The following is a 56,822-nucleotide window of genomic DNA, read 5'->3' on the forward strand; positions in this document are numbered from 1 at the left end:
CGGTGCGCGTCCCGCGCCTCCTCAACCCGCCCGGTCCGCAGGTACGGCAGGAGCAGCGCGGTGAGGATCGACTGCGGCTGCTCGTTGCAGTTGAGCCGGCCGGCGAGCACCGGCTCGGCCAGCTCCACCGCCTCCACGTCCCGCCCGGTGTCGGCGAGGTGTCCCACCTGGCTCGTGGGGTCACAACCGGCGCAGTCGGACAGGGCGTCGCGCGGGGTGGTCTGCCAGAGCCGGTACCAGTGCGCTGCGGCCTCGGCGTCGCCCACGTGGTCGGCGACCCGGAACCGGTGCTTGTGCACGGCCTGCAGGCTGTGCCCGCCAGCCCGGTAGCGGCGTTCCATGTCGTCCAGCACGGCGTACGTGCGGTCGAGCGGCACCTCCGGGAAGTTCAGCAGGCCGTTGATCATGTACTTGAAGTGCCAGAGCAGGTTGTGCAGGTGACGCTGGTGGTACGGCTGCGGGTCACTGTCGAACTCGGACAGACACCAGGAGAAGGTCACGAAGGACTTCGCCGGCTCACCGCCGTAGATGTAGCCGGTGGTGGCCTGCATCCGGGTGACGAACGCGAGGTGCCTGTCGTCGGCGGCGTCCACCCGGCGCAGCAGCTGCTCCAGCGCGGCGATCTGCCCCGCCCCGTACGGCATGTCGGAGATGCCGCGCAGCACCCGCCACAGATCCTCTTCGCTCATGCTCACTCCCGTCCCGGAACAGCCCGGCCGAGCAGGCCGAGGAAGGAATCGTTCAGCAGCGCCGCGTCGGCAGCGCGGATCGGATGGTGGCCGAGCAGCAGCGCCTGCCCGTACAGCGCCTCGACGGCGAGCCCCACCAACTCCGGGTCGCCCAGCATGGTTACCCGGCGGACCAGCGGGTTGCGGTGGTTGAGCACCAGCTGCGGGCGGTCCGGCGGGGCGGTGGCGGCGAGCGCGTCGAGCACACCGCCCCACAGCTCGTCAGCCCGGTCCCGGCTGGCCGCGAGCTGGTCGTTGAACGCCGCCGAGCGGCTGACCAGGTAGAGCGCGGGCAGCGAGACAGGGTCGTACGCCCGGATGACCACCTCGCAGCCGGACCGCTCGACCGCCCGCTGTGCGGCCGCGAGGAACTGTCGCAGCGCCAACTCCACCTGCGGGTCGAGCGCGTCGAAGCGGGTGGTGAGGTCGCTAGGCTCCAGCCGCTCGATCAGCACCGAGCGGTCCACCACCGGCAGCCGCTCGATCAACTCGGTGTCGTACGTGTATCCGGCGTTGACCACCGCCAGGTCCTGCGCGGCGGCCACCGCGGCGAGCTGACGGAACTCGTCGAGGCTCGCCGCGTAGCGGACCACGCCGTAGCGCTCCCGGAACTCGGCGAGGGTGAGCGTGCCGACGTTGGTGTCCATCGGCCACCACCTGTCGACCAGCCGGAGCATCTCGTCGTCGTGCAACGCCAGGGCCTTCACGCCGAGGTGGTGCACCTGGAGGAACTCGGCCAGCCGGTGCGGGTCGTGCCGGGCCAGCCGGACCAGCCAGCCGCGCACCTGGTCGCCGAGCGCCTCCCGGGTCGCCGTCAGCAGGGTGTCCTCGTAGAGGGCCTCCCGGCTGGCGGTCGGGCGCAGCTCGGTCGCGTCCACCACGCAGTGCGCGAAGAACGCCCACTCCGGCAGCAGCCCGTCGGCGTTCTCGGTGAGCAGCATCCGCTTGAGGTAGACGCGGTGCCCCGCCCGGGCCGCCGGGTTCACCGGGGTCGGCAGGATGACGGCGACACCGGTCAGCCCGGCCTCCGGCACGGCCAGCGGCAGGACGTCGAACGGGTCCACGCCGAGCGTCTCCCGGGCGTACCGGATCAACGCCGCGCGGTCCACCGGCGCACCCGGCGTGGTCGGCCAGGGCGGCTCCCCGGTGGTGGTGACGACGTCGCCGACGCGGACGGTGACCGGCAGCAGCGCGCCGAAGAGGCGGGCCAGGTCGGTGACGGTCGGGGTGGTGAACCACTGGTCCGCGTCACGGCGCGGCACCAGGGTGACAGTGGTGCCCGGTTCGGCGCGGGCCTCCTCCGGCGGGGCCACAGTCACGGCGTAACGGCCGTCGGCGTACCCGGTCCAGCGAACCGTGGGGTCGTCGCCGTGCCGGGTGAGCACCTGGATCTCGTCGGCCACCAGGAAGCAGGAGAGCAGGCCGATGCCGAACTGGCCGAGGAACTCGTGCCGGGAGAAGCCCAGCTCGTCGCGCTTCGAGCTGCGGCCGATGGTGGCCAACAGCTCGTGCACCTGCGCCTCGGTCAGGCCGATGCCGGTGTCGTGCACCCGTAGCGTGCCGTCGCCGGTGCTGTCCGGGGGTTCGATGCGTACCAGCGCCGGCGCGTCCGGCTCGACCCGGCGTCGGGCGGTGATCGCGTCCACCGCGTTCTGGAGCAGTTCGCGGACGTAGACCCGCGGGCTGCCGTAGAGGTGATGACTGAGCAGGTCGACCACGCCACGTAGGTCGACCTGGAAAGTGTGGTCCACGCCTGATGTCTCCCCGGTCCCGATGCCGGCGCTCACCGTACCCATGATCACCGACAGGCGCGGTCCCCTTTTCGCCCGGCGGCTTGACCCTCGACCGGGTCGAACCGGCACGGTCGCCGGCATGACTTCCTCCGCTCTGGGCCGGGACTTCCGGCTCCTGTGGTCCGCGGCCGTCTCGTCCCGGTTCGGGGACGCGCTGCGTACCCCGGCACTGGCCCTGTTGGCCGCGGCCGTGACCCGCGACCCGCGGATCATCGCGGCGGTCACGGTGGCCGGGCAGGTGCCGCCGCTGCTGTTCGGCCTGCTCGGCGGCGTGTACGCGGACCGGTGGGACCGCCGTCGGACGATGGCGGTGGTCGACGGGGTACGCGCGGCAGTGGTGGCGGCGCTGGCCGTTGTGGTCGCGCTCGACCGGGTCAATGTCCTGGTGTTGCTGGCGGCGGCGTTCCTGCTCGCCACCCTTGGCACTCTCTTCGACTCCGCCTCGTTCGCGCTGCTCCCCGCGCTGGTGCCGCCGGACGCGTTGCCCCGGGCGAACGGTCGGCTCCAGGCGGGGTCGGCGGTGGCGGGTGGCTTCCTCGGAGCGCCCGCCGCAGGTGTCCTGTTCGCCGTCGCCCCGGCCCTCCCGTTCGCCCTCGACGCCCTCACCTTCGCGGCAGCCGCCCTGCTGGTGCTGGCCCTCGGTCCGCCTCCCGCCATCACCACAGGGATGGAACGGCGGCGCGGCTCGGTGTGGAGCGAGATCGTCGAGGGGCTGCGCTGGCTGCGGGCGCACCGGACCCTGTGGCGGGTCACAGTGCTCACCGCCGCGAGCAACCTGGCGATCAGCGGAATCATGGCGGTGCTGGTGCTCTACGCGCTGGACGTGCTGCGGGTGCCGCCGGCCGGGTACGGGCTGTTCGCCGCCGCGGCCATCGTCGGGGGCGTGGTGGGGGCGCTCGGGGCGGGTCGGCTCGCCGCCTGGCTCGGTACGGTGCCGGCGCTGCGTGCGGTGCTGGCCGTGGAGACCGTGGCGCTGACCGGCTTCGCGCTGGCTCGGCATCCGGTGTCGGGCGGGATCGCGCTGGCCGTCTTCGCCGCCGGCACCGTGGTGTGGAACAGCCTGTGGGCGTCGTACGGGCAGCGGCAGGTGCCGGGCGAACTGCTGGGTCGGGTCGGTGCGGCCCAGCGGATGGTCGGTCTGCTCACCGCACCGCTCGGGGCGGCGCTCGCCGGGTTGGCCGCCGCGGCGTACGGCACGGTGCCGGTGACGGGCGCGGCGGCGGGGACGTTCGCGCTGGTCACCTTCGCCGCGTGGCGGACACTGCGGCCGGTCGCCCCCGCCGTGTTGAGCGGCGTGGCCTAACCCGGCGTCGGCTCCCGGTGCGACAGCCCGGACAGGCGCAGCGCGATGCGTCGACGGGCCGGTGGGACGGCGCCGAGCAGCCGGAGCAGCACGTCCCGGGCGGGCCGGCGGGCCGGGGCGACGCTGGCCAACCTGGTCAGCCCGGCGGCGAAGCTCAGCACGTCCTCGGCCATCGGCCGCTGCCGGGCGGTGTAGTCGTCGAGCAGCGTCTCCGGGCCACCGTCGAGCACGTCCGCCACTGCGGTGCCGAGCGCGACGGCGTCGCAGATGCCAAGGTTCATGCCCTGCCCGCCGGCGGGGCTGTGCACGTGCCCGGCGTCGCCGGCCAGCAGCACCGGCCCGGCTCGGAAGGTGTCGGCGATCCGGTGGTGCACCCGGAACCGGGAGCCCCAGAGCACCTCGGTCACCCGGTCGGGTCGTCGCGCCGGGCCGCGTTCGTCGAGCAGCGCTTGGAGGTAGGCGGCGTCCGGTTCGGCGGGGGCGGTCGCCACGGCGGCGACCAACCGGACCACCCCGCCGGGGAGGGGCGCCCAGACCAGCGGCCCGGAGCGGGCGAGGAAGAGCGCCGCCTCGTCGCGGGGCAGCACGCTGCGCACCCGCACGTCGGCGAGCACGAAGGACTCCTCGTCGCTGCTGCCGGTGAAGCCGATGCCGGCCAGCTGCCGGACAGTGCTGTGCAGACCGTCGGCACCGACCACGAATCGGGCGCGCAGCGCCTCGTCGTCCACCTGCGCGAGCATGCCGTCACCGGCGCGGCTCAGCCCGGTGAGCTGGCGTGACCGTCGTATCTGGACACCGAGTTCGGCCAACTTCTCGGTGAGCACGGCCTCGGTGACCGCCTGGGAGACCAGCAGCGCGTAGGGGAAGCGGGACGGCAGCTCGTGGAACGGCACCGACAGCAGCACCCTGTCCCGGTCGCGCACTGTGAAGCGCGGCGTCCGCACCGCCTGGGCGATCAGCGGCGCCGCGGCGCCGATCCGGTCCAGCACCTCCAGTGTGTACGCGTGCACGACGGCGGCGCGGGAGGTCGTCGGCGGCGCGGCCAACCGGTCCAGCACTGTCACCTCGACTCCGCGCCGGGCCAGTGTCAACGCGGTGGCGAGACCGGTGGGGCCGGCGCCCACCACCAGGACGTCGGTGTTCGTGGGCAGCATGGCCACCTCCAACAGACCGTTGCCAACACCTGTTGGCAAACACTTGTTGGCAACGCTAAGGCCCTGTTGATTGCGTGTCAACGGGTGTTGGCATACGGTCGTTGGCATGACCCCGTCCGACCAGTCGACCCAGCCCCGCCGCTCCGACGCCACCCGGGCGGCGATCCTGCGAGCGGCCCGGGAACGGTTCGCGGCGGACGGCTACGAGCGCGCCACGATCCGGGCCATCGCCGCCGACGCCCAGATCGACCCGTCGATGGTCATGCGCTACTACGGCAGCAAGGAGGGGCTCTTCGCGGCGGCGGCAGAGTTCGACCTACGCCTGCCCGACCTGACCTCGGTGCCGCCCGCCCACCTCGGTGAGGCGCTGGTCCGGCACTTCCTCGCCCGTTGGGAGGGCGACGAGACGCTGGTGGCGCTGCTGCGCGCCGCCAGCACCAACCCCGGCGCGGCCGAACGCATGCGAGGCATCTTCGCCGACCAGCTCACCGCCGCCGTGGCCACGTTCAACGGCGACCCGGCGCTGACCGCTCAACGAGCCGGCCTGGTGGCCAGTCAGATCCTCGGCCTCGCCTTCACCCGGTACATCGTCCGCCTGCCGCCCATGGTGGACACCACCCCGGACGAGCTGGTCTCCTGGATCGCGCCGACCCTTCAGCGCTATCTGACCGGAACGCCACCGAGCTGACCCAACCTTTTCCCCCCTCCCGTGCGTCTGCCAGATGACGCGTACACCGCGACGGCCGGGAGGGGGACGGATGGCGCCGACGAGAGACGACGGACGCGACGGCTACCTCGCCTTCGTGGAGAACCACCAGCACCGGCTGCTCCGCGCGGCCTACCTGATCTGCGGCAACCGGCACCAGGCCGAGGACCTCCTGCAGGACGCGCTGCTGAAGCTGGCGCTGCGCTGGTCCTCGGTCCGCGACGGCGACCCCTCCGCGTACGTGCGGGCCATCCTCTACCGGGACTCGGTGTCGTGGTGGCGTCGTCGACGGCGGGAATGGCTCAGCGCCGCTCCGCCGGACCAGGTGGCCCACGACCGGGACGGCGCGCTACGACTGACGATGCATGACGCGCTGGGCCTCCTGCCACCACGGCAGCGGGCCGTGCTGGTGTTGCGCTACTACGAGGACCTGACCGAGGTCGCCACCGCCGAGGCGCTCGGGGTGACCGTCGGCACCGTGAAGAGCCAGTGCCACGCGGCGCTGCGCCGACTCCGCGAGGTCGCTCCGGACCTCGCCCGCGATGCCCGACCGAGCCAGGGCTCGGCCGATCTGGCCAGCGGTCTGGAGGTGAACCCGTGAACGAGCAGGATCTGCGTCGACTGCTGACCATCAGCGCCGAGGACGTGCTGCCCAGCCAGCCCGCCACCGCCGGATGGGAGCGGGCTCGACGTACCCGGCGAACCCGGCGGTCCGTCGGATGGGTCGCCCTGGCGGTGGTGCTGGTCGGTGGTGGCACGGTGGCGGCACTGCGACCTCCCGCCGATCCAGCGCCGGTCCCTCCGGTCGGCCCCACGGTGACCCCGACCGTCGACCCCACCCACGCGGGTCCGGTGCAGAAACCGCCCGCCGAGCTGACCTTCCCGCCCGATCCGTTGGCCAAGCTCGGCGATCCGGCGACAGTGCCGCTCTCCGAGCGACCCGTCCAGCGGGCGCTGGCGCTGTTCCAGCCCTTGGACGAGGAGTATCACGCGAACGGCCCGGTCCGGGTGCTCGGCAACGACGGAGTGGTACGCAGCCTCGACGTGGTGACGCTGGCACCGACCCGGGACGCGAGCGGCAACGAGGCGCCCGCCGTGAAGCCGGGAGTGCTGTCGCCGGACGGCCGGTCGGCGGCGTTCGCGCAGACCAAAGAGCTGATCATGGTCGACCTCACCACGGCGGCCGTCCGCCGGATACCGCTCGACGGCTACCTGGAGCTGGTGGTGTGGGCGCACGACCGGGTGCTGGTCGGGGGCGACGACCGGACGTACGCGGTGGACCGGGTCACCGGGGCGGCCAGCACGATCGACGTGTCGACCTGGGAGCTGATCGCACCCGACCCGGCCGCCGGCCGCGAGGCCCCGTTGATCGACGTGTACGGCGAACGGACCAGCCTGAAGTTGCGCAGCCGGACCGCCCGGGAGGGCGAACTCCGCTCCGAACAGCCAATAAACGCCTCGGGGATGCCCTCGCCCTACCAGGTCAACGAGTTCTACGGCCGAGGCTGGCTGCACGGCGAACGGCTGGCCCGGGCGGCCTGGATCACCAACAGCGAGATCGACGGGGCCGAGGGGGCGGCAGTGCTGGACGCGCGGACCGGCGCCGTGCTCCACCTGCTCGACCTGGGCCGGGACCGCAGCAAGGGCTGCTGCGAGGTGCTGGGCTGGGACAACAAGGGCGCGGTGCTGCTCCGACTGGAACCGGCTGCCCTGGCCCGCTGGCACCCGGAGACCGGCGAGATCACCGGCATCGTCCGCGAGCTGCGCGGCGTGTTCTCGCTCGCTAGCTGACGAGGATCGGGTCGACTCGGGTTCCTTGATATCGCGGTGTCCCAGCTAGAGGGACGGCCCGACATCAGGGAACCCGAGTCGATCACACGAGGATCTGGTCAGGCGGCCAGGCCGCCGGGTTGGTCACCCTTGACGACTGGTGCCCGGACCAGGTTGCCCCATTCGGTCCACGAGCCGTCGTAGTTGCGCACCTGCGGGTAGCCCAGCAGGTGCCGCAGCACGAACCAGGTGTGGCTGGACCGCTCCCCGATCCGGCAGTACGCGATCACGTCGTCGTCGGGGCTCAGCCCGAGCTGGTCGGCGTAGATCGCCTTCAGCTCGTCGGCGGACTTGAACGTGCCGTCCTCGTTGGCGGCGGACTTCCACGGCTTGCTGACCGCGCCCGGGATGTGCCCACCTCGCAGCGCACCCTCCTGCGGGTAGTCCGGCATGTGCAGCGTCTCGCCGGTGTACTCGCTCGGCGACCGGACGTCGACAAGTGGCCGGCCGGAGGCGACGTGCGCCATGACCTGCTCACGGAAGGCCCGCAGCGGCGCGTCGTCACGGAGCGGCACCGGATAGTCGGCGCGCGGACGAGCCGGCTTGTCGCGGGTCACCTCGCGCCCCTCGGCGATCCACTTCTGCCGGCCACCGTCGAGCAGTCGCACGTCGGCGTGGCCGAACAGCGAAAAGACCCAGAGGGCGTACGCGGCCCACCAGTTGAAGTTGTCGCCGTAGAAGACGACAGTGTCACCCCGGCCGATGCCCTTCGCGGCACACAGCTCGGCGAAGCTCGTGGCGTCCAGGTAGTCCCGGGTGACCTGATCGTTCAGCTCCAGGTGCCAGTCGACCTTGACGGCACCGGGAATGTGACCGGATTCGTAGAGCAGCACGTCCTCGTCGGACTCGACGACGACGAGACCCTCGTCGCCCAGATGCTCGGCCAGCCACTCGGTGGTGACCAGCCGCTGCGGGTCCGCGTACGACTGGAGGCGGGGATCGGGATCGTTCGGCACAGACATGATCCCCAAGGTACGCCGGATCGCCCCCCACGACCGCTGTAACGGGGCCGGCCCACCACCCGCACGGGATGGTGGGCCGGCCGGCCGGTCGGCGGTCTACTGGTCGCCGGCCTGCGCCGGGTTGCTCGGCGGCAGGTTGCCGACGAAGAAGATGAAGGACGTCGAAGTCGACTGGGTGCCGTTCCGGTCGATGCTTGAGACGGTGAGCATGGTCAGCCCGGCCTTCGTCGGCGTCCAGGTCACCGACGCGGTGCCGTCGGCCGCCGCGGTCACGGTGCTGGTCACCGTGTTGAAGCGATAGCTGTAACTGACCACGTCAGGCAGGCGTGGGGTGAAGGTGAAGACTCCGGGAACGCCCGGCCCCCCACTGGTGGCGCCCTGCCGATAGACAGTCGCGGTTATCTTCGGGGCGGTCGACAGCGCGAAGGTGCTCGTCGTGGTGGCGGTCACGCCGTCGGCGGTCACGCTGGTCACGGAGAGCGTCCGGTTGCCACCCCGGGTGGCGGTGACGGTCAGCGTGGCGGTGCCGTCGGCTGCGGCCTCCACCGTCTGCTCGGGGTCGCCGTCCAGCTGGAACCGGTAGCGGACCACCCCTGGCATCTGCGGCTGCACAGTGAACGTGGTCGGCACGCCGATCTCGGTGAGTCTGCCGGTGACGATCGGTGCGACGTCGCTGGCCCGGAATTCGTACCGCGCCTCGGGCGACCTGTTTCCGGCCGCGTCAAGGCTCTGCACCACGACGGTGCCGGGTCCCGCATCCGGGTGGAGCGTGACAGTGGCCGAGCCACCGGGCCGGTCGGCCGACACCGTGTGGACGCCGTCGCTGCCGAGCAGCTCGTACCGGAAGCCGACCGCGTCCGGGGTCGCCGCAGCGTCGAAGGTGAACTGACCGGGCAGCGCCGGGTGCCAGCCCTCGACGGGGAAGTCTGTGGAGGTGACGACCGGGGCGACCTCCGGGCCCTGGAAGTCGGTCCGGAGATGGCAGAGGCCACTCCACTCGCCGGTCGCCTGGCTGTCCGTCGCCCGGACCTGCCACGCGTACACCCGGTCGTGGGTGAGCGTTTCCCGTTCGAAGAGGGCGCTCTCCCGATCGCCCTCACGGCCGTTGAACCCGAACCGCTCGATCCGGGCCGTCGGCTCGTCGACCGGCCAGAGCGCGAAGGTCGCGGTCAACAGGTCGGTGCCACCAGTCTCGTCGACGTCCGGGTCGTGCAGGACGGCGGAGAGCGCGAGGTCGTCGTTCTGCCACAACTGGTACGGCTCGGCCGTCGTGCACGGCTCGCCGGAGGTTTGCAACTCGGTCGGCACACCCGGCGGCTGGTTGTCGCCGACGGAGAGCGCGTCGTCAGCTGCGGCCGGCGCGGCAGTGAGCGTGAGCGCCCCGGCGGCGACCGCGACGGAAAGCCCCACGGCCAGCAGTGCCCGGACCGGTCCTGCGGATGTCGTCGTGCCAGGTATGAGGGTCATCCCTCATCCACCTTTCCCCGATGTCCCCGCGTTCCGATCAGCGGGGGCAGGGGATGCTATCGAGGGCGGCGGACATCGGGCGACCCCGATTCGACAGACAAGCTCCACAGTGGAGACGATTGGGCCTGTTCAGGCGCGGCGGTGGACGATCCGACCGACGACCACTGTCACCAGGCAGGTGCCGTCGACGCCGTGCACCGCGAGGTCGGCCCGCCCGTCCGGACGTAGCGTCGGCACCACGGCGGTGGGCAGCACCAGTAGGTCGCTGCGCTCGGCGGCGGCCCGCAGCGCCGGGTCGGCCAGGTGCTCCGCCAACACGGCGGTCACCCCGGTGCGCAGCAGCGCGTGCACCCGTTCGCGCGGGGTGGGCGCGGGCGGCAGCGGACCGTCGTGCAGCAGGCCCGGCCCCAGCGTGCCGGGCCAGCGACGAACCCGGACACCGGCGTACCCCGAAGTCAGCTCGGTCAGCGGGCCGACGGCTTCGATCCGGTCGCCACTGACCAGCACGGACTGTTCCGGCGCCGGCTCGCCGTCCCGCTCGCGGCGCAGCAGGGGCGCGGTGTGCAGGGTGAGCACGCTCAGTCGACGAGCGGGCCGAGTTGCGGACGCTTCGCCGTCACCGTGTCGCCGGACGACCGACCGGTCAACCGCCGCTTCACCCAGGGAGCGAGGTACTGACCGGCCCACCGCAGGTCGGCGGCGCGGGCGGCCAGCCACGGCGACGGTGCCGGGTGCGGCGGGACCAACAGCCACTCCTCGTCGCAACCAACCCCGAGGGCGTTCAACACCTGCCCGGCGACCCGCCGGTGACCGGCCGGGGAGAGGTGCAGCCGGTCGGTGCTCCAGAGCATGGGGTTGAGGAACGTGTCGTCGGCGTACAGGTCGACCATGATGGCGCCGTGCCGCTCGGCGGTCTCGCCGACCGCCTGGTTGAGCAACTGCACCCGGGGGGCGACGAGGCGTTGGCCGGGCAGTCGGGCCATCACGTCCGCGAACCGGAAGAGGAGCACGTCCGCGCCGCCGGAGCGCAGTTGCCGGACCACCTCGTCGAAGCGGGCGACCAGCGTGTCCGGGTCGAAGGTGCGCCGCAGCACGTCGTTGCCACCGGCCGCGAAGCTGATCAGATCCGGCTTCATCGCCACCGCGGAGGGCACCTGCTCGGCGACCACGCTGGGGAAGAGCCGGCCGCGGATGGCCAGGTTGGCGTAGCGGAAGTCGGGCCCCGCGTCGGCGGCGAGCCGGGTCGCCACCAGGTCCGCCCAACCCCGGAAGGTGCCGTCCGGGTACGCGTCGTCCATACCCTCGGTGAAGCTGTCCCCGACCGCGACAAAACTGCGCCAGCGCACCCGCGCCTCCCTCACGCCACTCGTTGCCTGCGGCGACCAGTCTGTCACCGCAGGCGCTGCGGACGGTGCCCCGATCCGGCGACGTGGCGGAGGTCATTGGCGGGCCGGATCGTCCGGTGCAATCGCGGGGTTGGGCCCCCGCCCGGTCGACCCTGCAACGGCGCCGATGGTTGCCGGCGTCGGGTCCGGTTCGGATCGAAATGAATCGCTCATCCTGCCGGACCGGCCGTAGGCTGCGCGGATGCTGCTACGCATGTCGACCCTGTTGCTGCGGACCCTGCGCGAGGATCCGGCGGACGCGGAGGTGCCGAGCCATCGGCTGCTGCTGCGGGCCGGCTACATCCGTCGTGCCGCACCGGGCGGCTACACCTGGCTGCCGCTGGGCAAGCTGGTGCTGGATCGGATCACCGAGGTGGTGCGGGGCGAGCTGATCGCGATCGGCGACCAGGAGGTGCACTTCCCGGCGCTGCTGCCCGCCGAGCCGTACCGGACCAGCGGCCGGTGGACGGAGTACGGCGACGACATCTTCACCCTCGCCGACCGGCGCGGCGCCGAGCACCTGTTGGCGCCCACCCACGAGGAGATGGCGGCGCTGCTGGTCAAGGATCTGTTCACCTCGTACCGGGACTTCCCGGTGACCCTTTTCCAGGTGCAGACGAAGTTCCGCGACGAGGCGCGTCCGCGTGCCGGGCTGCTGCGCGGCCGGGAGTTCCTGATGAAGGACGCGTACTCCTTCGACCTGGACGAGGCGGGGCTGCGGGACGCGTACGCGCGGCATCGCGCCGCGTACCAGCGGATCTTCGACCGGTTGGGTTTGGACTACTCGGTGGTGAGGGCGATGTCCGGCGCGATGGGCGGTTCCGCGTCGGAGGAGTTCCTGGCGGCGACGCCGGTCGGCGAGGACACCTTCGTCGGCTGCACCTCCTGCGCCTACGCGGCAAACACCGAGGCGGTGGCCACCCGGGTGCCGAGCGCCGGTGACCCGAGCAGGCAGCCCGCCGCCGAGGTGCACGACACTCCGGAGACCCCGACGATCGCGAGCCTGGTGGAGTTGGCCAACGCGCGCCGGTTGGGCGGTCGGGACGGCTGGACCGCCGCCGACACCCTGAAGAACGTCGTGCTGTCCGTCCGCCAGCCGGGCGCCGAGCGGGCCGAGCCCCTGGTGATCGGGCTGCCCGGTGACCGGGAGGTCGACCTGAAGCGGGTCGGTGCCGCGCTGCACCCCGCGCAGGTGACCGTCTTCGAGGAGTGGGCAGACCATCCGGAGTTGGTTCGCGGCTACATCGGGCCGCAACTGCTCGACAAGCTCGGCATCCGTTATCTGGTCGATCCTCGGGTGGTGACCGGGTCGGCCTGGCTGACCGGGGCGAACGAGCCGGGCCGACACGCGACCGACGTGGTGTGCGGACGGGACTTCACCCCCGACGGCACCATCGAGGCTGCCGACGTGCGTGTCGGTGACCCCTGCCCGGAGTGCGAGGCGGGCGAGCTGACCATCCGGCGGGGCATCGAGATCGGGCACATCTTCCAGCTCGGTCGCCGCTTCACCGACGCCTTCGCTGTCGACGTGCTCGGGCCGGCCGGCAAGCCGGTCCGGCCGACAATGGGCTGCTACGGCATCGGAGTCTCCCGGGCGGTGGCGGCCGTCGCCGAGCAGCACCACGACGACCGGGGCCTGGTCTGGCCGGCGGCGATCGCGCCGTGTGACGTACACCTGGTGGTTGCGGGCAAGGGTCCGCAGCTCGACGCGGCGCTGGAGCTCGGCGGGCGTCTCGCCGCCGCCGGCCTGCGGGTGCTTGTCGACGACCGCACGCACGTCTCGGCCGGGGTCAAGTTCACCGACGCCGAGCTGATCGGCATCCCCCGGGCCGTCGTGGTCGGCCGCCGGCTCGCCGAGGGGTACGTCGAGCTGCGCGAGCGGGCCGGCGACGGGCGCACCGAGCTGCGGGTGAACGGTCTGGTGGAGCGACTCGTCCACGAGGTACGCCAGGAACGTGCGAGCCTGGTGTAGCGGCGGCGTCACGGGGTAGTGCAGTTGGATCGGGTGGAAACGTCTTCGGAGGCTCTCATGACCGGTTACCGGGTCAGTGACGTGATGACCAAGCAGGTCGTGTACCTGCCGGCCGAGACCACCCTGGACGAGGCGGCCAGGGTGATGAAGGAGGCCGACATCGGTGACGTGGTGGTCACCGACGGCGCCAGCCTCGCCGGCATGCTCACCGACCGGGACATCGTGGTGCGGGCCGTGGCGGAGAACAGCTCCCCGGCGGCGACCACCATCGGCTCGATCGTCACCCGCGAGGTCGTCATGATCGAACAGCACTGCACGGCGAGTGAGGCGGCGGCGCTCATGCGGGACCGGGGCATCCGACGGGTGCTGGTCTGTGACAGTGACCGCAAGCTGGTGGGGATCGTCTCCCTCGGCGACCTGGCCATGCAGCTCGACCCCACCAGCGCGCTCAGCGAGATCAGCGAGCAGTCGCCCACCGTCTGACCGGGGTCCCCGGGCGGCGGCGGTAGCCTCGACGCATGGCTGACATGCCGGCCCGACTGGCCGAGATCGTCGACGAGTTCGCCGCCGCGCCGCGCGACCTGGTGCTGGAGCTGCTCCTGGAGTACTCGGACGTGCTCCCGGCGCTGCCGGCGGGCACCGCGGAGCGCGAGGGCATGGAGCAGGTGCCCGAGTGTCAGACAGCGTTCTTCCTACGCGCCCGGGTGACCCCGGAAGGCACAGTGGAGACGCTCTTCGACTGCCCGCCGGAGGCGCCCACCACCCGGGCGTTCGCCGGGATCCTCGCCGAAGGGCTGGCGGGCGCGAGCGCCGAGCAGGTGCTGGCCGTGCCGGACGACCTCTACCAGCGCATGGGGCTGGCGCAGGCGATCAGCCCCCTGCGGATCCGCGGCGGCACGGCGATCCTGGGCCGTCTCAAGCGGCAGATCCGGGAACAACTCGGCTGAGCACGAGGTTGCCACCGATCATGGAGATCGAGATCTACGCGGACGTCATCTGCCCGTGGTGCTACATCGGCAAGCGCCGCCTGGATGAGGCCCTCGCCAGCTACGAGGGCGAGGTGACGGTCCGCTACCGACCGTTCCAGCTCGACCCGTCGCCGGTGCCGCAGCCGCTTCCGCTGGTGCAGGCGCTGGCCGGCAAGTTCGGCGGCCCGGAGCGCGCCCGGCAGATGGTCGACCACGTGATCCAGGTCGCAGCGGCGGACGGCCTGCGGCTCGACTACGACCGCGCGGTGATCGCCAACACCTTCGAGGCGCACCGGCTGGTCGCCTGGGCGACCGAGCAGGGCAGGGCGGCCGACATGGTGGAGGCGCTCTACCAGGCGCACTTCAACCACGGGGTCGACGTCGGGTCGCGGGAGGCGCTGGCCACCCTGGCCGGTGAGATCGGCCTGGACGCGGCCGACGCGCGCCGGTTCCTCGACTCCGACGAGCGCGTAGCCGACGTCGCCGCCGACCTGGCCGCTGCCCGGGACCTGGGCATCACCAGCGTGCCGACCTTCGTGCTGGCTGGGAAGTACGCGGTCTCCGGCGCCCAGGAGGTGCAGACGTTGCTCGCCGCGCTCGCCGAGGTCGAGCAGCGCGAATCCGCAGCACACTCACACTGAGTCACCGACCGCCGGGCGTCCGGCATCGATGATCACGATGTTTCACGTGCAACAACATCGATACCGATGCCTGGTCAGGCCGGCCTGGCCAGCCCTTCGACCACCTGCGCTCCCGGCAGCGCGCCCAACGCCGGCCCCGGCAACGCGATCTTGCTGTGCCGTACGCCGGACCCGACGATCACGTGCGGTGTGGCGACGACCCGCGCGTCCACCAGGATGGGCCACTGGGCCGGCAGCCCGATCGGGGTGATGCCGCCGTACTCCATGCCGGTCAACTCCACAGCGTCGGTCATCGACGCGAAGCTCGCCTTGCGGACGTCCAACGCCCGGCGGGCCACCCCGTTCACGTCGGCCCGGGTGGTGGCCAGGACGATGCAGGCCGCGTAGCGGACCACGCCCTCGCGCTTGCCCGCCACCACGACACAGTTGGCCGACACGTCCAGCCCCACCTCGTACGCTGCGCAGAACGCCGCGGTGTCGGCGAGGTCAGCGTCGATCGGCGCGACCAGCACGTCGTTGACGTCCACCGGCGCTTCCGCCGGCCACTGCGCGATGGCCTCCGCGACCGGCGGGGCGAGTAGATCCAGGCGGGCGCGGGCCGGTTCGGTCTTCAGCGTTCCCATCACGGGTGCGATCCTCGCATCCGCCACGCTGAACCGCCCGGCGGCTCCCCGGGCCCCCGGCGACGCCACCGGCCCGGGCCGGATCGATCCGGTGCTCAACTGCCGGCGAGGAAGGCGTTGTCGCGCATGAAGGAGCGGTCGCGGGCAGCCGCCAACTCCTCTTCGCGCTGGGCCTTGGCCCGTTGCAGCTCCAGATCCTCGAAGGCGTGCCGGACACCCAGCCGGATCACGCCGTAGAGGAAGACGAAGCCGAAGACGTAGAGGATCACCGTGGTGACGACAGCGAACATGACGTCACGGTAAGACGAACGTGAAGCGTTGTTGCTCTCATTTCCGGCCGGTTCCCCCGTACGTGTCGGCCAGGTGGTCGGCAAAGGTGCGCACGCCCCGGGGCAGCGCCTCGGTGGTCAGACCACCGGCCCGCAGCTCGCGACCGAGTCGGCCGGGAATCCGCACCGGCAGCAACGGTCGGCGCGAGCCCCGGGCCGACCGCCACGCCCGGGCGGCCTCGTCGAAGCGGAGCACCTGCGGCCCACCCAGCTCCTCGATGCCGCCCAACGGGCCGGCGACCAGTCGGGCCGCCAGCCGCGCCGCCACCTCGCCCGGGTCGACCGGTTGGGCGAGCACAGCCCGGTCCCCGATCACCGGGCCCAGCCGCGCGCTGGCCGTCAGCAGGTCGTCCAGGAACTGGGGAAACTGGGTGGCCCGCAGCACCGACCACGGCACCACACCGGCAGCGATCACCTGCTCGGCGGCGAGCTTGTGGCGGTAGTACGGGATCGGCACCCGATCAACCCCGACGATCGAGATGTAGACGATGTGCCGCACCCCGGCCGCGCCGGCGGCCACCACCAGTCGGCGGGTGCCCAACACGTCCACCTGGTAGGTCTGCCGACCCCGAGGCGCGGACGCCAGGTGCAGCACGGCGTCCACCCCGGTCACCGCCTCGGTCAACCCGTCTCCGGTGGTCAGGTCGCTCATCACCCACTCCACGTCCGAGCCGGCGGGCGGACGGCGGCTGGTCGCCCGGACGCCGATCCCGTCGTCGCGCAACCGGCCCAGCACCGCCCGGCCCAGACTGCCGGACGCCCCGGTGATCAGAACCTTCATCTCGTCCTCCCACTCGCTTGACCTGAGCTTGACGAAACGGCACGGCATCCCGTGACGGCGTGCGGCGGCTCACCCCGACCGGATCAGGTCCAAGACGGTCAGCAACGCGAAGAACGCGATCAGGAGCTCGTTGACGATCCAGGCGTGCCCCTCGGCCCATTCCCGCATCCGGGTCAGCACCCGCGCCGCCCTGTTCCCGAGTAGCAGCAACGCCAGCAGGGGCAGCGCGAGCAGGAGCACTGTGACCAACACGAACGGCACCAGGTGCCACCACGGCAGATCGTGTCGGGCCACACTCGCCCCGACGGTGGCCATGGTCAGGTCGTCGGTGGGCGTCGCCACGAAGAGCAGCGCACCCAGCCGCAGCGCCTGCGGCGCACCGGCGTGCTCGATGCTCCCCAGCCAGCGCGGCGGTCCGGAGCGGTCCCGGCGTACCCAGATCAGCACGGCCAGGATCACCAGCAGGGCCAGCACCACCAGGTCGATGGCGGGGCCGCGGTCGAGCTTCCCGGCGACGGCGCTGGCGTCGGCGGCCACTCCGCCAACCAGCCGGGTCAACAACCAGGCCACCGTCACCCCGGCGGCGACCACCAGCCCCGCACCGGCGAGGAAGCCCAGCGACGCCGCCCGGGGCCGATCCGACGAGGCCAGGAAGACCGCCACCACCAACTGCGTCCCGGCGACCATGACCACGGCGAGCGGCAGCACGGTCAGGAAGTTCATCGCCCGCCATCCTTCCGGCACGAGCGGGTGGGACGCTGCCGAATCCGCGGATCACCCGGTGGGCCGCGCACCTCCGCCCACCACGACCCGTCCGGCCAGCAGCGCCCCGAGCAACGCCAGTCCCGCTGTCACCACGAGCGTCGTCGTGTAGCTGGCCGGGCCCGGCGCACTTCCCGCCGCCAACACGGCCCCGGTCAGCGCGAGCACCGTCGCCGCGAAGAGGGAGTCGCTCAGTTGCAGTGACGAGCTGTTGCGACCCTGTTCACCCGGTGCGGACAACTCCAGGGTGAGCACCGACAACGACGGATAGAGCAGCCCCATGCCCAGACCGGCGATCGCCCAACCGACCACGGCGACGGCCACCGGCAGCTCGGGCCGGACGGCCAGCGCCACAGTGGCGGTGCCGACAGTGATGCAGGTCAGCCCGGCACGCGGCAGGCTGGCCCGCGACGCCGGCACCGGAATGCGGCCCTGCAACCAGGAGCCCGCCGACCAGGCCAGCGCGCCGACAGTGAGGACCAGCCCGGCAGCGGTCGGCGAGAGGCCCCGTTCCCGGGAGAGCATCAGCGGGATGACCACCTCGGCGCCGACGAAGGCCGCCGACGCCAGGCCACGCAACCCCACCACTGTGGCCAACCCTCGCGCGGCCCGGAGGAACCCGGCCGGCAGCAGGCGCGGGGCACAGACCAGCAGGCCGATCACGGCGAACCCGACCAGCACCAGGGCGGTGGCACCGCGCTGCTGTCCCCCGATATGCAGCAGTGCGGCACTCACCGCGGCCCCGCACGCCCAACCGATCCGCGCGGCCGCACCGGCCGGTGGGCTCGTCGCCGCACTTCGGGCCAGCGACCGCAGGCCGGGATGGATCAGCAGCACCGCCGGCACGGCCACCGCCGGCACCGCCAGGAAGACCCACCGCCAGCCCAGGTACTGCACGATGAGGCCGGCAACCGCCGGCCCGACCAGCGACGGTACGACCCACGCCGCCGCGAACGCCGCGAAGATCCGCCGGTGCAGTTCCTGCGGGTACGCGTGCCCGACGATCACGTAGAGCGCCACCGAGAGCAGCCCGGAGCCGAAACCCTGCACGACCCGCCCGACGACAAGCGCGCTCATCACGGGGGCGGTCCCGGCGATCAGCAACCCGACCACGAACCAGGCGACGCCGTGCCACATCGGCCCCCGCGGACCCCGGGCATCGCACCAGATGCCGGAGACCACCATGGCCAGCACACCGGTGGCGAACGGGCCACCGAACGCGATCCCGTAGAGCGCCAGCCCGTCCAGGCTGCGCGCGACGGTCGGCATCGCCGTACCGACCGCCAACGCCTCGAACGCGAGGAGTGAGATCAACGCGACGCTGCCTACCGTCATCGCGCGCAACCGGGGTGCGAAGAGTCCCGGTGGGGCGGGTGCGGTGGTGACGGTTGTGCTCGGCATCGACCGAGCATGCGACTTCAACCCGGATTCAGGTCAACCGTCCGGTGACGCGGCTCTCGTCACGCGTCCTGCAGCGCCTCCCCGACGCCGCGCACCAATCCGGAAAAATGCTGGTCTGCCAGCAGGTGGCCGGCGGTGATCACCACGGCGATCGGCCACTCGATGACCTGTAGCGCGGCGAGCACCCCGAGCCCGGCGTAGTAGGCCACCTTGTCCGGTGGCGGCACCGCCACCTCGCCCAGCATCGGCAGTTGCACCCGCCGGTTGTACATCGTGACGTTCTCCCGTGAACCGTTGAGATGTCGCGTCAGCGTGCTCATGCCGGCCTCCCCGTGTCCGGTGATGCTCGTCGGTTTCCACGGCCCACCCCGTCCATGCGCCAGCGACTGCGGAAAATTCCGCCACCCAGGGGGCATAACGGATGGCAGGTCGGGAAGCCAGGCCGCCGGACGTGAGCGCGGTGGGAGGACGACATGGCCAAGGTCAGGACACGCGGCAACAGGGAGCCGGGCCGGCGCCCGTCCAGCCGTACGCCTCGATGACGGCGGCGGGTCGCGCTGCCGGCCGCATCCTGCCTTCCTTCGGCGTACCGCACCTGGTCGGCGAGGCGTCCCGGACCCTTGGCTCGGCCGCGACCCGGCTGGCCCGGTCGGCCGGGCTGACGCGGCGTCGGGTCTGGTCCCGACCGGGCCGGCACCACATCGAGGTGCACGGTGTCTGCCAGGACGGCGGGAACAAGCTGGCCCGGCAGGTGGAGGGCGCGCTGGAGCGGATGCCCGGGGTCGCCTGGGCCCGGGTCAACGCACCCTCCGGTCGCGTGGTGGTCGCCGTCCAGACGCCCGAGCCGACGTTGCGCGATCTGATCGCCACGATCGACCGCATCGAGCGGACCTGCGACCACGAACCCGACCCGGAGATCCCACCACCGCACCCACCGGAGGAGGGGCCGCGAACCCCGCGCACCCTCGGCGCGCTCGCCTCGGACGCGCTGGGCCTGACCATCTCGGCGGCCACCCGGGTCCTGCCGTTCGCGCCGCTGCCCGGCGAGGTGGCCGGCCTGCTCTCCGCAGTGGATCTTCAGCCGAAGCTGCACGAGTTCATCGGCAGGCGGCTGCGCTCCGACCCGCGCGCCGACATCCTGTTTCCGCTGGCCGAGGCGGTGGTGCAGGGCCTGACCGGCCGCTGGACGGGGATCGTCCTGGACGGCGCCCAACGGATCGTGCAGTGGAGTGAGGATCGGGCCCAACTCTCCGCCTGGGAGAAGGCCGAGCCACGGCTGACCGGCGACGCCGAACGGGCCACCGCCCGTTGGCCGGTGATCGAACGCCCCCAGCCGAAGCCGGACGGCCCGGTCGAGCGGTACATCAACCGGATGCTCGCGGCCGGTACGGCGGCCGGCGCTGCGGCGGTGCCCTTCGCCGGGCGCAAGCGGGCCGCCGCGCTGGGCCTGTCGGCGCTGCCGAAGGCGCCCGGCAGCGGGCGCGAGGGGTACGCGGCCCAGCTCGGGCGGATGCTGGCGCGGCGCGGGGTGATCGCGATGGACCGCAGTGTCCTGCGGGAGTTGGACCGGATCGACACGCTCGTGCTGGACGCTGCGGTGCTCGGCTCGGACCGGGGCGTACTGGCCGATCTGGCGCCAGCGCCGGACGCGGACGTCGACCAGGTGGCCGAGCGGGCCTTCGCGTTGTTCGACCCGGACGACCCCACAGCTTCCCGTACGGCGGACGGCTGGCGGCTCGGGCCGCTCGACCAGATGCCCGCGCACGACCCGGACACCATTCCGGACGCGGCCCGGCTGCGCTCCGCCGGCGGCCAACTGCTCGGCCTCGCCCACGGTGACCGGCTCGCCGCCCTGTTGCGGGTCGAGCCGGAACCCGCGCCCGGCGTCGACGGCCTGCCGGCCGCCGCCCGGCACGCCGGCCTACGGCTGGTCGTGGCCGGCGGCGACGAGCAGCGGTACGGCTTCGCCGACGCGATGCTGCCCGGCGGGGACCAGTTGGCCGAGTCGGTACGCGCGTTGCAGCGCGACGGCGCGGTGGTGATGTTGGTTTCCGCGGATCGGAAGGCGCTCGGCGCGTCCGACTGCGGTCTCGGGTTCGCCGCGCCGGAGGAACTGCCGCCGTGGGGTGCGCACCTGCTGGTCGGTGCCGACCTGCGGGTGGTGGCCCTGGTGATCGAGGCGACCGGGGTCGCTCGGCGTACGGCCCAGCAGAACATCCGGTTGGCCATGGCCGGCACCGGTCTCGGGGCGCTGGGCGCGTTCACGGCCCCGCCGACCGAGCTGCCCGGCCGGTCGCTCGTCGCGGTGAACGGCGCGGCCGGGTTGGCCTTCGCGAACGGGGTCTGGCAGGCCCGCCGGTTGCACGACCAGTCGGACACCCCGGCGCCGGTCACGACCCCCTGGCACCTGATGCCCGTCGGCACCGTGCTCGACCACCTGCGCTCCAGCCCGGACGGTCTGGCCAGCGCCGAAGCGCAACGCCGACACGACGGCGCCGGCGGAAACGGCAGTGCCGGACCGGGGAGCGGAGGGCTGCTGCGTGCCTTCGTGGACGAGTTGTCCAACCCGCTCACCCCGGTGCTGGTGGCCGGGGCGGTGCTCTCCGCGTCGTTCGGATCGCTTGTCGACGCCGCGCTGGTGGGCAGCGTCGTCGGTGGTTCCGCCCTGATCGGCGCTGTGCACGAACGCAACACGGAGAGGTCGCTGGCCGAACTCCTGTCCCGTTCGGCGGTGACCGCACGGGTCCGCCGCGACGGCACCGAGCAGGTTCTCGCCGCCGAGGACCTGGTCCTCGGAGACGTCATCACCCTTGAGCCGGGCGACTCGGTGCCCGCCGACTGCCGCGTCCTCGAGTCGGTGGGTCTGGAAGCGGACGAGTCGTCGCTGACCGGCGAGTCGTTGCCGGTCGCCAAGTCCAACCGACCGGTGGTGGCCGCCGCCATCGCCGACCGACACTCGATGCTCTACGAGGGCACCACCGTCGCCGCCGGGCACGGCACTGCCGTGGTGGTGGCGACCGGGTCGGACACCGAATCCGGCCGCAGCCTCGCCCTGGTCAAGCAGGACCCACCGGCCAGTGGAGTGGAAGCCCGGCTCGGCTCGTTGACCAGCGCCGCCATCCCGTTGGCGGCCGGTTCCGCGGTGGCGGTGGCCGGCGCGGGCCTGCTTCGGGGCGTACCCCTGGCCGAAACGGCGGCGACCGCCGCGAACCTCGCCGTGGCGTCGGTGCCGGAGGGTCTGCCGTTCCTGGTCAGCGCCGCGCAGCTGGCCGCGGCCCGGCGGCTGGCCGAACACGGCGCGTTGGTCCGCAACCCGCGCACCATCGAGGCGCTGGGCCGGGTGGACGTGCTCTGCTTCGACAAGACCGGCACCCTCACCGAGGGCCAGTTGCTGCTCGCCGGGGTCGGCGACAGCGTCGGCGACCGGTACGCGCCGCTGGACCGGTTGGACGACCGGCTCCGGATGACGCTGGCCGCTGCGCTGCGGGCCACCCCCGCCGCGAAGAAGCCGGAGGAGTTGGCGTTGCAGACCGACCGGGCGGTCCGGCGGGGTGCCGGGGAGGCCGGCGTCGTGGAGCAGACCGGTGCCGCCGGATGGCGGGCCGCCGGAGGGCTGCCGTTCGAGCCGTCCCGCGGCTACCACGCGAGCATCGGACAGACCGACGGTCACCTGCTGTTGAGCGTCAAGGGTGCTCCGGAGACGGTGTTGCCGCGCTGTTCGTCCCGACGCACCGACGGTCGTCAGGAGCCGCTGGACGATGCCGGCCGTGCGGAGCTGGAGCGGATGCTCGCCGACCGGGCCGGGGCGGGAAACCGGATCCTGGCCGTCGCGGAGTGCCCGGTGAACGACCCGAAGGTGACCGACAGGGACGTGCGAGGGCTGACCTTCGTGGGTTTCCTGGCCCTCGCGGACGGTGTCCGGGAGAGCGCCGCCCCGGCGGTCCGTCGGATCCGGCAGGCCGGCGTGCACACCATCATGATCACCGGTGATCACCCGGCCACCGCCGAGGCGATCGCGGCCACCATCAGCGAGCACGACGAACAGCGGGTGGTCACCGCCGCTGAGCTGGACCAACTGGACGACGACGCGCTCGCCGAGCGGTTGGCCAACACCGATGTGGTGGCCCGCTGCACCCCGGCCCACAAGGTGCGGATCATCCAGGCGTTGCAGAAGTGCGGGCGGACCGTGGCGATGACCGGCGACGGTGCCAACGACGCCCCGGCGATCCGGCTGGCCGACGTCGGCATCGCCCTCGGCCAACGGGGCACCCCGGCCGCCCGGGCCGCTGCCGACCTGGTGGTCACCGACGACCGGTTGGAAACCATCATCGCCACCCTGATCGAAGGCCGGGCGATGTGGTCCTCGGTGCGGCATGCGCTCAGCATCCTGGTCGGCGGCAACCTCGGCGAGATCGCGTTCAGTGTGCTCACCGCCGCAGCGACCGGCCGTTCCGCGCTCACCGGACGACAACTGCTGCTGGTCAACCTGCTCACCGACCTGGCACCGGCGCTGGCCATCGCGGTCCGGCCACCCGCGTCGGACCGCACCGACGCGCTGCTGCGGGAGGGCCCGGACAAGGCGCTCGGCGAGAGCCTCACCAGGGAGATCGGGCTGCGGGCGGCAGCCACCACGCTGGGCGCGACAGCGGGCTGGACGTTGGCCCGCTACACCGGACGCCGGCAGCGGGCCGGCACTGTCGCCCTGGTCTCCCTGGTCGGCACCCAACTCGGGCAGACCATCCTGGCCGGCGGCACGAGCCCGGCAGTGCTGGCCTCCACTGCGGCATCGCTGGGCGTGCTCGTCGTGGTGGTGCAGACGCCGGGGGTGAGCCAGTTCTTCGGCTGCACCCCGCTAGGGCCGGTGGGCTGGACCATCGGGGCCGGTTCGGCGCTCGGCGCGACCTTCGCCAACGGCGCGCTCACGAAACTGATGGAACGCCTCCCGGAGGCCCGCCCCAACCGGACCGGATCCGGTGCCGAGCCTGCGGCGGACGGTGGTTCCGAGGACTGACCGGCGGTGCCACTAGCGTGCCGGAAAGGCCTCCCGTGCCGGGCCCGACTCCGCCCAGCAGTGGCCGGCCCGAAACTCGACGCCCGGGACGTCGTCGACGAGTCGGCTGATGTCCGCGACGCTGGCCAGCGAGGTCGTCAGATCGGCCCGCAACTCGTCAACGGCCGTGTCGAGGTCGTTCTCCTCGGTGGACCAGTCGATCCCGGCGGATCGCAGATCGGCGACCGCGTGACCGATCACGGCAGCCGGATCAGTGACCACCACGTCGACACGGCAGTACAGGTGCAGGATGACGGGCTCCGACTGTTCGTCCATCGGTGAATCATGGCGAGCGCGGTGCCGGGTGGAAAGCCGATTCCTCGGTGCTGGTGGTCCACCGACCCACCAGCACCGAGGCGGCTTCCTGCGGAGGCGATCAGGTCCGTGGCCGGTAGGTCAGGCGGCGCAGGACGATCTCGGCAGGGCCGGGCTGCCGGCGCTTGTCGAGCTGACGGGCGATCAGGACGGTGGTGAGCCAGACGGCCACCGCGATGATCAGACCGGTCACCGTGGGGCTACCGAACCGGTCGCCGAGGGCGAGCGTGAAGGGCGCCAGGAGGACGAGCCAGGCCACGGACTGGAACAGGTATCCCGACAGGGAACGCTGACCCAGGGCGGAGAGAGCGCCGACGACGGGACCGGATCGGCTGGCTCGCAGGGCGATCAGGCCGAAGACGGCCACGTAGCCCGGTCCGGCGAACATGCCGCTGGCCCCGTGGAGCAGCAGCATCAGACTGGCGGCCGACTCGTCGACGTGCAGCCATCCGGCACTGACCAGGGCGGCCGGAAGGCCACCGGCCACTGCGCCGCCGAGGCCGAGAACGGCAGTCCAGGTGAGCAGGGTCCGGTGCCGGGCCGGCTCTTCAAGGATCCTGCGGCGCGCGGCCCACATGCCCAGCCAGGCAATCATGATGAAGGGCAGGACGGTCAGCGTGTGCACCGGCCATTCGCCGAGGCGATCCAGCATGGACGCGACGTAATCGGGCGCGGCGAGAGAGTCGACGTGGCCCGACGGCAGCAGTGCCGACCCGCCCGACCCGCCGAGGATGCCGCTCACCACCATCGCACCGATGACCAGCACCTCGACCGCCGACAGCGCCCAGAGCACCAGCACGAAGCGGTGGAACCTGTCGCCGCGGCGCAGCAGCAACAGTGTCATCGCGATCCCGACGATTCCGTACGCGCCGAGGAAGTCGCCGTAGTACAGCAACGCGGCGTGCGCGAACCCGAACACGACAAGCCAAAAGTTGCGACGCAACAGCACGGCGCGGACCTGCTTCGGGGTCGCGCCGGAGGCGTCCTGGCGGCGGGCGAGTTGGACGAGGCCGTAGCCGAACATCACGGCGAAGACCGGATAGCCACGGGCATGGACGAGCTCGAAGAGCAGGAAGTTGAGGCCGCGATCGACGCCTTCCGGGGTGGCGTCGAGGCCGGGCTCGCCGGCGAAGACGACTCCGGCGACGTTGGCCAGCGCGATGATCAGCAGCATCGCTCCCCGGGCCAGATCGGGTGCGAGGGCCCGCTCGGCGCGCGGCACCGGCCCTCTCGAAGTCCGCGGTGCGGTGTCGATGCTCATGGTCGTCTCCCCGTGACTCGGTTTTAGTTTCAGGGAGAAAGTATCAGACATACACTAATGCTGTCTGTCATGATGTGGACGTAACCTTCCGGGCGAACGTGGGAGCCCATGACCAGCGACGATTTCGTTCCGGCGCCGCTGCGCCGGCTGTGGGGGATGTCAGAGTCGTCGCGTCTCGGACGGCCCGCGTCCCTCGACGTCAACGTGGTGGTGGCCGCCGCGGTGGAGATCGCCGACCGGGACGGGCTCGACGGGGTGACGCTTCCCAAGGTCGCCAAGAGCCTCGGCTTCACGAGCATGTCGCTCTACCGGCACGTCGGCTCCAAGGACGAACTGCTCACCCTCATGGCCGACGCCGCACTGGGCCCACCGCCGGACATCGCCGCCCCCGACTGGCGGGAAGGGCTGCGCAGGTGGGCCTTCGCGCACCGCGCGGTGCTTCAGCGTCGGCCGTGGTTGACGCGCGTGCCCGCCGCCGGACCACCGTCCGGGCCCCACCAGATCGCCTGGATGGAGGCCGCGCTGGCGATCATGTCCGGGACCCTCCTCGACTGGGCGCACAAGATCGGCGTGATGTCACTGATCAGCGGCTACGTGGTCCAGTCGGTACGGCAGTACAGCGAGCTCGCCGACGGCAGGGCCGACGGCCAGGGCCAGGCCGACGCCGAACGCGACTACGGCCGGGCGCTGGCACGACTCGTCAACCCCGACCGCTTCCCCGAGACAGCCCGGCTGTTCTCCTCGACGCTGTTCGAGGCGCCACCGTCCGACACCCCCGACGAGGCGATCGCCGACGCGGACTTCTCACTCGGGCTGGAGTTGATCCTCGACGGCATCGCCGTCCGCATCGCCCAGCGATATTCACCTTGACTGAGTATTATGCCGTCATGACTATCCGCGAACAGAGCTATTTTGCGCTCGCCGCGCTGATGGACGGCCCACTGCACGGGTACGCGATTATCAAGCGAGCCGAGGAGTTGTCGGGCGGTCGGGTACGCATGGCGGCCGGCACTCTCTATGCGGCACTCGACCGGCTCAGCACCGAAGGGCTTCTCCGCGTCGTCGACGAGGAAGTCGTCAACGGTCGGGCTCGGCGCTACTACAACCTCACGGACGAGGGCGTTGCCGTGCTTCGCGCCGAGGCCGATCGGATGATTCAAGCTGCGCGCGTCGTGATCGACAGACCGGCTCTGCGCGTTCGGGCGGTGAGGCCGGCATGAGTCAGGAGGCACTTGAGGCGCGATACCGGCTGCTGCTGTGCGCGTACCCGAAGCGCTACCGGCGTGAGCGCGGCGCTGAAATGATCGGCACGCTCATGGAGGCGGCCGGCCCTGATCAGAGGCGCCCGACGGCGCGGGAGGCGGCGATGCTGGTACTGCGGGGATTGCAGACCCGCGCCAGGACGCACGACGCGCGTTCGACAAGCCATGGGCTCCGCGGGTCGCTGCGCCTGGCTGTGCTCCTCCTGCTGGTCTATGCCACGGCCGGTAGCCTGGCCGAGACCGGGAGGGTCCTCCCCCGCATGGTCACGGACGGCGTGGACTATCCGCCTGAGCTCATCTATCCACTGGTAACCGTCGTCGCCGCCTTGGCGGTCGTCGCGGTAGCCGGCGGCCGATACGTACTGGGCCTACTGGCCACGCTCAGCGCGCTCGCCGCCGCGCTGGTCGTTCTGCGCCTCGTCCTGGTCGGCGTAGACAACGTCACCGGCGAGCGCCACTACCCTTCGATCGAGCTCATCCGCGACGACGCCATGACGGACTCGACCCTCTGGCCGCTGCCGCTCGCCGTGCTGTTGATCGTGCCGTTGATCCTTTGGCCGGCGTCAGGCACACGGCGGCCTGTGGCCTGGCTGTCCGCCGTGCCGGTAGCGGTGTTTCTGCTGCCCACGGATTACGACGTGACGATCGGCCTGCAGCCGGGGGCCACTATCGTCGTAATGGCCGGTTTCCTGCTCTGGGTTGCCGTCGACGCCCGGGCGACCATCGCGGCCGCGGTGCTCCTCATCCCACTGATCATCGCCATGCTGTCACTCAGAGCCCTGGGCGCCTGGGGTCAACCCGAGGTTCTCGGGGCCACGTGGTTCTGGACGGTCGTCATCGGTGCCATCGCCCTGCTGACCGCCGGCGCCCTCGGCCTCCGCCGCCAGGCCCGCACTTAGCAGGCCGTGCGCCACATCGATGCCGTCCTTGGCCCGCCTGAAGCCCATCTCTGCTGTGAGTCCGCACATCGTGGAACGGCTTCGCCCGGACTCGCGGTGGAAGTGGGCGGCCCCATCTCTCGAAGGTCCCCGCCGCAGACATCGGTTCTGGTCGTTGACGCAGCCTGCAGGCCGGAAGGGGCCAGCCAGCGCGACCGCTTGGCTGCACGAATGGCTGTGCTCGGGACCGAGGGTCAACCGGGGAAAATGCTGGTGGAGCCCAGGGGACTCGAACCCCTAACCCCTGCCTTGCAAAGGCAGTGCTCTGCCAGTTGAGCTAGGGCCCCGTGAGTGGCCGCGGCGACGATCGCTCGTCGCCGGGCCGAACGTCAGCGGAGGTCGGGCGCGGTGGTCGCCTCGTGCCACAGGGCACGCTCGTCGTTCGACGCCTTGATCTTGTTGAACACGACGGCGGCCACACCGACGACGCCAGCCAGAATCAGCAGCTTCTTGAACATGGGGCGACCCCTCGCGCTCGACTACCGTCGGACGACATGCGGTGGGGCTAGATGGAATCGAACCATCGACCTCAGAGTTATCAGCTCTGCGCTCTAACCGACTGAGCTATAGCCCCGCGTTGCGACGAGCAAGATTAACCCATCCGCTCCGCTGGCCCCAAATCGGGGTCCGCGCCTGCGAGCCGGGTCCGTCGCCGCCTGCAAAACCTACCCGAGTACGGGACGCCGGAGCGACCGCATTCTGCGGTGCCCCGGCGTCCCGGTCACTCAGTCCCGCTCGGCGAGCGTCAGCTCGATCCCGCCGACCAGGTCGGCGCAGACGTTGTAGACGAACGCGCCCAGGGTGGCCAGCGCGGTGAACAGCACCACGTTGACCAGGCCGATCAGCGCCGAGCTGAGAATCACGCCCTTGGCGGTGATCTGGAAGCCGCTGGTGCTCTGGCCGCCGCCGGCGTTGACCAGGTCACTCAGGCTCTCGTTGACGCTCTGGAACACACCCATCGCGTCCAGCGCCAGGTAGAGCACCGAGGTGGCGACCACCACGACGATGAAGAGCACCACCGACACCGCGAACGCGAACTTCATCACAGACCACGGGTCGATCCGCTTCAGGTTCAGCCGGGCGCGTCGCGGTCCGCGGGAGGCGGCCGAACTGACCGACGTACGCGCCGCACGCACCGCGTCACCAACGCGGGCGGCCCCGACGGCGGACGCGTTGCCGATCCCCGGTGGCAGGCCACCGCCGCTGGCCGGGCGGCCGGCTGCGGTGCCACGTGCCGCATCCGGCTGCGGCTGGGTCATCCCGGGTGTGATCCGCGGCTGGGTGCCGGTGGACCCGGTTGAGGTCGCCTGACCCGGGCGGACACCGATCGGCTGGGTGGTCGCCGGACGGGCCGAGGGCGCCGCCGGGCCCGGAGGGCTGGCGGCGGCCGACGTCGGTGCCTCGGCGCTGGACGCCTCGGTCTTGTCGCCGGACCCGCCGTCCTCGCCCGGCTGCTCCGGTGGGGGTGTCATACCGGGAGCCCTGGTGAACTTCGGGGCAGGCGCATCGGCGGGGACCGTCGCCCGGCCCACGGCCGCGCGGCCGGTCGCTGGTGTGCCGCCCTTGGCGGCCTCCTCGTCGACCGGTTTGGCCGAGGTCCCCGTGTTCCCCGACTTCGCCTGTGTCTCCGTCATTCAACTAGTCCTGTTCGTCAGGCTCGTCGGCATTGCGAGCAATCGCCACGATAGTCACGCCGTCCGGGAGGTCCATCAGCTTGACCCCCATTGTGTTCCGGTCACGCGTACGGCGTACAGGCTTCACCGGAGTCCGAATGACACCACCGTTGCTGGTGATCGCGAACAGCTCGTCGTCCGGATCGATCACCACCGCGCCAACCAGACCACCGCGCCGTTCGGTGATCTTCGCAGTCAACACGCCCTTACCTCCCCGGCCCTGCACCGGGTATTCCTCGATCGGGGTCCGCTTCGCGTATCCCCCGTTCGTGGCCACCAGAACGTCCAAACCATCCCGCACGACTTCCATGGCGAGCAGGACGTCGTCGTCCGTGAAGCGCATGCCGATCACGCCCGAGGTGGCCCGGCCCATCGGCCGCAGCGCCTCGTCCGAGGCGTTGAACCGGATCGCCTGTGCCTTCTTCGAGACCAGCAGCAGGTCGTTTTCCGGCGCAACCAACGCAGCACCGACCAGCTCGTCCTCATCGCGCAGGTTGATCGCGATGATGCCGCCGGAACGGTTGGAGTCGAACTCCTCGAGCCGCGTCTTCTTCACCAGGCCGTTCTTCGTGGCCAGTACCAGATAGGGGGCTACCTGGTAGTTCGGGATCTCAATGATCTGCGCTATCTGCTCGTCGGGTAGGAAGGCGAGCAGATTGGCCACGTGTTGGCCCTTGGCTACCCTACTGGCCTCCGGCAACTCGTACGCCTTGGCCCGGTAGACACGGCCCTTGTTCGTGAAGAACAAGATCCAGTCGTGGGTCGAGCAGACGAAGAAGTGGCTGACGATGTCGTCCTGCCGCAGCGTGGCGCCGCTGACGCCCTTACCGCCGCGCCGCTGGGAGCGGTACAGATCGACCTTGGTCCGCTTGGCGTACCCGGTGCGGGTGATCGTGACGACCACGTCCTCGCGGGCGATGAGGTCCTCCATCGAGACCTCGCCATCGAACGGGATGATCTGCGTGCGCCGATCGTCGCCCCACTTGGTGACGATCTCGCCCAGCTCCTCGGAGACGATCTTCCGCTGCCGCTCGGGCTTGGCGAGGATGTCCTTGAGGTCGGCGATCTCGATCTCAAGCTTGGCCAGGTCGTCGACGATCCGCTGCCGCTCCAGGGCGGCGAGCCGGCGCAGCTGCATGTCCAGGATCGCCGTCGCCTGGATCTCGTCGATCTCCAGCAGCCGGATCAGGCCCTGCCGGGCGTCGTCCACTGTCGGAGAGCGCCGGATCAGGGCGATCACCTCGTCCAGCGCGTCCAGCGCCTTGCCCAGACCCCGCAGGATGTGCGCCCGCTCCTCGGCCTTGCGCAGCCGGAACGCGGTCCGCCGGCGGATCACGTCGATCTGGTGCTCGACGTAGTAGCGGATGAACTGGGCCAGGTTGAGCGTGCGCGGCACCCCGTCGACCAGGGCCAGCATGTTGGCGCCGAAGGTCTCCTGGAGCTGGGTGTGCTTGTAGAGGTTGTTCAGCACCACCTTCGCGACCGCGTCGCGCTTGAGCACCAGCACGATCCGCATGCCGGTACGACCGGAGGACTCGTCGCGGATGTCGGCGATCCCGGCGAGCTTGCCCTCCTTGATCAGCTCGGCGATCCGCTCGGCGAGGTTGTCCGGGTTGACCTGGTAGGGAAGCTCGCTGACAACCAGGCAGGGGCGCCCCCGCTTGTCCTCCTCGACCTCCACCACGGCGCGCATCCGGATCGAACCGCGACCGGTGCGGTACGCGTCCTGGATCGCCGTGGTGCCGACGATCAGGCCGTGGGTCGGGAAGTCCGGGCCCTTGACGATGCCGAGCAGGGCTTCGAGGGTGGTCTCCTCGTCCTCCTCCGGGTGCTCCAGGCACCACTGCACCGCCGCGCCGATCTCCCGCAGGTTGTGCGGCGGGATCTTGGTGGCCATGCCGACCGCGATGCCCTCGGAGCCGTTCACCAGGAGGTTGGGGATCCGCGACGGCAGGATGGTGGGCTCCTTGGCCCGGCCGTCGTAGTTGTCCTGCAGGTCGACGGTGTCCTCGTCGATGTCCCGCAGCATCTCCATGGCGAGGGGGTCGAGCTTGCACTCGGTGTATCGCATGGCGGCGGCAGGGTCGTTACCCGGCGAGCCGAAGTTGCCGTTGCCGTCGACCAGCGGGTAGCGCAGCGACCAGGGCTGCGCCATCCGGACCAGCGCGTCGTAGATCGCCGAGTCGCCGTGCGGGTGGAACTGACCCATCACGTCACCGACGACGCGGGAGCACTTCACGTAGCCGCGGTCGGGACGGTAGCCGGAGTCGAACATCGCGTAGAGGATCTTGCGGTGGACCGGCTTGAGGCCGTCCCGGACGTCCGGCAGCGCGCGACCGACGATGACGCTCATCGCGTAGTCGAGGTAGGAGCGCTGCATCTCCACCTCGAGCCCGACCGGTTCGATCCGGTCGTGCGCGACCACCGCGGCGATGGCCTCGGCGGGGACCTCGGGCTCGTTCGGTGTGGACTCGGGAGAATCGGTCACTGTATACCCTTATCAGACTCAGAGTCGTTTTCGTGCTGTGGATAACGGCTGTGGATACCGGCCAAGCTGTGGATAACTCTGTGGACCGCCGGATCGGCCGGGCAGGGCCCGGCCGATCCGGCGCAGTCCGTCAGATATCCAGGAACCGCACGTCCTTGGCGTTGCGCTGGATGAACGACCGGCGCGCCTCGACGTCCTCACCCATCAGCACACTGAACAACTCGTCGGCGGTCGCCGCGTCGTCGAGAGTGACCTGACGCAGGGTACGCGTCGCCGGGTTCATTGTGGTTTCCCACAGCTCGGGATAGTTCATCTCGCCGAGGCCCTTGAAGCGCTGAATGTCGTCCGGCTTGGCGTTCGGCTTCTTCTGCTGGCGCAGCAAGATCAGACCGTCCCGCTCGCGGTCCGAGTACGCGTACTGGGCGTCGTCGCCCTTCTTGTTCCACTTGATCTTGTAGAGAGGCGGGGCGGCCAGGTAGACGTGCCCCATCTCGACCAGCGGACGCATGAAGCGGAACAGCAGGGTGAGCAGCAGCGTCTGGATGTGCTGGCCGTCGACGTCCGCGTCGGCCATCAGCACCACCTTGTGGTACCGCAGCTTCTCCATGTCGAAGTCGTCGTGGATGCCCGTGCCCAGCGCGGTGATCAGCGCCTGGACCTCGTTGTTCTTCAGCACCCGGTCGATCCGGGCCTTCTCCACGTTGAGGATCTTGCCGCGGATCGGCAGGATCGCCTGGGTCCGCGGGTCGCGACCCTGCTTGGCCGAACCACCGGCCGAGTCGCCCTCGACAATGAACACCTCGGACTCGCGGGGGTCGGTCGACTGGCAGTCGGCCAGCTTGCCCGGCATCGAGCCGGACTCCAGCAGCGACTTGCGTCGGGCCAGCTTGCGCGCCTGCTGCGCGGCGATCCGGGCACGGGCCGCCTGGGAGGCCTTCGTGATGATCATCTTGGCCTCGGCCGGGTTGCGGTCGAACCAGTCGACCAACCGGTCGTTGCAGACCCGCTGCACGAAGCTCTTCACCGGGGTGTTACCCAGCTTGGTCTTGGTCTGGCCCTCGAACTGCGGGTTGGCCAGCTTGACCGAAATGATCGCCGCGAGCCCCTCGCGGATGTCCTCGCCGGAGAGCTTCTCGTCGCCCTTGAGCAGCTTCTTGTCGGTGCCGTACCGGTTGACCACGCTGGTCAGCGCGGACCGGAAGCCCTCCTCGTGGGTGCCGCCCTCGTGGGTGTTGATCGTGTTGGCGAAGGTGTAGACCGACTCGCCGTACGACTCGTTCCACTGCATGGCGATCTCGAGCGACATGCCCTCCTCCTCGGCCTCGAACTCGACCACTGTCTTGTGGATCGGGCTCTTGGAGGCGTTGAGGTGCCGGACGAAGTCCGCGATGCCGCCCTCGTAGTAGAAGGTGACCTCGCGCTGCCGGCCGTCCTCTTCCTCGGCCACCCGCTCGTCGAGCAGGTGGATGCGCAGGGCGCGGTTGAGGAAGGCCATCTCCTGGAGACGCCGGTAGATGGTCTGGAAGTCGAAGTCGACGGTCTCGAAGACGTCCGGGTCGGGCCAGAAGGAGACCGCCGAGCCGGTGCGGTCGGTGGTCTCGCCCTTCTCCAGCGGGCTCGGCTTGGAGTTGGTGTAGTGCTGCCGCCACACGGAGCCGGACTTGTGGATCTCGACGAACATCTTGGTGGAGAGCGCGTTCACCACGGAGACACCGACGCCGTGCAGACCGCCGGAGACCGCGTACGCCTTGCCGTCGAACTTGCCACCCGCGTGCAGGATGGTCAACGCGACCTCGACACCGGGCTTCTTGAGCTTCGGGTGGAGGTCGACGGGGAAACCACGGCCGTTGTCGGTGACCCGGACGCCGCCGTCGGCGAGCAGCACCACGTCGATGGTGTCGCAGTATCCGGCCAGCGCCTCGTCGACCGCGTTGTCGACGACCTCCCAGACGAGGTGGTGCAGACCGCGCTCGCCGGTGGACCCGATGTACATACCGGGCCGCTTGCGAACCGCCTCCAGCCCCTCGAGAACGGTGATCGACTCTGCGCCGTACTCCTGCTTGTCCTGCGCTGCCACCCTCGGCCACTTTCTCGCGTCAGCCGCGCCGGTAGGGCGCGTCAGGCGCGGGTTCGGCGGACAGGACGCGACGTCGGCGCGTGGACCGGCACCGGAGACCTCCGGACAAGCGGGTCGAACGCGCCGGTCGCCGCGGTTGCCCGCGGATCGCGATCGGCTCGACCCGACGTGGAGAATGAATCTGGGGCCACCGGCCCCGTCCCACTCCCGCACCGGGTCTTCGTCTCACTGTCAATCCTACTGTGCGCGGGGGACAGAACCACCACTCGGCACCCTCAGAGAGGCGGCTGAGAAGTCCATAGCCGGCAGAACCCCGCCGCCCACGACTCCCCCCACACGCCAAGCCCCCATCGCACGCGCCGCCCCGGAACGGGTTGACCCGCGGTCGGGCGGGTCGGGGGTCGCGGCCGAAGCGTCAGTGCCGTACGTTTGCGGCGCCCCGGAACCAGCCTTGATCTTTACCGGTTGGAACCGGGACGATCGACCCGATCGACCCGACACGTGCTCTTTAAGAGGTGACAGATGGGGCTGGACAACGTCGCGGTGCACTGGCCGCGGACCGGCCGCTTCTACGATCCGGTCGCGCCGGCCGAGTTCGTCGACTTCGGCGAGATCGTCGACCTGCCGCGCATCTCCGCGCCGACGGCGGCGCTGGCCGAGCTGATCGCGAAGACCGGCACCATCCGGGCGACCGCGTACACCGAGTTGGTGGATCTCCTGCTCGGCCTCGAAGGTGTGTTGTACGCCACAGACGCCGCCGCCGAGGATGAGGACCCGGTGATCGACCCGGACGGCTGCTCCTGGATCGCCAGCGGCATCGAGCGGTTCGTGGCCGCGCACCGCGCGAACGGCGAGGCTGTCACCTTCGAGTCGGTGAGCACCGTGCTGCGCTCCCTCCTCGGCGACGGTCGGTTGGCCGAGCAGCAGCTGCGCTGGCTGGAGAGCCGGCTCGACGCTCTGCGCGACGAGCGCGGCGACCCGCCGCAGTGGAACTTCACCTGCGCCGAGCTGGGCGTGCTGGCCGCGTTCTACCGGCGCTGCGCCGAGCGCGGGTTCGCCGTCTACGCCGACGCCTGAGCCGCCGGGTCGGTCTCCGGGGCGGCCGGCCGGTTGGCTGCCGAGATCAGCTGCGTGAGCACCGCGTGCAGGTGTTGCAGGTCCTCGACGGGCAGCCCGAGCCGCTGCACGATCGCGGCCGGGATCAGCTCGGCCTGACTCCGCAGCGCGGCACCGCTGGTGGTGAGGGTGACGGCGAGGCTGCGCTCGTCGCTCGGGTCGCGTTCCCGGCGCAGGTAGCCGGCCGCCTCAAGCCGTTTGAGCAGGGGTGACAGCGTGCCCGGGTCGAGCTGGAGCAGTCGGCTGAGGTCGCGGCCGGACAGCGGCGCGTGCTGCCAGAGCGCCAACATCACCAGGTACTGCGGGTGGGTCAGCCCCATCGGCTCCAGCAGCGGCCGGTAGACGGCCACCACGCTGCGCGCGGCGACCGAGAGGGCGAAGCAGACCTGCTGCTCCAGGGCCAGCGGGTCGACGCCGTCCGGTCGTTCGCTCATCGGTTGCCCTCTCTCCGCACGGTGACTATCGTACCGATCATTGGTACACCAACCATTGGTGTCCCAACGGTCTGCTCGGGGCGACGGGCGAGAACCAGCGAGGCGACGCGGGGAAGAGGGCGGCAGATGAGCGAGGACGGCGCGATCACCAGGGCCCCGGGCGAGGGCGGCCGACTGATGCGGTGGGCCTTCCGGCACCTCGCCGGCCCGGCCGAGGGTGTGCAGGGCGCGGTGCAGGGCGGCTCGGCCGAGGCCCGCGAGGCGTGGAAACGCGACCTGGCCGAGCGCAAGCGGTTCACCCGGGAGCAGCGGGAGCGCAAGCGGGCAGCCCGCGAGGCCGACCGGCGCGGCTGAACGGCCGGCTCAGCCGTACGTGTCGCGGGGGCCCCGACCACGGACCCGACGTGGGCCCTTCCCCCAGGAGGGCGCGGCCGGGCCGTGGATGTGCAGCTTGCGCACCACGTTGTGACCGACCTCGCTGGCGATCTGCTTGAGCAGCGAGCCGGCGAGCAGCCGCAGCTGGGTGGCCCAGGCGGTCGAGCGCGCCTCCACTGTCAGCTCGCCGTTCTCCAACTTCACCGGGCGGCTGTTCTGCGCGACCTCAGCGCCAACGACCCGCTCCCAGGCGCCGAACACGGTTGCCTCGGCCGCTGGCTGCTGCCAGCCACGCGCCTTCACCAGCCGGTTCAGCACGGCGCCGAGCGGCTGCGGATCGCGCGGGTCCGGACCGGGGCCGGAGTAGCCGCGCAACCGTCGCCCCGACCCGGCGGCAGCGTCGCCACTGCCGGGAGTACGCCGGGCGCGGGCCGCCGCCTGCCGTCGGGACAGCGCCGCGTCGAGCACCGCCCGGGCCAACTCCGGCCCGCTGGCGGCCGCCGCCGGCTCACCGCCCGCCGACTCCGACTTCGGAGTACGCGCAGCCGGGGCCTCGCCTGCCGCTGGCCGATCGGTGCCTGGCTTATCCGACACGGCGTACCGTCCCTTCGCCGACCTGGTAGCGGGTGCCGCGCAGAGCGGCCGGCACGTCATCGTCCACCGCACAGGTCACCAGCAGCTGACTCGCCCCGCCGACCAGCTCCGCCAACCGCTCCCGGCGGCCGGTGTCCAACTCCGCGAAGACGTCGTCGAGCACCAGCACCGGCTCGATGCCGTCGGCGCGCAACAGGTCGTACCCGGCCAGCCGCAACGCGAGCGCGAACGACCACGACTCGCCGTGGCTCGCATACCCCTTGGCGGGCAGCGGGCCGAGGCTCAGGGCCAACTCGTCGCGGTGTGGGCCGACCAGGGTGGTGCCCCGCTCGATCTCGGCGGAGCGGGACGCGGCCAGGGCCGCCGTCAGCGCCTCGGCAAGCACGGCCCGGTCGGTGGTCGGCTCGGCCAGCTCGATCGAGGGCCGGTAGGTGATGCCCGCCGCACCCCGACCGGCGGCCACCGCGTCGTACGCCTTGGCCACGTGCGGGGTGAGTGCGGCCACCAGCTCCAGCCGCCCGGCGAGCAGCTCCGCGCCGTGCTGGGCCAGGTGGGTGTCCCAGACCGCGAGGGTGCCGAGGTCGCCACCCCGGGACCCACCGGTCTTGCGGGCCAGGTACGCGGTGCGCAGCAGGGCGTTGCGCTGCTTGACGACCCGCTCGTAGTCGGCCCGCACGCCCGCGTACCGGGGCTGCCGGTTGACCAGCAGGTCGTCCAGGTAGCGGCGTCGTTCGGCCGGGTCGCCCCGGACCAGCTCGAGATCCTCCGGGGCGAAGAGCACCAGCCGGAGCGCCCCGAGCACGTCCCGGGCCCGCCGCGCCGGTGAGCGGCCCAGCCGGGCCCGGTTGGCCTTGCCGGGCACGATCTCCAGCTCGACCAGGAGCTCGCGGCCGTCGTGCACCACCGCGCAGCGGATCACCGCGGACGTGGCGCCCATCCGGACCAGAGGGGCGTCGGTGGCGACTCGGTGTGAGTCCAGGGTCGCCACGTAGCCCAGCGCCTCGACGAGGTTGGTCTTGCCGACGCCGTTGGCGCCGATCAGGACGTTCGCCCCCGGTTGGAGGTCGACGGCCACCCGCTCGTACGAGCGGAAGTCGACCAGTTCCAGCCGGTGAACGTACACAGGTTGTGGATACCGCTCAGCGCTTGTGGACGGCGTGGCCACCGAACTGCTGACGCAGCGCGGAGACGGCCTTCATGGCGGGTGAGTCGTCCTGCCGCGAGGCGAACCGGGCGAACAGCGAAGCGGTGATGACGTTCAGCGGCACGGCCAGCCGGACCGCCTCGTCGACCGTCCACCGACCCTCGCCGGTGTCCTCCGTGTAGCCGCTCAGGTCGGCCAGCTCCGGGTCCTCGTCGAGCGCCCGGTCCAGTAGGTCGAGCAGCCAGGAACGGACGACGGTGCCCTCCCGCCAGGACTTGATGACGCCCGGCACGTTGGTCACCAGCTCCGAGGCCGCCATCAGCTCGTAGCCCTCGGCGTAGGCGTGCATCAGGCCGTACTCGATGCCGTTGTGCACCATCTTCGAGTAGTGCCCGGCACCGACCGGGCCGGCGTGCACGAAGCCGAACTCGCCCTCGGGCTTGAGCGCGTTGAAGATCGGCATCAGGCGGTCCACGTGCTCCTGGGAGCCACCGACCATCAGCCCGTAGCCGTTCTGCCGGCCCCAGACGCCGCCGGAGACCCCGACGTCCATGTAGCCGATGCCCCGCTGGTTGAGCCGTTCGGCACGGGGGGCGTCGTCGCTGAAGCGCGAGTTGCCGCCGTCGATGATGATGTCGCCTTCGCCGAGCACCTCGGCGAGTTCGTCGATGGTGGCGTCGGTGACACCGGCGGGCACCATGACCCAGACCGCGCGCGGCGACTCAAGCTTCTCCGCCAGGCCGGCAAGGGTCGTGACGTCGCTGATCTGCGCGTTGTGGTCGAAGCCGACCACCTCGTGCCCGGCCGAACGCAACCGCTCCCGCATGTTGCCGCCCATACGGCCGAGTCCTACCAGGCCGAGCTGCATGTGTTTCTACCTCCGTGGATCTGGTGTTGCTGGGCGCGATCAGCGCGAGACGCGGATCGGCATGATGAGGTACCGGTACCCCGGAATGACCTCGCCATCCTCGCCGGCGGGAGAGATCACCGCGGGCTTGAAGGCGTCGACGAAGGAAAGCACGGCCGTCTGGGCGCCCAGGTTTGCCAGACCGTCGATGAGGTACTGCGGGTTGAAGCCGATGGTCAGTGGGTCACCGGTGAAGGTGGCCTCCATCGCCTCGCTGGCCCGCGCCTCCTCGGAACCGCCGGCCTCGACCACCAGGCCGTCGGCGCTGAAGCTGAGCAGCACCGGGGTGGTCCGTTCGGCGACCAGCGCGACCCGCTTGACCACCTCGATCAGCGTGCTGACCGGCACCCGGGCCGCGGCGTTGTGGGTGGCCGGGAAGAGTGACCGCACCGGCGGGTAGTTGGCGCCGTCGAGCAGGCGGCTGGTGGTGCGGCGGGTGCCGCCGGCGAGGCCGACCATGCCCTCGCCCGCAGCGCCCTGGGCGAGGGCGAGGGTGACCTCGCCGCCCAGCGGGCCGAGGGCCTTGGCGGTGTCGTTCAGGGTGCGGGCCGGCACCAGGGCGTTGATGCTCACCTCGGGGTCGTCCGGCCGCCACTGGATCTCACGCAGCGCCAGCCGGTAACGGTCGGTGGCGAGCATCGACAGCGTGTCGCCGGACAGCTCGACCCGGACACCGGTCATCATCGGCAGCGTCTCGTCGCGACCGGCCGCGATGGCCACCTGGGACACGGCGGTGGCGAACGCGGCGGCGTCGACAGTGCCGGCGCTCTGCGGCATCTCGGGCAGCGCGGGGTAATCCTCCACCGGCATGGTGGGCAGGGTGAACCGGGCGCTGCCACAGACCAGCTCGAGGTGCGCGCCGACCGCGGCGATGTCGACCGGCTTGGCCGGCAACGCCTTGGTGATCTCGGCGAGCAGGCGGCCGGAGACGAGCGCGGCGCCGTCGGCGTCGCCCTGCACCTCGACGGTCACCTGACTGGAGACCTCGTAGTCGAACCCGGAGACCCGCAGGTTGCCGTCGGTGACGCGCAGCATCACCCCGGCGAGCACCGGTACAGATGGCCGGTTGGGCAGGCTTTTCGCGGTCCACGCCACAGCCTCGGCGAGCGCGTCGCGCTCCACTCGGAACTTCATCAATGCCTCCGCGTCGACGTCAGCGACAACTCTCTCATGCCGACCGCTGCCTACCGTCCCGCCCGACCGTGCGGGTACCCATCGCACCTTAGGGCGCGGGGGTATCGGCTGTGCGCCCGACCCCATGGATCGTGTCGATGCTGACCGGCTGATCCGACAGCGTTCGGCCCGATCCACAGAAAGCCCAACGGTGATGATTGGTTTTTGTTCTCTTAGAAGAGATAACTCATCGTCTTCATCGCACCTGTGCAAACTGTGGAAAACCGAGGTCTGCGCAGGTCAGACAGGTTATCCACCGGTGATTTAGCTGTGGAGAACCGGGGGTACAACCGGCTTGTGTGTCCACAGCCCGCCGACGGCGGCCGGTTGTCCACCGTTGTCCACCGGTTGTCCACCGGTAATCCACCGACTTTCTCCCCAAGCCTGTGGATCGCGGGGAAGATCACCATTGCCGTCATCCCCAGAACCTTCAACAGCCCGTACACAGGTTGATGATGATCGGTGGATAACCCGACCGTCGTCCCCAGGCGTCCACAGCCTCGTACACAGGGTTTCTCCACAGCCTGTGGGTAACTGGCGGAGGACGGACCGTAGTTACCCACCGACGGTGGATAACGAGCTGTGGACAACGAGTGGGGATCGAGGCGGTCACGGCCTCAATGCTGTGGTCTCCACCATGTCGAGAGTCCAGCTGACTGACCCAAAAAGAACGCCCGACCGGAGATCCGGCCGGGCGTGTCCTGTGGCTGTGCGCCGCCGTACGGCGGTCGTACGCCTCAGCTGTTCTGCTTGATCCGGTTGGTCAGCTCGGCGATCTGGTTGTACAGCGAGCGGCGCTCCGCCATCTGCTGACGAATCTTGCGGTCAGCGTGCATCACTGTGGTGTGGTCCCGGCCGCCGAACGCCTGCCCGATCCGGGGCAGCGACAGCTCAGTCAACTCCCGACAGAGGTACATGGCCACCTGGCGGGCGTTGACCAGCACCCGGGACCTGGACTGCCCCCGCAGGTCCTCCAGGCTCACCCCGAAGTAGTCAGCGGTCGACGCCATGATCTGGTCGGCGTTGATCTCCGGGCCGGCACCGTCGGGCATGAAGTCCCGAAGCACCTCCTCGGCCAGCGACAGCTCGACCGTCGACCGGGTCAGGCTGGCGAACGCGGTCACCCGGATCAGCGCGCCCTCCAGCTCCCGGATCGAGTTCGACACCCGGGAGGCGATGAACTCCAACACGTCCGGCGGGGCGTACATCCGCTCCTGCGCGGCCTTCTTCTGCAGGATCGCGATCCGGGTCTCCAGATCCGGTGGCTGGATGTCGGCCAGCAGCCCCCACTCGAACCGGGTTCGCATCCGGTCCTCCAGGGTGGCCAACTGGCGCGGCGACCGGTCCGAGGTGATCACGATCTGCTTGTTGGCGTTGTGCAGGGTGTTGAAGGTGTGGAAGAACTCCTCCTGGGTGCGCTCGCGGTTCTCCAGGAACTGGATGTCGTCGATCAACAGGATGTCGACGTCGCGGTAGCGCCGCTGGAACGCGCTGGTCTTGTCGTCCCGGAGCGAGTTGATGAAGTCGTTCGTGAATTCCTCGGTCGAGACGTACCGGACCGAGCGGGCGTTGCCGAGCGTCGTGGCGTAGTGCCCGATGGCGTGCAACAGGTGCGTCTTGCCCAGCCCGGAGTGCCCGTAGATGAACAGCGGGTTGTACGCCTTGGCCGGCGACTCCGCCACCGCCACGCTCGCGGCGTGGGCGAAGCGGTTGGACGACCCGATGACGAACGTCTCAAACATGTACTTCGGGTTGAGCCGGTTGCCGCCGGTGTCGGCACCGGGCAGCCGGCGGTCGTCGCGGCCACCGGGCCGATGGTCCACAGCGCTGCGACCCGGGCCGCTGTCCGTTCCGCTGTCCCGGGGGAGCGAGCGGATCACGTGCTGGTCGCGCGGGGACGCCGAGTCGTCCCGGTAGCGGGGCTCGTAGGGCCGGGTGTCCGGGCCGGGCGGGTCCAGGCGGGCGGCCTGCTCGTCGTAACCGCGCCGGTCCGGGCCCGGTCGGGGCGACCGCATGGGCTCTGCGAAGGCCGTGCTGAACAACGCCTCCTGCCCGTCCCTGCTGGCGGGGATCAGCCCCGAGCGATGCCCGTCGACGGACGGCGCGAGCGGTGGTCCCGCCGGCGCGGGCGGCGGACCCGGATCGGGCGTACGCGGCGCGGGTGACTGCTCGGGGATCACCGCGTCGGCCGACGGCCGAGCACCCTGGTCGTCGTCGAAGGGCGCGACGCCCGGGCCGTCGATGTCGAGCGGCGCGGGCTCCGGGGCGCTGCGGTAGACGGTGCCGGCCGGTCGGCCGGTGGCGTCCTCGGCCACCCGGACGGTGACCGCGACCTGGATCGGTCGGCCGAGTCGGCGGGTGAGCGCCTCGGTGATCGCCGGGCGCAGGCGTGACTCGATCACGTCGCGGGTGAACGCGTCCGGAACGGAGAGCAGTGCGGTGTCCTCGACGATCGCCCGCAGCCGGGTCAGTCGGAGGTAGGCACGCTGCTGCGCGGAGATGATCTCGTCGGCGAGCTCGTCGGTCGCCGCTAACCACACTGCGGCAAGGTCGGTCGTACCGGCCACCGTCGTGCCACCCCCTCGCTTCTGCTCCCGGCCGCCGCTGTCTGCCAGCCGGCCGTCCCGGGCCCGCCGCGTTCGCGGGTGGAACAACACCCACCCGGACGGTCGACCGGTGGTCATCCACAAGTTATCCACAGCCTGTGTACCGACCGATTGTGGCCGCCGCCGGCCGCGGGTGGGACCTGCCCCCTGCCTGATCGGGCGCTGAAGCGGGTTCACCGTGCCGAACGATTCACTGCCTTGTCCGGTCTTGCCTGCGCGACGACCGGAGCTTCCGACGCTCACCGCAATCGGGCACGGTAACAGCGTTGTCCCTGCGCCATCAACCGGCGACGCGGCGGCGCCCTTGTCGGCATCAGCGAAAACCGCCCTCCGGCCTTGGGCGCGTCCCGTTGTCCCCTGCTCGGGGTGTTTGACGGTCATTGCCCCCCTGCGTAGGCTGGAACGGCTGCTTTCTCGCCCTCTGCTAGGGTGATGGGTGCTTGCTGTCCGCGGTCGCATCCCCGCGTCGTCGAGGTCCCGCTCCGCCGGACAGCACCGATCGTGGGCCACCGTCGAGGTGGCCTGGACCACCACACGACCCCGGCGATCCCGTCGCGCGGGGCGCGTACGAAAACGGAGAGCCTGACGTGAGCAAGCGCACCTACCAGCCGAACAACCGCCGGCGCGCGAAGACCCACGGCTTCCGGCTGCGCATGCGCACCCGTGCCGGCCGTGCCATCCTGTCGAGCCGTCGCGCCAAGGGTCGCACCACCCTGTCGGCCTGAGCCGACCGGGCCGGTCCAGGGGACGTGGGCAGTCGTGCTGGCCGCCGCGCAGCGACTGCGGCGCAGCACTGACTTCGCCGCAGCGGTTCGCGGTGGCCGACGCGCCGGACGTGGCGCCGTCGTGGTCCATCTGGCCGTGCCGGTGACCGTCGACCCCGACACACCGACCTTGCCGGAGCCGGTACGGGACAACAGTGCGGAGCAGTCGTCCGTACCGTCCCGTGCCGGCTTCGTCGTGTCCAAGGCGGTCGGCAACGCGGTGACCCGTAACCGGGTCCGGCGCCGACTGCGGGCGCTGGTCCGGGAACGGTTGACCGCCCTGCCCGCCGGCAGCACCCTGGTCGTCCGGGCGCTCCCCGCCGCGGCGCAGGCGTCGTACCCTCGGCTCGCCGCCGACCTGGACGCCGCCATCGCGGTCGCCCGGTCGCCCCGCGAGCGGCGGTCCCGATGAGCGGCACCGAGCAGAGCAGCCCACGCCCGTCGACAACCGGTGCCAAGGTGCTGATCGCGCCCATCATCGCGTACCGTCGGTGGATAAGTCCGGCACTGCCGGCTCGCTGTCGGTTCTACCCGTCGTGCAGTGCGTACGCCCAGGAGGCGGTCGTTCGGCACGGCGCGCTCCGGGGAGCCGTGCTGGCGGCCCGGCGGTTGTTGCGCTGCCACCCCTTTCACCCTGGTGGATATGACCCGGTGCCGGAGCCGGGCGGCCGCCGTCGTGCTGATGTGACTGGAGCCCCGAATTGAGTCTGAGTCTCGACTGGATCTACTACGCGATTTCGTGGATCCTGCTGACCTGGCACTCTGCCTGGGACGCCATCGGGGTGCCCGTCGGCGCGGTGATCGGCACCAACTTCGCCTGGATCCTGTCCATCATCTTCCTGGTGGTCACCGTCCGGGTGATCCTGTTCCCGGTCTTCGTCAAGCAGATCAAGTCGCAGCGGGCGATGCAGGCGCTCCAGCCCAAGGTCAAGGAGCTTCAGGAGAAGCACAAGGGTGACCGGGAGACGCTCCAGAAAGAAATGATGGAGCTCTACAAGAAGGAGAAGGCCAACCCGCTGATGGGTTGCCTTCCGATGTTCCTTCAGATCCCGGTCTTCCTGGGCCTCTTCCACGTGCTGCGCCGGCTCGACCCGGACAAGAAGAACCAGACCCTCTACGGCTGGACCGCCGACCAGTTCCAGAGCGCCTCGCAGGCGAAGCTCTTCACCGCCCCGATCGCCGGCAAGTTCGGCTCCACTGCCGACGAGCTGGCCAGCCTCGGCGCCAACGGCAGCACCGTGAAGATCATTGCTGGTGTCCTGGTGCTGGTCATGATCGCGACCACCTACCTGACCAGCCGTCAGATGATCCTCAAGACCGGCTGGGCCGAGGACCCGCAGCAGCGGATGATCCAGCGACTGATGCTCTACGGCATCCCCGCGTCGCTGCTGATCTCCGGCGCGATCTTCCCGATCGGCGTCATCATCTACTGGGTCACCAACAACCTCTTCACCCTCGGCCAACAGCAGTGGGTGCTGCGGAAGTTCCCGCCGCCGGTGACCGCCAAGAAGGCCGTGGCCCCCGCCGGCCCCCGCAACCCGGTGCAGCCCGCCAAGTCCGGCGGCCTGTTCGGTCGTGGCAAGGCGGCCCCGCCGGCGCCGGTAAAGGCGACCGCGCCGAAGGTGGCCGGCCCGAAGCCGGGCGCCAAGCCGATGAACAACCCGAAGAAGAGCCGCCCCGCCAAGCGGCAGGGCTGACCCGCGAGGGCCGCCGTCGGATCACCGGCGGCGGCCCGTTCCGCACCGCGCAGCCGCCGTATGGCCGGCGCCGGGCGGAACCGACCGCGCACCGCGCGGCCACGGGCGACACTGCCCGTACAGACGTGCCTGTGGGCACCGGCGACCTCCCGCCGGCCCCGGGAAACCAGTCGGACCCGACGGTCCGGCCGAGCGAGTACGGAGATGAGACCGTGACCGAGACCAGCATCCCCCGCGCCGAGCAGTCCCTGGACGAGGAGGAGACCGCCACGCTCGCGGTGGACGGCGACGACACCGAAGCCGACGACACCGAGGCGGACGACGACACCGACACCGCCGCTGGCACCCGGTCGAAGAAGGCTGTGGGCGAGGGCGATCTGTTCCGGCAGAGCGAGATCGCCGCCGACTACGTCGAGGGCCTGCTCGACATCCTCGACTACGACGGCGACATCGACGAGCTGGTCGCCGCCGGCCGCCCGATGGTCGAGGTGGTCGGCGAGCGACTGCAGAACCTGGTCGGCCAGCGCGGGGCCACCCTGGAGGCGCTCCAGGAGCTGACCCGCCTCGCCGTCTTCCGGCAGACCGGTACGCCGAGCCGCCTGCTGCTCGACGTCGGTGGCTACCGGGCGAACCGCCGCAAGGAACTCGCCGCGGTCGCCAAGAACGCCGTCGAGAAGGTCAAGGAGTACGGCGAGCCGGTCCGCCTGGAGGCGATGTCCGCGTTCGAGCGCAAGTGCGTGCACGACGTGGTCAACGCCATGTCCGGTGTGGCGAGCGAGTCCGAGGGTGTCGAGCCGAACCGGCGCATCGTCGTACGGCCGGCGGACTGACCGGGTGACCCACGACGACATCACGGCCGACGCCGTGACCGGCCCGGGCGGCACGCCGCCCGGGCCGTCCGCTGTCCGCCCCGCTACCTCGTCCGACGCCGACGGCGGATCGACCGGGCCCGACACCGCCCCGTCACCGGCCGACGCGGCGTTGCCGCCCGAGCTGGCTCCGGCCGCGCTCACCCTCTTTGGTGACCGTCTCGACCTGGCCGCCGCGTACGCCGAACTGCTGGCCACCGACGGCGTGGTCCGCGGCCTGATCGGCCCCCGGGAGGCACCCCGCATCTGGGATCGGCACCTGCTCAACTGTGCTGCGGTCGCCGAGCGGATCCCGGCCGGCGCGACGGTGCTGGACGTCGGCTCCGGCGCCGGTCTGCCGGGTCTCGTCCTGGCCATCGCCCGCCCCGACCTCACTGTCACCCTGATCGAGCCGCTCGCCCGACGGACGTCGTTCCTGATCGAGGTCGTCGAGCGACTCGGCCTGGCCAAGTCGGTCCGGGTGTTCCGTGGCCGGGCCGACGAGGCCGCCAGCGGTTCGAGCGGCCGGGAGCCGATCAGTGGGGACGTGGTGACCGCACGCGCGGTCGCGCCCCTGGATCGGCTCGCCGGCTGGAGCCTCCCGTTGGCGGTTCGCGGTGGTCGCCTGCTGGCACTCAAGGGCTCGTCCGCTGCAGCCGAGATCGAGGAGCACGCCGAGGTGGTGGCGCGACTCGGCGGCGGGCAGCCGGGCGTGCACCTCTGCGGCGTCGGCGTGATCGACCCGCCCACCACCGTGGTGGAGATCGTGCGCGAGCGGATGGTCGGCCCGCGTCCGGCGGCCAAGAAGCGCGCCCGGGGCGGACGCTCCCGCCGAGGGTGACACTTCGCGCCATCGGGCTTCCGGCCGGCGGGTTGCCTCGTTGTACCGGTACGGATGGACGAGGGGATGAGAACCCGACGTGGACCGGCCGCGCCCGTCCGCCGTAGGCTGACCGCGCGTCGATAGTGTGAAGCGGGTGACGGACGTCGCGGGTCTCCGACCGCTCCCGTGGGCCGTACGCTCCGGGTTGCGGGCGTGGATGCGGCCAAGTTGACCGGGGCGCGGACCGACCATCCGAAGCGGGCAGGGATGACAGGTGCATGACGACGGCAGGTACGACGATCCACGCGTGACCGGGTCGACCAGCGATCCCGTTTCACGTGAAACCGACTACCCGAGCTGGTCGCCCGGCGCGACCGGGCCATCGACCCGACCTACCGACAGCGATCCGCCGGCAGCGCTCGACCCGCCGTCGGGCGCCGGGCGGCCGGAGGGCTCGGCCATTCCGGAGCCGGCGAGTGGTCGTCGCGCGCCGGAGGCGTCGAGTCGACCGGTGAACGCCGCCGAGGTGCGGGCGGCCCCGGGTCGCCGCAACACCGCCGCGGCGGTTCGTTTCGAGCCGGCCGTCCCGCACCAACCCACTGCGGCTGTCGTTCGGGACGCCGCGCCGGTGGTCGCCGACGCGCCGGTCGCTTCGACCGAGTCGTTGGCTGCCGTGGCGGCCGACCCCACGTACGTTTCACGTGAAACCCCGACGCGCGAAGAGGATGACCCACCGTTGGCTATGGAGGCGATGCGCGCCGTGCAGATCCTGAATCCCAGTGGCGAGGTGACCATGCCTCGGCCGGACCGGACCCGGGTCATGTGCGTCGCCAACCAAAAGGGTGGCGTGGGTAAGACCACCACCACCGTCAACCTTGCGGTGGCGCTCGCCCTGCACGGCAACCGGGTGCTCGTGGTCGACCTCGACCCGCAGGGCAACGCCTCGACCGGGCTCAACGTCCCACACCACACCGGAATCCCCGACGTGTACGACTGCCTGATCAACAGCGTGCCGCTGGCCGAGGTGGCACAGGCGGTCGAGGGCATCCCCAACCTCTGGTGCGTACCCGCGACCATCGACCTGGCCGGCGCGGAGATCGAGCTGGTGTCGGTGGTGGCCCGGGAGTCCCGCCTGGACCGGGCGATCGCCGCCTACCCGGGCGAGTTCGACTACGTCTTCATCGACTGCCCGCCCTCGCTCGGCCTGCTCACGGTCAATGCTCTGGTTGCCGCGCAGGAGGTGCTGATCCCGATCCAGTGCGAGTACTACGCGCTGGAGGGGCTCAACCAGCTGATCAACAACATCAACCTGGTACGCCAGCACCTCAACCCGAAGCTCGACGTCTCCACCATCCTGCTGACCATGTACGACCGTCGCACCCGGTTGGCCGACGCCGTCGAGCAGGACGTCCGGAACCACTTCGGCGACAAGGTTCTCCAGGCGGTCATCCCCCGCAACGTTCGGGTGTCCGAGGCACCGAGCTACGGCCAGTCGGTGATGACCTACGATCCCGGTTCGCGGGGCGCCACGAGTTACTTCGAGGCCGCCCAGGAGATCGCCGAGCGGGGCGTCAAGGAGCCGGTGGGCCGGAATGCGTAGTGCGGACAAGTCGCTGGGAGGCGTGGCATGAAGAACCGTCCTCGGGGCGGTCTGGGTAGGGGCCTGGGGGCGCTGATCCCGACCGGGCCGGCGCCGGGTGCCGCTGGCACCGCGACGGCCGAGCCGGAGTACGAGCAGACGGACGACGCGGGAACCGTCGCCGTCGACGCAGTACCCGCCGGAGCGCCGGTCCGCGAGCCGGAGCCTGTGCTCAGCCCTGTGCCCGGTGCGCGATTCGCCGAGATCCCGGTCGACGCGATCATGCCCAACCCGAAGCAGCCCCGCCAGGTCTTCGACGAGGATGCGCTGGAGGAGCTGAAGACCTCGATCCAGGAGGTCGGCTTCCTCCAGCCCATCGTCGTTCGGCAGCTCGACGACGAGAAGTACGAACTGGTGATGGGCGAGCGGCGCTGGCGGGCCGCCCAGGCGGTGGGGCGGGAGAGCATCCCGGCGATCGTCCGGGACACCCGTGACGACGCCATGCTCCGCGATGCCCTGCTGGAGAACATCCACCGGGCGAACCTGAACCCGCTGGAAGAGGCCGCCGCCTACCAGCAACTGCTGGAGGAGTTCGGCGCCACCCACGAGGAGTTGGCCCGCCGGATCGGCCGGAGTCGTCCGCAGATCTCCAACACGATCCGACTGCTGAACCTGCCCGCACAGGTGCAGCGCCGGGTTGCCGCCGGCATCCTGTCGGCGGGGCACGCCCGCGCTCTGCTGAGCCTCGACGAGGCCGAGGCGCAGGAACAGCTGGCCCTGCGGATCGTGGCCGAAGGACTGTCGGTTCGGGCGACCGAGGAGATCGTGGCCTTGGCACTGAACGACGGCCCGGCGAAGGGTCAGGCCGCGAAGCGGCGACCCAAGGCGCACGCGCCGGCCCTGACCGATCTCGCCGATCGGCTGTCCGACCGGTTCGACACCCGGGTGAAGGTCGACATCGGCCGCAGCAAGGGCAAAATCACAATCGAGTTCGCGACGGTGGACGACCTGGAGCGGATCGTCGGGATCATCGGAGTGCAGCAGGAGGAGAGCGGGGAGGACTGAGCCCGCCCGCTCGCCTACGGCCGCGCTACCCACCGGGGGCGCGGCCGTTCTGCATCCCGGGGTCGTCGCGTTTCACGTGAAACAGCCGACGGCCGCCCCGCGGTGGATCGGCGTGCCCGACCGGCAGTCGCCGCCCTCAGCTCGCTCAGCCCGCTCAGCGTCACCGCGACCGCAGGGATGAGGACGCCGGATGTATGTGGCGGACGGCTCGCTCTGACCCTGCGCGTCCGCAAGCACGGGCGGCGGGCGGGGGGCGGCAGTGCCAGGCGATCGGTCGGGTTGGCTCTACACGCGTCACAGAAGGCCCCGGCATGGTCCACTCGACCACAACCACCCCTCGCGTCGCTCGAAGCGTCAGCGAGCCGCTGAGTGGCCGTAACGGGTCTCCGTGGTTATCCCCGGCGGGTCGGATCTTTGGTCGCGGTCGGTCGGCTCGTCGCATCCCGCGTCAGCGACTCCCGGCGCGAGTCAGTCGAGCCGCGAGCGGCCAGGCGTGATGGCGTGCCCTGCGCACTCTGTTTCACGTGAAACAGAGGCCCCGCCCCGGCTGGTGCCGATCGAATCCCTGATCTGAGTGAACGGTCCGACGGGGTCGTCGCGTCGTCTCAAACGGCGACGACCGGCACTGCGGTTCGATCTGGCGTCCCCGACGGACGCTCCGAGCGGCACGGGCGCCCGGGTGCCTGAGCCGAGGGTCAGAGCTGATGCCCTCCGGGCGTCCTGCGAGTGGACGAGGGTCGTCGCTGGCGCAACTCCTCGAATGGACAAGCTGTCAATGCGAGGCGCCCCCGTTGAGCCGATGAGCGTCGGGGCCGCCCGTGGGTTCCGGTGGCATCCGGAGCGATCGCGGCGCACCCGTCCACTGTCGGCCTCGGTAGCCACCGATTCCGCCGATTTGGCGGTTCGCGGACAACGACCGACCGGCCGAAAAGTTATCCACACCGGTTGTCCACAGGCACCCCCCGTTTCACGTGAAACAGCGCGTGGGAGCGGGTGTGAGCCTGTGGATGACGGGGTGTGTTGAGGATCTCGGCAGCCTGTGGATATCGCCTCTCGGTGCCCGCGCGACCACGCGGGCCCGGTCGGCGAGCGGGCACCGATCCGGTGGCCCGGGACCGCTCAAACAGGTAGGGACAGCGGTGCCAGACTCGGTTAGGGTCAGCGTCGTGCACGACACCCCTCCCTCAGTCCCGGACTTCACCCAGTGGCCGTCATTTCCCTTCGAGGGTGACCTCCACGTGAAGCAACTCGATGATCCGGTCCCGGTCGAACCGCCCCGGAAGGGCGAGGGTCTCCGGGAATGCACCGCCTGCAACGCACCCGACGACGCCTACATCTGGGTGGGCGAGCGGTGGCGGGTCCGCGCCATGGACCGGCCCACCGGCCTGCCCATGGTGCTCATCCTGGAATCGCGGACCCACCTCGACCTTGGCGACCTGCCCAACCTGCTGGCTGCCGAGTTAGGGGTGATGACCGTACGTCTGGAGCGGGCTATCCGGTCGCTCGACGGCGTGGCACGGGTGCACGTCAATCGCTGGGGCGACGGCTCAGCGCATCTGCACATGTGGTTCCTCGCCCGCCCGTACGGCCGCCTTCAGCTGCGGGGCACGTTCCTGTCCCTGTGGGACTCCATCCTGCCGCCGATCTCCGAGGCGCAGTGGCGGGAAAATCTGGCGCTGGTCGCCGCCTGGCTGGCCGAGTTCGGTGGCCGTCCGCTCGCCGAGCCGCCCCGCATTCAGTGGCAGGCGCCGTCCAGTCTGCTGGCCCAGTCCGCTGCCGCGGATGCTGCCGCGGCGGAGGCCGCCTCAGCGGCAGCGGCCGGGGTGGAGGCGGTCTCGGTCATCGAGGCGGCAGAGGAGATCCCGGAACCCGCGCTCGACTCCACCCCCGATTCGACGGATGCGGACAGCGCGCCTCCGGCCGAACCGGTCGTGGACCCGGGGGCCGGCGACGGCTCGACGGCGACCACCGTCACCGACCGGACGGCTGCACCCGCTCGGGCCGCCACGGTCACCGGTCCGGCGACTGAACCCGCTCGAACGGCATCCGCCACCAACCCGCCCGGCATCCCTGCGTCCGGCACCGCGGCGTCCACCGCCGGGAACTCCACCGAGCCAGCGTCAGGCAACGCCGCCAGGACGCAGACGCCGTCCGGCGGATCTCAGGTCGGCCCGGCGGAGACGCGGCCCACCGACGGCCCGGCGAGCGGAAGCGGCGACCAGGCCGGTCCCGGCAACCCGGCTGCGACAGTCCCCACTAACGGGGGCGCCTCCGGTGCGGCCGCCAGCAAGACCATCGCCGAGAGCGGCGTCGAGGGCAGTCCGGACGCGGTGGTTCGTACCAACGGCAACGACGCACCCGACGTACGCGCCAGCCACTGATCCGGAACCGGCCATGAGGTTGCCCTACGGGACCGACCTCATGGCCGATCCGCAGGCGGGGCGCTCGACCGAACGGGGTGGCGGGTAGGTCAGTGCTTGGTGAGGCGGGCTGCTGCGCGGCCGACCAGGGTGCCGAGGAGTCGGCCGAAGTCCAACCCGGCCGCCTGCACGGCGAGCGGCAGCAGTGACGTCTCCGTCATGCCTGGCGAGACGTTGACCTCCAGCACGTGGGGCTGGCCGTCCGCGTCCACGATCACGTCGACGCGCGAGAGGTCCCGTAGACCGAGTGCGGTGTGCGCGGCGAGGGCGACGTCCGCGACTGTGGCAGCCACCTCCGGGGCCAGCCGGGCCGGTGCGTGCCAGGTGGTCCGCCCTGCCGTGTAGCGGGCCGCGTAGTCGTACACGCCGTTGCGCGGCACGATCTCCACCGGCGGCAGCGCCTGCGGGCCGTCGCCGAGGTCGACGACGGAGACCGCCACGTCCATCCCCGGCACGTACCGCTCCACCAGCGCCGTGGAGTAGTAGGCGAAGCAGCCGACCATCGCGGCGGGCAGCGCGGAGGCGTCCCGGACCACCGCCCCGCCCAGCCCGGACCCGCCCTGCGCCGGCTTGACCATCAGGGGTACGCCCAGGCGGTCGACGATCCGGTCCAGGACGGCGACCGCGCCAAGCTCGGAGAAACGGTCGTGCGGAAGCGCCACCCAGTCCGGGGTGGGGATGCCGGCCTCTCGGAGCACCGCCTTGGCCGAGGGCTTGTCCCAGGCGACCCGGGAGGCCCGGGCGTCGCAGCCCACGTACGGGATGTCGCACAGATCCAGCACCCCGCGCAGTGAGCCGTCCTCACCGGTCGCGCCGTGCAGCGCGATCACCACCGCGTCCGGCGGGTCGGCCGCGAGCGCCGGCAGCAGGGCCACGTCCGCGTCTCGCAGCTCGGCTTCCACACCGACGGCGCGCAGCGCGTCGAGCACCCGACGACCGGAGCGCAGCGACACGTCCCGTTCATAGGAGAGCCCACCCGCGAGCACCACGACGCGGAGGTCGGCCGAGATGGCGGAATCGGTCACGAGGAGGTGCTCGGCGGTCGTAGCCATGCCGGCATCATGCCAAGTCGGGCCCGGGCACGTCGGAGCCGGCCCGGCCCCGTCGACCGGCGGCGCCACCCACGGCGCCGAAGACCCGGCGCATCGCGATCTCCTGCTCCATGACACCGGCGAGTCGGCGGACGCCCTCGCGGATCCGCTCCGGCGGCGGGAAGCTGAAGTTGAGCCGCATGGCGCCGGTGCCGGTGCCGTCGGCGTAGAAACCCGTGCCGGGGACGTAGGCGACCCGGGCGGCGACCGCTCGCGGCATCATGGCCTTCGAGTCGAGCCCGTCGGGCAGGGTGGCCCACACGAAGAGACCGCCGGCCGGGGTGGTCCAGTTGGTGCCCTCGGGCATCAGGTCGGCCATCGCGTCGAGCAGGGCGTCCCGGCGTTCCCGGTAGACCTCGCGATAGACCTTGAGCTGCTGCCGCCAGGGCATCGTGCCGAGATAGGTGGCCACCGCGGCCTGGGCGAAGCCGCTGGGGCAGAGGATCTGCGCCTCGCTGGCGATGACCAGCTTGTCGCGGACCGCGTGCGGCGCCAGGATCCAGCCGACCCGCAGACCGGGGGCGAAGGTCTTGGAGAACGTGCTGAGGTAGAAGACGCCATCCCGGCGGCGGGCCCGCAGTGGGGCCGGGGCCTCACCCTCGAACCCCAGCTGACCGTACGGGTCGTCCTCGACGACGAGCAGGCCGGCGCGCTCGCAGATGTCGAGCACACGCTCCCGGCGCTCCTCGCTGAGCGTCACACCGGTCGGGTTCTGGTAGGTGGGGATCGTGTAGAGGAACTTCACCCGCTGACCCGCGCGGGCCAGATCGGCGATGGCCGTCTCCAGCGCCTCCGGGATCAGCCCGTCCTCGTCCATCGGTACGTGGACGACCTGCGCCTGGGCGGCCTGAAACACTCCGAGCGCACCGACGTACGTCGGCCCCTCGGCGAGCACCACGTCACCCGGGTCGAGGAAGAGCCGGGCCACCAGGTCCAGTGCCTGCTGCCCGCCCACCGTGACCACGACGTCCTCCGGGGAGGCCCCGCACGCGGCGTCGATGCCGGAGAGCGACATCACCTCGCAGATCCGCTCGCGCAGCTCGAGGGTGCCCTGACCGATGCCGTACTGAAGGGTGGTCGCGCCGTGCTCGGAGCCGAGCCGGCCCAGCATCTCGCCGACCGCGTCCAGCGGGAGGGCGGCGATGTACGGTGCGCCACCGGCGAGCGAGACGACCTCCGGACGACTGGCCACCGCGAACAATGCTCGAATCTCGGAGGCGGTCATCCCGCGTACCCGCCGGGCGTACCGGTCGGTGTAGTCGTCGAGTGTCGTGCCGGTCATGACCTCACCTCGATCGCTGCTCGGGTGGTTCCCGCCCCGGGTACCCCGCACACCGCTGACCATGGCCGCAGGCACACCGATTGTCGATCCTAGTCCGCCAGGGACGTGCTGCGGCCGTGCCGAGGCAGATCGACCACATGGCGGACCGTCCCCGCCGTCCCCCACTGGGGTGGGCATCTGCGCGTCCCCTCCCGTATCGCCGATCGGCGGCGTACGATCGCTCGTCGGGGGCAGGAAGGCGGCGCTGTCGTTCCATGCCGGTCTCACCACCGAGCCTATTGTGGGGATGCGCCATATGTCGCGACGTCTGGTCAGCCTGACCCTCGACACGTTGGAAGATCTCCCGAGCCCGTGCCGGCAGTGCGTCTACTGGGAGCTCGATCCGGTCTCCGCGGACCGGGCCTGCGCCGCCGGCGATCCGGGCCTGGAGAAGGAGGCGTGGGTCTCCCAGACGCTGCTGGAGTGGGGCTCCTGCGGCAAACTCGCGTACGTCGACGGCATGCCGGCCGGCTTCGTGATGTACGCCCCGCCCGCCTACGTGCCCCGTTCGATGGCGTTCCCGACCTCACCGGTCTCCGCCGACGCGGCCCTGTTGATGACCGCCAACGTGGTTGCCGCGTTCTCTGGCGGCGGGCTGGGCCGGATGCTGGTGCAGGGTGTCGCCCGGGACCTGACCAAGCGCGGGATCAAGGCCATCGAGGCGTTCGGCGACGCCAAGTTCGGCGACGCCGACGATCCGGCCGGCGGTTGCGTGGCCCCTGTCGACTTCTTCCTCTCCGTGGGCTTCAAGACCGTCCGTCCGCACCCGCGTTTCCCCCGGCTGCGCCTTGAGCTGCGGACGGCGCTGAGCTGGAAGTCCGACGTCGAGTACGCGTTGGAGAAGCTGCTCGGGTCGATGAGCCCGGAGACCCTGCTCCGGCCGGTCCGTCCGGCCCCGGCCACCCGCTCCACCAACGGCTGACGCTCGGCGGCGGATCAGTCCACGACGGTGCCGGCGGTCACCACGGCACGCAGTTCGCTGACGTCGAGCGATCCGGTCGGGACGTCCCGCTCGATCGGGTAGTACATCCGCTGCACCGCGGCCACGATCGCCTCCACCACCCGGTCCCGAAACCGGGGGTCGACGAGGTGGGCACGGTCGGTCGGCGAGGTGAGATAGCCGACCTCGACCCGGACGGCGGGCATCCGCGTCAGTCGCAGCAGCTCCCACGTCTTGGCGTGGGTACGGCAGTCCCGCAGCCCGGTGCGGGCGACGATCTCCCGCTGTACCAGCCCGGCCAGGCGTTCACCGGTCGCCGAGGTCACCCCGTTGTCGGTGCCGTAGTGGTAGGTAGCGACGCCCTCCGCTTCCGGGTTGGCGTGGCCGTCCAGGTGCAGCGAGATGAACACGTCGGCGCCGAGCGAGTTGGCGAGCAGGGCCCGGTCGGTGTCCGGCAGGCAACTGTCAGGCGACGGGCCCCGGGTGAGCTGCACCCGCACCCCGGTGGCGGCTAGTCGCCCCTCCAGCCGGCTGGCCAGGTCGTGCACCAGGTCCGCTTCCGTCCAGCGCAGCGAGCCGTCGGGCACCACCATCCCGGGGTCGGTGCCCCCGTGCCCCGGGTCGATGACGACCGTCTTGCCGACCAGCGCCGGCCCGGACTGCCGGATCGCGTCGGATTCGCGGAGCCACTGCGGGCGGCCACCGACCACCTTGCGGCCGATCCGGCGGAGCGCGTTCATCGTGTGTGGGCCGCAGGATCCGTCAGGGGTGAGCCCGACCTCGCGCTGGAACTGGGCCACCGCCCGCGACGTCCGGACACCGTAGATGGCGTCCGCGCGGCCCACGTCGTACCCCATCTCCAGCAGTCGCTCCTGCAGTGAGCGGACGTCCTCGCCGGTGAGCGGTTCGGGGACCCCGTGGTAGAGGGTGCGGGCGCCGAGCCGCCAGCGGGCGGCGTCCAGGGCGCGCCAGGTCTCCGCTCCGACCCGGCCGTCCACGCTGAGCCCTCGCGACTGCTGGAACGCGCGGACCGCCCGCTCGGTGCCCAGGTCGAACTCGTCGGTCTGTGGGCCGGCGGCCGCGAGCAGCTCAAGGCCGGTCAGGATGGTACGGATCTCCGTGACCGCGGGTCCCCGGTCACCGGGTCGGATCGGACGCACGCACGACCCCCTCTGCACGACGCTGGCTGGCCGGGCGGCCCAGGCTTGAGGCTATGCGCTCCGGGGCGGTGAGGTGGCTGGGGCCAAGAAATCCGTCACGGTACGGCCGGGAAGACACCGAACCCCGCACCCGGCGAGCGGGTACGGGGTTCGGTTGATGTTTCTGCTGGTCAGAGGGCCGATTCGATGAGCCGGACCAGCTCGCCCTTCGGCTTGGCACCGGCGATCGACTGCACCGGCTGGCCGTTCTTGAAGACGGTGAGCGTCGGCACCGACATGACCCGGTAGGCCCGAGCGGTCTCCGGGTTCTCGTCGATGTTGAGCTTGACGATGGTGACCTGGTCACCCATCTCGCGGGCGATCTCCTCGAGCAGCGGCGACACCTTGCGGCACGGACCGCACCACTCCGCCCAGAAGTCCACCAGCACCGGCTTGTCGGCCTGCAGCACGTCAGCGACGAAGCTCTTGTCGGTGACCGCCTTGGTTGTTCCCACTATGCCCCTCCTCCGGGATGTTCCTTGTTTCAGCTGAGCGTCGCGATGAACCGCTCGGCGTCGAGCGCGGCGGCACAACCGGTGCCGGCCGCGGTGATCGCCTGACGGTAGGTGTGGTCGACCACGTCACCGGCGGCGAAGACACCGGGCACGTTGGTGCGGGTGCTCGGGGCGTGGACCTTCACGTAGCCCTCGTCGTCCAGCTCGACCTGGCCCTGGAACAGCTCGCTGCGAGGGTCGTGACCGATGGCGACGAAGACGCCGGTCACGTCCATCACAGTGGTCTCACCGGTGTGCACGTTGCGGACGCGTACTCCGGTGACCTTGCCGTCCTCGCCGAGGATCTCCTCGACGGTGCTGTTCCACTCGACCTTGATCTTCTCGTTGCTCAGCGCCCGGTCG

At 71.0% G+C, this 56,822-nt stretch carries 52 protein-coding genes, 2 tRNA genes and 2 pseudogenes (2 of these 56 only partly in view); 24 read left to right on the forward strand and 32 right to left on the reverse strand.

The window, feature by feature from the left end:
• Positions 1 to 689, reverse strand: partial view of a hypothetical protein gene (locus tag OH804_RS27940; RefSeq protein ID WP_406060527.1) — the 5' portion only. Its footprint begins 2,188 nt before the window's first position; only the first 689 of its 2,877 coding nucleotides appear in the window; the start codon lies at positions 687 to 689; the stop codon falls past the left edge of the window.
• Between the two features lie 2 nt (positions 690 to 691).
• Complete coding sequence (locus OH804_RS27945) at positions 692 to 2,479, reverse strand: HSP90 family protein (protein WP_196920398.1); 1,788 nt, start codon at positions 2,477 to 2,479, stop codon at positions 692 to 694.
• A gap of 121 nt (positions 2,480 to 2,600) precedes the next feature.
• Here OH804_RS27945 and OH804_RS27950 point away from each other — a divergent pair, with 121 nt between their 5' ends.
• Positions 2,601 to 3,824 (forward strand): MFS transporter, encoded by a 1,224-nt coding sequence (locus OH804_RS27950; RefSeq protein WP_406060529.1) that lies wholly within the window; start codon positions 2,601 to 2,603, stop codon positions 3,822 to 3,824.
• Here OH804_RS27950 and OH804_RS27955 read toward each other — a convergent pair.
• A complete protein-coding gene (locus tag OH804_RS27955; protein WP_406060531.1) occupies positions 3,821 to 4,978 on the reverse strand; it encodes an FAD-dependent oxidoreductase in 1,158 nt (385 codons plus the stop codon). The genes OH804_RS27950 and OH804_RS27955 overlap by 4 nt on opposite strands.
• A gap of 106 nt (positions 4,979 to 5,084) precedes the next feature.
• Between OH804_RS27955 and OH804_RS27960 the strand changes: the two genes are divergently transcribed.
• From OH804_RS27960 to OH804_RS27970, 3 genes are all read left to right on the forward strand, one after another.
• Positions 5,085 to 5,666 carry a TetR/AcrR family transcriptional regulator gene (locus tag OH804_RS27960; protein ID WP_196920396.1) on the forward strand — a complete coding sequence of 194 codons (582 nt, stop codon included), beginning with the start codon at positions 5,085 to 5,087 and terminating at the stop codon, positions 5,664 to 5,666.
• 70 nt (positions 5,667 to 5,736) lie between these two features.
• On the forward strand, positions 5,737 to 6,285 hold the full coding sequence (locus OH804_RS27965) for a SigE family RNA polymerase sigma factor (protein ID WP_145791953.1): 549 nt from the start codon (positions 5,737 to 5,739) through the stop codon (positions 6,283 to 6,285).
• On the forward strand, positions 6,282 to 7,475 hold the full coding sequence (locus tag OH804_RS27970; RefSeq protein WP_196920395.1) for a hypothetical protein: 1,194 nt from the start codon (positions 6,282 to 6,284) through the stop codon (positions 7,473 to 7,475). The genes OH804_RS27965 and OH804_RS27970 overlap by 4 nt, the downstream gene beginning before the upstream one ends.
• A gap of 98 nt (positions 7,476 to 7,573) precedes the next feature.
• Here the strand turns inward: OH804_RS27970 and OH804_RS27975 are convergent, their stop codons facing one another.
• From OH804_RS27975 to OH804_RS27990, 4 genes are all read right to left on the reverse strand, one after another.
• Positions 7,574 to 8,476 (reverse strand): sulfurtransferase, encoded by a 903-nt coding sequence (locus OH804_RS27975; protein ID WP_196920394.1) that lies wholly within the window; start codon positions 8,474 to 8,476, stop codon positions 7,574 to 7,576.
• Between the two features lie 96 nt (positions 8,477 to 8,572).
• Positions 8,573 to 9,943 (reverse strand): hypothetical protein, encoded by a 1,371-nt coding sequence (locus tag OH804_RS27980; RefSeq protein WP_406060534.1) that lies wholly within the window; start codon positions 9,941 to 9,943, stop codon positions 8,573 to 8,575.
• A 129-nt stretch (positions 9,944 to 10,072) separates the two neighbouring features.
• Positions 10,073 to 10,519 carry a hypothetical protein gene (locus OH804_RS27985; protein ID WP_406060536.1) on the reverse strand — a complete coding sequence of 149 codons (447 nt, stop codon included), beginning with the start codon at positions 10,517 to 10,519 and terminating at the stop codon, positions 10,073 to 10,075.
• A gap of 2 nt (positions 10,520 to 10,521) precedes the next feature.
• Positions 10,522 to 11,289, reverse strand: coding sequence for an SGNH/GDSL hydrolase family protein (locus OH804_RS27990; protein ID WP_406066693.1), 768 nt, complete (start codon positions 11,287 to 11,289; stop codon positions 10,522 to 10,524).
• A 241-nt stretch (positions 11,290 to 11,530) separates the two neighbouring features.
• Between OH804_RS27990 and OH804_RS27995 the strand changes: the two genes are divergently transcribed.
• Genes OH804_RS27995 through OH804_RS28010 form a run of 4 tightly spaced genes read left to right on the forward strand, consistent with a single transcriptional unit; the run spans position 11,531 to position 14,909 of the window.
• On the forward strand, positions 11,531 to 13,300 hold the full coding sequence (locus OH804_RS27995; RefSeq protein WP_406060538.1) for a proline--tRNA ligase: 1,770 nt from the start codon (positions 11,531 to 11,533) through the stop codon (positions 13,298 to 13,300).
• Positions 13,301 to 13,357: 57 nt separating this feature from the next.
• On the forward strand, positions 13,358 to 13,783 hold the full coding sequence (locus OH804_RS28000; RefSeq protein WP_196920390.1) for a CBS domain-containing protein: 426 nt from the start codon (positions 13,358 to 13,360) through the stop codon (positions 13,781 to 13,783).
• A gap of 35 nt (positions 13,784 to 13,818) precedes the next feature.
• Entirely contained in the window at positions 13,819 to 14,247 is a 429-nt protein-coding gene (locus tag OH804_RS28005; protein ID WP_112678084.1) for a SufE family protein, read from the forward strand.
• A 20-nt stretch (positions 14,248 to 14,267) separates the two neighbouring features.
• Entirely contained in the window at positions 14,268 to 14,909 is a 642-nt protein-coding gene (locus OH804_RS28010; RefSeq protein WP_196920389.1) for a DsbA family protein, read from the forward strand.
• Positions 14,910 to 14,983: 74 nt separating this feature from the next.
• Here OH804_RS28010 and OH804_RS28015 read toward each other — a convergent pair whose 3' ends face one another.
• The 6 genes from OH804_RS28015 to OH804_RS28040 form a co-directional block, all read right to left on the reverse strand.
• Positions 14,984 to 15,532: a YbaK/EbsC family protein gene (locus OH804_RS28015; protein ID WP_406060541.1), complete on the reverse strand. Its 549-nt coding sequence runs from the start codon at positions 15,530 to 15,532 to the stop codon at positions 14,984 to 14,986.
• A 95-nt stretch (positions 15,533 to 15,627) separates the two neighbouring features.
• Entirely contained in the window at positions 15,628 to 15,822 is a 195-nt protein-coding gene (locus OH804_RS28020) for a hypothetical protein (RefSeq protein WP_030331904.1), read from the reverse strand.
• 37 nt (positions 15,823 to 15,859) lie between these two features.
• The gene (locus OH804_RS28025; protein WP_406060543.1) at positions 15,860 to 16,642 is read right to left on the reverse strand and encodes an SDR family oxidoreductase; all 783 of its coding nucleotides are present in this window, start codon (positions 16,640 to 16,642) and stop codon (positions 15,860 to 15,862) included.
• A gap of 69 nt (positions 16,643 to 16,711) precedes the next feature.
• Positions 16,712 to 17,365, reverse strand: coding sequence for a GAP family protein (locus OH804_RS28030; RefSeq protein WP_406060545.1), 654 nt, complete (start codon positions 17,363 to 17,365; stop codon positions 16,712 to 16,714).
• 51 nt (positions 17,366 to 17,416) lie between these two features.
• A complete protein-coding gene (locus OH804_RS28035; protein ID WP_406060547.1) occupies positions 17,417 to 18,805 on the reverse strand; it encodes an MFS transporter in 1,389 nt (462 codons plus the stop codon).
• A 59-nt stretch (positions 18,806 to 18,864) separates the two neighbouring features.
• A complete protein-coding gene (locus OH804_RS28040; RefSeq protein WP_372433034.1) occupies positions 18,865 to 19,188 on the reverse strand; it encodes a hypothetical protein in 324 nt (107 codons plus the stop codon).
• Positions 19,189 to 19,343: 155 nt separating this feature from the next.
• Between OH804_RS28040 and OH804_RS28045 the strand changes: the two genes are divergently transcribed.
• Positions 19,344 to 23,816, forward strand: coding sequence for an HAD-IC family P-type ATPase (locus OH804_RS28045; RefSeq protein WP_406060549.1), 4,473 nt, complete (start codon positions 19,344 to 19,346; stop codon positions 23,814 to 23,816).
• Between the two features lie 12 nt (positions 23,817 to 23,828).
• Here the strand turns inward: OH804_RS28045 and OH804_RS28050 are convergent, their stop codons facing one another.
• Together OH804_RS28050 and OH804_RS28055 are read right to left on the reverse strand one after the other, a co-directional pair.
• Positions 23,829 to 24,131 (reverse strand): hypothetical protein, encoded by a 303-nt coding sequence (locus tag OH804_RS28050; RefSeq protein ID WP_406060551.1) that lies wholly within the window; start codon positions 24,129 to 24,131, stop codon positions 23,829 to 23,831.
• A 100-nt stretch (positions 24,132 to 24,231) separates the two neighbouring features.
• Complete coding sequence (locus OH804_RS28055) at positions 24,232 to 25,431, reverse strand: DUF418 domain-containing protein (RefSeq protein ID WP_406060553.1); 1,200 nt, start codon at positions 25,429 to 25,431, stop codon at positions 24,232 to 24,234.
• A gap of 108 nt (positions 25,432 to 25,539) precedes the next feature.
• On the opposite strand from OH804_RS28055, the gene OH804_RS28060 reads away from it, so the two are divergent.
• From OH804_RS28060 to OH804_RS28070, 3 genes are read left to right on the forward strand one after another with little or no spacing between them, the layout of a single operon-like run.
• A complete protein-coding gene (locus OH804_RS28060; protein WP_406060555.1) occupies positions 25,540 to 26,301 on the forward strand; it encodes a TetR/AcrR family transcriptional regulator in 762 nt (253 codons plus the stop codon).
• Between the two features lie 17 nt (positions 26,302 to 26,318).
• A complete protein-coding gene (locus tag OH804_RS28065) occupies positions 26,319 to 26,651 on the forward strand; it encodes a PadR family transcriptional regulator (protein ID WP_406060557.1) in 333 nt (110 codons plus the stop codon).
• A complete protein-coding gene (locus OH804_RS28070) occupies positions 26,648 to 27,592 on the forward strand; it encodes a hypothetical protein (RefSeq protein ID WP_406060559.1) in 945 nt (314 codons plus the stop codon). Before OH804_RS28065 ends, OH804_RS28070 begins: the two co-directional genes overlap by 4 nt.
• A gap of 250 nt (positions 27,593 to 27,842) precedes the next feature.
• Here OH804_RS28070 and OH804_RS28075 read toward each other — a convergent pair.
• The 6 genes from OH804_RS28075 to gyrB form a co-directional block, all read right to left on the reverse strand.
• Positions 27,843 to 27,918, reverse strand: a tRNA-Ala gene (locus OH804_RS28075).
• Positions 27,919 to 27,960: 42 nt separating this feature from the next.
• Positions 27,961 to 28,089: a DLW-39 family protein gene (locus tag OH804_RS28080; RefSeq protein ID WP_209444550.1), complete on the reverse strand. Its 129-nt coding sequence runs from the start codon at positions 28,087 to 28,089 to the stop codon at positions 27,961 to 27,963.
• Between the two features lie 42 nt (positions 28,090 to 28,131).
• A tRNA-Ile gene (locus OH804_RS28085) sits at positions 28,132 to 28,205 on the reverse strand.
• A 151-nt stretch (positions 28,206 to 28,356) separates the two neighbouring features.
• On the reverse strand, positions 28,357 to 29,265 hold the full coding sequence (locus OH804_RS28090) for a DUF3566 domain-containing protein (RefSeq protein WP_406060561.1): 909 nt from the start codon (positions 29,263 to 29,265) through the stop codon (positions 28,357 to 28,359).
• A 4-nt stretch (positions 29,266 to 29,269) separates the two neighbouring features.
• A complete protein-coding gene (gene gyrA / locus OH804_RS28095) occupies positions 29,270 to 31,792 on the reverse strand; it encodes a DNA gyrase subunit A (protein ID WP_196920373.1) in 2,523 nt (840 codons plus the stop codon).
• Between the two features lie 130 nt (positions 31,793 to 31,922).
• Entirely contained in the window at positions 31,923 to 33,869 is a 1,947-nt protein-coding gene (gene gyrB / locus OH804_RS28100; RefSeq protein WP_112583938.1) for a DNA topoisomerase (ATP-hydrolyzing) subunit B, read from the reverse strand.
• 522 nt (positions 33,870 to 34,391) lie between these two features.
• On the opposite strand from gyrB, the gene OH804_RS28105 reads away from it, so the two are divergent.
• Positions 34,392 to 34,946 (forward strand): hypothetical protein, encoded by a 555-nt coding sequence (locus tag OH804_RS28105; protein ID WP_196920372.1) that lies wholly within the window; start codon positions 34,392 to 34,394, stop codon positions 34,944 to 34,946.
• Here the strand turns inward: OH804_RS28105 and OH804_RS28110 are convergent.
• Entirely contained in the window at positions 34,931 to 35,419 is a 489-nt protein-coding gene (locus tag OH804_RS28110; RefSeq protein ID WP_196920371.1) for a MarR family winged helix-turn-helix transcriptional regulator, read from the reverse strand. The two genes, OH804_RS28105 and OH804_RS28110, sit on opposite strands and share 16 nt — an antisense overlap.
• Before the next feature lie 126 nt (positions 35,420 to 35,545).
• Between OH804_RS28110 and OH804_RS28115 the strand changes: the two genes are divergently transcribed.
• Entirely contained in the window at positions 35,546 to 35,773 is a 228-nt protein-coding gene (locus OH804_RS28115; protein ID WP_091396532.1) for a hypothetical protein, read from the forward strand.
• A gap of 9 nt (positions 35,774 to 35,782) precedes the next feature.
• Here OH804_RS28115 and OH804_RS28120 read toward each other — a convergent pair whose 3' ends face one another.
• The 5 genes from OH804_RS28120 to dnaA form a co-directional block, all read right to left on the reverse strand.
• Positions 35,783 to 36,388: a DUF721 domain-containing protein gene (locus OH804_RS28120; protein ID WP_406060565.1), complete on the reverse strand. Its 606-nt coding sequence runs from the start codon at positions 36,386 to 36,388 to the stop codon at positions 35,783 to 35,785.
• Entirely contained in the window at positions 36,378 to 37,511 is a 1,134-nt protein-coding gene (gene recF / locus OH804_RS28125) for a DNA replication/repair protein RecF (RefSeq protein ID WP_196920369.1), read from the reverse strand. The genes OH804_RS28120 and recF overlap by 11 nt, the downstream gene beginning before the upstream one ends.
• A 16-nt stretch (positions 37,512 to 37,527) precedes the next feature.
• Positions 37,528 to 38,400 (reverse strand): phosphogluconate dehydrogenase (NAD(+)-dependent, decarboxylating), encoded by an 873-nt coding sequence (gnd, locus tag OH804_RS28130; RefSeq protein ID WP_196920368.1) that lies wholly within the window; start codon positions 38,398 to 38,400, stop codon positions 37,528 to 37,530.
• A 39-nt stretch (positions 38,401 to 38,439) separates the two neighbouring features.
• The gene (gene dnaN / locus OH804_RS28135; protein WP_196920367.1) at positions 38,440 to 39,573 is read right to left on the reverse strand and encodes a DNA polymerase III subunit beta; all 1,134 of its coding nucleotides are present in this window, start codon (positions 39,571 to 39,573) and stop codon (positions 38,440 to 38,442) included.
• Positions 39,574 to 40,349: 776 nt separating this feature from the next.
• Positions 40,350 to 42,677, reverse strand: coding sequence for a chromosomal replication initiator protein DnaA (gene dnaA, locus OH804_RS28140; RefSeq protein ID WP_406060568.1), 2,328 nt, complete (start codon positions 42,675 to 42,677; stop codon positions 40,350 to 40,352).
• A gap of 128 nt (positions 42,678 to 42,805) precedes the next feature.
• Here dnaA and rpmH point away from each other — a divergent pair, with 128 nt between their 5' ends.
• The 9 genes and pseudogenes from rpmH to OH804_RS28185 all read left to right on the forward strand — a co-directional run.
• Positions 42,806 to 42,943 (forward strand): 50S ribosomal protein L34, encoded by a 138-nt coding sequence (gene rpmH, locus OH804_RS28145; protein WP_007453904.1) that lies wholly within the window; start codon positions 42,806 to 42,808, stop codon positions 42,941 to 42,943.
• A 34-nt stretch (positions 42,944 to 42,977) separates the two neighbouring features.
• Complete coding sequence (rnpA, locus tag OH804_RS28150) at positions 42,978 to 43,394, forward strand: ribonuclease P protein component (protein WP_406060570.1); 417 nt, start codon at positions 42,978 to 42,980, stop codon at positions 43,392 to 43,394.
• Positions 43,391 to 43,687: a membrane protein insertion efficiency factor YidD gene (gene yidD / locus OH804_RS28155; protein ID WP_091396555.1), complete on the forward strand. Its 297-nt coding sequence runs from the start codon at positions 43,391 to 43,393 to the stop codon at positions 43,685 to 43,687. Before rnpA ends, yidD begins: the two co-directional genes overlap by 4 nt.
• A gap of 2 nt (positions 43,688 to 43,689) precedes the next feature.
• Positions 43,690 to 44,679, forward strand: coding sequence for a membrane protein insertase YidC (gene yidC / locus OH804_RS28160; protein WP_196924709.1), 990 nt, complete (start codon positions 43,690 to 43,692; stop codon positions 44,677 to 44,679).
• Between the two features lie 212 nt (positions 44,680 to 44,891).
• Entirely contained in the window at positions 44,892 to 45,509 is a 618-nt protein-coding gene (locus OH804_RS28165; protein ID WP_406060572.1) for a protein jag, read from the forward strand.
• A 151-nt stretch (positions 45,510 to 45,660) separates the two neighbouring features.
• Positions 45,661 to 46,368, forward strand: a complete 708-nt coding sequence (rsmG, locus tag OH804_RS28170; protein WP_231393245.1) for a 16S rRNA (guanine(527)-N(7))-methyltransferase RsmG — start codon at positions 45,661 to 45,663, stop codon at positions 46,366 to 46,368.
• A gap of 493 nt (positions 46,369 to 46,861) precedes the next feature.
• Positions 46,862 to 47,950: a ParA family protein gene (locus OH804_RS28175; protein WP_372432949.1), complete on the forward strand. Its 1,089-nt coding sequence runs from the start codon at positions 46,862 to 46,864 to the stop codon at positions 47,948 to 47,950.
• A gap of 174 nt (positions 47,951 to 48,124) precedes the next feature.
• Positions 48,125 to 48,994, forward strand: a pseudogene (locus OH804_RS28180) (ParB/RepB/Spo0J family partition protein); the annotation flags it as partial.
• 1,391 nt (positions 48,995 to 50,385) lie between these two features.
• Positions 50,386 to 50,788: pseudogene (locus tag OH804_RS28185) on the forward strand (hypothetical protein); the annotation flags it as partial.
• Positions 50,789 to 51,464: 676 nt separating this feature from the next.
• Here OH804_RS28185 and OH804_RS28190 read toward each other — a convergent pair.
• Both OH804_RS28190 and OH804_RS28195 read right to left on the reverse strand, forming a co-directional pair.
• Positions 51,465 to 52,466 (reverse strand): D-alanine--D-alanine ligase, encoded by a 1,002-nt coding sequence (locus OH804_RS28190; RefSeq protein WP_196920362.1) that lies wholly within the window; start codon positions 52,464 to 52,466, stop codon positions 51,465 to 51,467.
• A gap of 7 nt (positions 52,467 to 52,473) precedes the next feature.
• Complete coding sequence (locus tag OH804_RS28195; protein ID WP_406060575.1) at positions 52,474 to 53,787, reverse strand: PLP-dependent aminotransferase family protein; 1,314 nt, start codon at positions 53,785 to 53,787, stop codon at positions 52,474 to 52,476.
• Between the two features lie 295 nt (positions 53,788 to 54,082).
• Here OH804_RS28195 and OH804_RS28200 point away from each other — a divergent pair, with 295 nt between their 5' ends.
• Complete coding sequence (locus tag OH804_RS28200) at positions 54,083 to 54,748, forward strand: GNAT family N-acetyltransferase (protein ID WP_196920360.1); 666 nt, start codon at positions 54,083 to 54,085, stop codon at positions 54,746 to 54,748.
• 14 nt (positions 54,749 to 54,762) lie between these two features.
• On the opposite strand, the gene OH804_RS28205 is transcribed toward OH804_RS28200, so the two are convergent.
• From OH804_RS28205 to trxB, 3 genes are all read right to left on the reverse strand, one after another.
• A complete protein-coding gene (locus tag OH804_RS28205; RefSeq protein WP_406060577.1) occupies positions 54,763 to 55,926 on the reverse strand; it encodes an N-acetylmuramoyl-L-alanine amidase in 1,164 nt (387 codons plus the stop codon).
• Positions 55,927 to 56,096: 170 nt separating this feature from the next.
• A complete protein-coding gene (trxA, locus tag OH804_RS28210) occupies positions 56,097 to 56,420 on the reverse strand; it encodes a thioredoxin (protein WP_030331849.1) in 324 nt (107 codons plus the stop codon).
• A 29-nt stretch (positions 56,421 to 56,449) separates the two neighbouring features.
• A protein-coding gene (gene trxB, locus OH804_RS28215) for a thioredoxin-disulfide reductase (protein ID WP_196920358.1) crosses the window boundary here: on the reverse strand, positions 56,450 to 56,822 show its end. It continues 578 nt past the right edge of the window; only the last 373 of its 951 coding nucleotides appear in the window; the start codon falls outside the window, past its right edge; the stop codon is at positions 56,450 to 56,452.

This window comes from Micromonospora sp. NBC_00860, from assembly GCF_045207375.1.
Lineage (GTDB): Bacteria > Actinomycetota > Actinomycetes > Mycobacteriales > Micromonosporaceae > Micromonospora > Micromonospora vinacea.

Excerpts from the sequence above, each read along its gene's own strand:
- OH804_RS28025 (WP_406060543.1), bottom strand. The coding sequence starts at position 16,642 with ATGAAGGTTCTGATCACCGGGGCGTCCGGCAGTCTGGGCCGGGCGGTG.
- OH804_RS28115 (WP_091396532.1), top strand. The coding sequence starts at position 35,546 with ATGAGCGAGGACGGCGCGATCACCAGGGCCCCGGGCGAGGGCGGCCGA.
- OH804_RS27995 (WP_406060538.1), top strand. The coding sequence starts at position 11,531 with ATGCTGCTACGCATGTCGACCCTGTTGCTGCGGACCCTGCGCGAGGAT.
- OH804_RS28090 (WP_406060561.1), bottom strand. The coding sequence starts at position 29,265 with ATGACGGAGACACAGGCGAAGTCGGGGAACACGGGGACCTCGGCCAAA.
- dnaN (WP_196920367.1), bottom strand. The coding sequence starts at position 39,573 with ATGAAGTTCCGAGTGGAGCGCGACGCGCTCGCCGAGGCTGTGGCGTGG.
- OH804_RS28110 (WP_196920371.1), bottom strand. The coding sequence starts at position 35,419 with ATGAGCGAACGACCGGACGGCGTCGACCCGCTGGCCCTGGAGCAGCAG.
- OH804_RS27975 (WP_196920394.1), bottom strand. The coding sequence starts at position 8,476 with ATGTCTGTGCCGAACGATCCCGATCCCCGCCTCCAGTCGTACGCGGAC.
- OH804_RS27980 (WP_406060534.1), bottom strand. The coding sequence starts at position 9,943 with ATGACCCTCATACCTGGCACGACGACATCCGCAGGACCGGTCCGGGCA.
- OH804_RS28030 (WP_406060545.1), bottom strand. The coding sequence starts at position 17,365 with ATGAACTTCCTGACCGTGCTGCCGCTCGCCGTGGTCATGGTCGCCGGG.
- OH804_RS28080 (WP_209444550.1), bottom strand. The coding sequence starts at position 28,089 with ATGTTCAAGAAGCTGCTGATTCTGGCTGGCGTCGTCGGTGTGGCCGCC.
- OH804_RS28195 (WP_406060575.1), bottom strand. The coding sequence starts at position 53,787 with ATGACCGGCACGACACTCGACGACTACACCGACCGGTACGCCCGGCGG.
- OH804_RS28105 (WP_196920372.1), top strand. The coding sequence starts at position 34,392 with ATGGGGCTGGACAACGTCGCGGTGCACTGGCCGCGGACCGGCCGCTTC.
- OH804_RS28060 (WP_406060555.1), top strand. The coding sequence starts at position 25,540 with ATGACCAGCGACGATTTCGTTCCGGCGCCGCTGCGCCGGCTGTGGGGG.
- OH804_RS28200 (WP_196920360.1), top strand. The coding sequence starts at position 54,083 with ATGTCGCGACGTCTGGTCAGCCTGACCCTCGACACGTTGGAAGATCTC.
- OH804_RS28045 (WP_406060549.1), top strand. The coding sequence starts at position 19,344 with ATGACGGCGGCGGGTCGCGCTGCCGGCCGCATCCTGCCTTCCTTCGGC.
- OH804_RS28005 (WP_112678084.1), top strand. The coding sequence starts at position 13,819 with ATGGCTGACATGCCGGCCCGACTGGCCGAGATCGTCGACGAGTTCGCC.
- OH804_RS28070 (WP_406060559.1), top strand. The coding sequence starts at position 26,648 with ATGAGTCAGGAGGCACTTGAGGCGCGATACCGGCTGCTGCTGTGCGCG.
- OH804_RS28065 (WP_406060557.1), top strand. The coding sequence starts at position 26,319 with ATGACTATCCGCGAACAGAGCTATTTTGCGCTCGCCGCGCTGATGGAC.
- yidD (WP_091396555.1), top strand. The coding sequence starts at position 43,391 with ATGAGCGGCACCGAGCAGAGCAGCCCACGCCCGTCGACAACCGGTGCC.
- dnaA (WP_406060568.1), bottom strand. The coding sequence starts at position 42,677 with ATGCGACCGCGGACAGCAAGCACCCATCACCCTAGCAGAGGGCGAGAA.
- OH804_RS28190 (WP_196920362.1), bottom strand. The coding sequence starts at position 52,466 with ATGGCTACGACCGCCGAGCACCTCCTCGTGACCGATTCCGCCATCTCG.
- OH804_RS28055 (WP_406060553.1), bottom strand. The coding sequence starts at position 25,431 with ATGAGCATCGACACCGCACCGCGGACTTCGAGAGGGCCGGTGCCGCGC.
- OH804_RS27960 (WP_196920396.1), top strand. The coding sequence starts at position 5,085 with ATGACCCCGTCCGACCAGTCGACCCAGCCCCGCCGCTCCGACGCCACC.
- OH804_RS27950 (WP_406060529.1), top strand. The coding sequence starts at position 2,601 with ATGACTTCCTCCGCTCTGGGCCGGGACTTCCGGCTCCTGTGGTCCGCG.
- OH804_RS28010 (WP_196920389.1), top strand. The coding sequence starts at position 14,268 with ATGGAGATCGAGATCTACGCGGACGTCATCTGCCCGTGGTGCTACATC.
- OH804_RS27955 (WP_406060531.1), bottom strand. The coding sequence starts at position 4,978 with ATGCTGCCCACGAACACCGACGTCCTGGTGGTGGGCGCCGGCCCCACC.
- OH804_RS27965 (WP_145791953.1), top strand. The coding sequence starts at position 5,737 with ATGGCGCCGACGAGAGACGACGGACGCGACGGCTACCTCGCCTTCGTG.
- OH804_RS28015 (WP_406060541.1), bottom strand. The coding sequence starts at position 15,532 with ATGGGAACGCTGAAGACCGAACCGGCCCGCGCCCGCCTGGATCTACTC.
- OH804_RS28020 (WP_030331904.1), bottom strand. The coding sequence starts at position 15,822 with ATGTTCGCTGTCGTCACCACGGTGATCCTCTACGTCTTCGGCTTCGTC.
- gnd (WP_196920368.1), bottom strand. The coding sequence starts at position 38,400 with ATGCAGCTCGGCCTGGTAGGACTCGGCCGTATGGGCGGCAACATGCGG.
- OH804_RS28000 (WP_196920390.1), top strand. The coding sequence starts at position 13,358 with ATGACCGGTTACCGGGTCAGTGACGTGATGACCAAGCAGGTCGTGTAC.
- OH804_RS28050 (WP_406060551.1), bottom strand. The coding sequence starts at position 24,131 with ATGGACGAACAGTCGGAGCCCGTCATCCTGCACCTGTACTGCCGTGTC.
- OH804_RS28035 (WP_406060547.1), bottom strand. The coding sequence starts at position 18,805 with ATGCCGAGCACAACCGTCACCACCGCACCCGCCCCACCGGGACTCTTC.